47 protein-coding genes and 1 riboswitch (2 of these 48 cut by a window edge) are annotated in these 57,671 nt (G+C 46.8%); of the genes, 30 read left to right on the forward strand and 17 right to left on the reverse strand.

The window, feature by feature from the left end; all coding sequences use genetic code 11:
• A protein-coding gene (locus Q4Q50_RS10780; RefSeq protein ID WP_006086816.1) for a methyl-accepting chemotaxis protein crosses the window boundary here: on the reverse strand, positions 1-488 show its 5' end (the start). Its footprint begins 1,150 nt before the window's first position; only the first 488 of its 1,638 coding nucleotides appear in the window; its start codon is at positions 486-488; its stop codon lies off the left edge, out of view.
• A gap of 357 nt (positions 489-845) precedes the next feature.
• Between Q4Q50_RS10780 and Q4Q50_RS10785 the strand changes: the two genes are divergently transcribed.
• Together Q4Q50_RS10785 and Q4Q50_RS10790 are read left to right on the forward strand one after the other, a co-directional pair.
• Complete coding sequence (locus Q4Q50_RS10785; protein WP_006081816.1) at positions 846-1,574, forward strand: DUF3334 family protein; 729 nt, start codon at positions 846-848, stop codon at positions 1,572-1,574.
• 105 nt (positions 1,575-1,679) lie between these two features.
• On the forward strand, positions 1,680-2,726 hold the full coding sequence (locus Q4Q50_RS10790) for a LacI family DNA-binding transcriptional regulator (protein WP_311899272.1): 1,047 nt from the start codon (positions 1,680-1,682) through the stop codon (positions 2,724-2,726).
• A gap of 158 nt (positions 2,727-2,884) precedes the next feature.
• Here the strand turns inward: Q4Q50_RS10790 and Q4Q50_RS10795 are convergent, their stop codons facing one another.
• The gene (locus Q4Q50_RS10795; protein WP_011846919.1) at positions 2,885-3,511 is read right to left on the reverse strand and encodes a 3'-5' exonuclease; all 627 of its coding nucleotides are present in this window, start codon (positions 3,509-3,511) and stop codon (positions 2,885-2,887) included.
• A gap of 219 nt (positions 3,512-3,730) precedes the next feature.
• Between Q4Q50_RS10795 and Q4Q50_RS10800 the strand changes: the two genes are divergently transcribed.
• Positions 3,731-4,888: a ribosomal protein uL16 3-hydroxylase gene (locus Q4Q50_RS10800; RefSeq protein WP_311899273.1), complete on the forward strand. Its 1,158-nt coding sequence runs from the start codon at positions 3,731-3,733 to the stop codon at positions 4,886-4,888.
• A gap of 193 nt (positions 4,889-5,081) precedes the next feature.
• Here Q4Q50_RS10800 and umuC read toward each other — a convergent pair whose 3' ends face one another.
• The 3 genes from umuC to Q4Q50_RS10815 form a co-directional block, all read right to left on the reverse strand.
• A complete protein-coding gene (umuC, locus tag Q4Q50_RS10805) occupies positions 5,082-6,356 on the reverse strand; it encodes a translesion error-prone DNA polymerase V subunit UmuC (protein WP_311899274.1) in 1,275 nt (424 codons plus the stop codon).
• Complete coding sequence (umuD, locus tag Q4Q50_RS10810; protein WP_006081811.1) at positions 6,353-6,772, reverse strand: translesion error-prone DNA polymerase V autoproteolytic subunit; 420 nt, start codon at positions 6,770-6,772, stop codon at positions 6,353-6,355. The genes umuC and umuD overlap by 4 nt, the downstream gene beginning before the upstream one ends.
• A 283-nt stretch (positions 6,773-7,055) precedes the next feature.
• A complete protein-coding gene (locus Q4Q50_RS10815) occupies positions 7,056-8,447 on the reverse strand; it encodes an SLC13 family permease (RefSeq protein ID WP_311899275.1) in 1,392 nt (463 codons plus the stop codon).
• Positions 8,448-8,526: 79 nt separating this feature from the next.
• On the opposite strand from Q4Q50_RS10815, the gene Q4Q50_RS10820 reads away from it, so the two are divergent.
• Entirely contained in the window at positions 8,527-9,345 is an 819-nt protein-coding gene (locus tag Q4Q50_RS10820) for an AraC family transcriptional regulator (protein WP_311899276.1), read from the forward strand.
• Positions 9,346-9,466: 121 nt separating this feature from the next.
• Here Q4Q50_RS10820 and Q4Q50_RS10825 read toward each other — a convergent pair whose 3' ends face one another.
• The gene (locus Q4Q50_RS10825) at positions 9,467-12,055 is read right to left on the reverse strand and encodes a glycoside hydrolase family 15 protein (RefSeq protein WP_311899277.1); all 2,589 of its coding nucleotides are present in this window, start codon (positions 12,053-12,055) and stop codon (positions 9,467-9,469) included.
• Positions 12,056-12,298: 243 nt separating this feature from the next.
• Entirely contained in the window at positions 12,299-13,954 is a 1,656-nt protein-coding gene (locus Q4Q50_RS10830; protein ID WP_311899278.1) for an MFS transporter, read from the reverse strand.
• Positions 13,955-14,515: 561 nt separating this feature from the next.
• On the opposite strand from Q4Q50_RS10830, the gene Q4Q50_RS10835 reads away from it, so the two are divergent.
• The 3 genes from Q4Q50_RS10835 to Q4Q50_RS10845 all read left to right on the forward strand — a co-directional run bounded on the left by Q4Q50_RS10835 (position 14,516) and on the right by Q4Q50_RS10845 (position 17,049).
• Complete coding sequence (locus Q4Q50_RS10835; RefSeq protein WP_261272612.1) at positions 14,516-14,809, forward strand: YciI family protein; 294 nt, start codon at positions 14,516-14,518, stop codon at positions 14,807-14,809.
• Positions 14,810-14,958: 149 nt separating this feature from the next.
• On the forward strand, positions 14,959-15,828 hold the full coding sequence (locus Q4Q50_RS10840) for an alpha/beta fold hydrolase (protein WP_311899279.1): 870 nt from the start codon (positions 14,959-14,961) through the stop codon (positions 15,826-15,828).
• Between the two features lie 213 nt (positions 15,829-16,041).
• A complete protein-coding gene (locus Q4Q50_RS10845; protein WP_311890845.1) occupies positions 16,042-17,049 on the forward strand; it encodes a class I SAM-dependent rRNA methyltransferase in 1,008 nt (335 codons plus the stop codon).
• Positions 17,050-17,135: 86 nt separating this feature from the next.
• On the opposite strand, the gene Q4Q50_RS10850 is transcribed toward Q4Q50_RS10845, so the two are convergent.
• The 3 genes from Q4Q50_RS10850 to Q4Q50_RS10860 all read right to left on the reverse strand — a co-directional run bounded on the left by Q4Q50_RS10850 (position 17,136) and on the right by Q4Q50_RS10860 (position 21,016).
• On the reverse strand, positions 17,136-17,585 hold the full coding sequence (locus Q4Q50_RS10850; protein ID WP_311890846.1) for a carboxymuconolactone decarboxylase family protein: 450 nt from the start codon (positions 17,583-17,585) through the stop codon (positions 17,136-17,138).
• Between the two features lie 37 nt (positions 17,586-17,622).
• Positions 17,623-18,537 carry an AraC family transcriptional regulator gene (locus Q4Q50_RS10855; RefSeq protein WP_311899280.1) on the reverse strand — a complete coding sequence of 305 codons (915 nt, stop codon included), beginning with the start codon at positions 18,535-18,537 and terminating at the stop codon, positions 17,623-17,625.
• A gap of 370 nt (positions 18,538-18,907) precedes the next feature.
• Complete coding sequence (locus Q4Q50_RS10860; protein ID WP_311899281.1) at positions 18,908-21,016, reverse strand: glycoside hydrolase family 97 protein; 2,109 nt, start codon at positions 21,014-21,016, stop codon at positions 18,908-18,910.
• 255 nt (positions 21,017-21,271) lie between these two features.
• On the opposite strand from Q4Q50_RS10860, the gene Q4Q50_RS10865 reads away from it, so the two are divergent.
• From Q4Q50_RS10865 to Q4Q50_RS10875, 3 genes are all read left to right on the forward strand, one after another.
• Entirely contained in the window at positions 21,272-22,087 is an 816-nt protein-coding gene (locus Q4Q50_RS10865) for a tRNA (adenine(22)-N(1))-methyltransferase (RefSeq protein ID WP_311899282.1), read from the forward strand.
• A gap of 266 nt (positions 22,088-22,353) precedes the next feature.
• Positions 22,354-22,884, forward strand: a complete 531-nt coding sequence (locus Q4Q50_RS10870) for an NUDIX hydrolase (RefSeq protein WP_041408466.1) — start codon at positions 22,354-22,356, stop codon at positions 22,882-22,884.
• Between the two features lie 193 nt (positions 22,885-23,077).
• Positions 23,078-23,641, forward strand: coding sequence for a tRNA-uridine aminocarboxypropyltransferase (locus tag Q4Q50_RS10875; RefSeq protein ID WP_371830298.1), 564 nt, complete (start codon positions 23,078-23,080; stop codon positions 23,639-23,641).
• Between the two features lie 119 nt (positions 23,642-23,760).
• On the opposite strand, the gene trhA is transcribed toward Q4Q50_RS10875, so the two are convergent.
• Positions 23,761-24,444 carry a PAQR family membrane homeostasis protein TrhA gene (gene trhA / locus Q4Q50_RS10880; protein WP_311899284.1) on the reverse strand — a complete coding sequence of 228 codons (684 nt, stop codon included), beginning with the start codon at positions 24,442-24,444 and terminating at the stop codon, positions 23,761-23,763.
• Positions 24,445-24,950: 506 nt separating this feature from the next.
• Here trhA and Q4Q50_RS10885 point away from each other — a divergent pair.
• From Q4Q50_RS10885 to Q4Q50_RS10925, 9 genes are all read left to right on the forward strand, one after another.
• Positions 24,951-26,141 (forward strand): hypothetical protein, encoded by a 1,191-nt coding sequence (locus Q4Q50_RS10885; protein WP_311899285.1) that lies wholly within the window; start codon positions 24,951-24,953, stop codon positions 26,139-26,141.
• 167 nt (positions 26,142-26,308) lie between these two features.
• Positions 26,309-26,407: riboswitch (TPP riboswitch) on the forward strand.
• Between the two features lie 201 nt (positions 26,408-26,608).
• The gene (thiC, locus tag Q4Q50_RS10890) at positions 26,609-28,732 is read left to right on the forward strand and encodes a phosphomethylpyrimidine synthase ThiC (protein ID WP_311899286.1); all 2,124 of its coding nucleotides are present in this window, start codon (positions 26,609-26,611) and stop codon (positions 28,730-28,732) included.
• A 2-nt stretch (positions 28,733-28,734) separates the two neighbouring features.
• Positions 28,735-30,636: a bifunctional hydroxymethylpyrimidine kinase/phosphomethylpyrimidine kinase gene (locus tag Q4Q50_RS10895; RefSeq protein WP_311899287.1), complete on the forward strand. Its 1,902-nt coding sequence runs from the start codon at positions 28,735-28,737 to the stop codon at positions 30,634-30,636.
• Positions 30,629-31,540 carry a HesA/MoeB/ThiF family protein gene (locus tag Q4Q50_RS10900; protein ID WP_311899288.1) on the forward strand — a complete coding sequence of 304 codons (912 nt, stop codon included), beginning with the start codon at positions 30,629-30,631 and terminating at the stop codon, positions 31,538-31,540. Before Q4Q50_RS10895 ends, Q4Q50_RS10900 begins: the two co-directional genes overlap by 8 nt.
• A 16-nt stretch (positions 31,541-31,556) precedes the next feature.
• The gene (thiS, locus tag Q4Q50_RS10905; protein ID WP_006081758.1) at positions 31,557-31,760 is read left to right on the forward strand and encodes a sulfur carrier protein ThiS; all 204 of its coding nucleotides are present in this window, start codon (positions 31,557-31,559) and stop codon (positions 31,758-31,760) included.
• A gap of 1 nt (position 31,761) precedes the next feature.
• A complete protein-coding gene (locus Q4Q50_RS10910; protein ID WP_311899289.1) occupies positions 31,762-32,526 on the forward strand; it encodes a thiazole synthase in 765 nt (254 codons plus the stop codon).
• Complete coding sequence (gene thiH, locus Q4Q50_RS10915) at positions 32,523-33,638, forward strand: 2-iminoacetate synthase ThiH (protein WP_311899290.1); 1,116 nt, start codon at positions 32,523-32,525, stop codon at positions 33,636-33,638. The genes Q4Q50_RS10910 and thiH overlap by 4 nt, the downstream gene beginning before the upstream one ends.
• A 102-nt stretch (positions 33,639-33,740) precedes the next feature.
• Positions 33,741-34,004 carry a chemotaxis protein gene (locus Q4Q50_RS10920; RefSeq protein ID WP_113940374.1) on the forward strand — a complete coding sequence of 88 codons (264 nt, stop codon included), beginning with the start codon at positions 33,741-33,743 and terminating at the stop codon, positions 34,002-34,004.
• A 5-nt stretch (positions 34,005-34,009) separates the two neighbouring features.
• Positions 34,010-36,457 (forward strand): putative metalloprotease CJM1_0395 family protein, encoded by a 2,448-nt coding sequence (locus Q4Q50_RS10925; RefSeq protein WP_311899291.1) that lies wholly within the window; start codon positions 34,010-34,012, stop codon positions 36,455-36,457.
• 40 nt (positions 36,458-36,497) lie between these two features.
• Here Q4Q50_RS10925 and Q4Q50_RS10930 read toward each other — a convergent pair whose 3' ends face one another.
• From Q4Q50_RS10930 to cmoA, 4 genes are all read right to left on the reverse strand, one after another.
• Positions 36,498-37,406: a LysR family transcriptional regulator gene (locus Q4Q50_RS10930; protein ID WP_311899292.1), complete on the reverse strand. Its 909-nt coding sequence runs from the start codon at positions 37,404-37,406 to the stop codon at positions 36,498-36,500.
• Positions 37,407-37,609: 203 nt separating this feature from the next.
• Entirely contained in the window at positions 37,610-39,472 is a 1,863-nt protein-coding gene (locus tag Q4Q50_RS10935; RefSeq protein WP_311899293.1) for a peptidase M3A, read from the reverse strand.
• Between the two features lie 293 nt (positions 39,473-39,765).
• Complete coding sequence (cmoB, locus tag Q4Q50_RS10940) at positions 39,766-40,758, reverse strand: tRNA 5-methoxyuridine(34)/uridine 5-oxyacetic acid(34) synthase CmoB (protein WP_311899294.1); 993 nt, start codon at positions 40,756-40,758, stop codon at positions 39,766-39,768.
• Complete coding sequence (cmoA, locus tag Q4Q50_RS10945; RefSeq protein ID WP_311899295.1) at positions 40,755-41,486, reverse strand: carboxy-S-adenosyl-L-methionine synthase CmoA; 732 nt, start codon at positions 41,484-41,486, stop codon at positions 40,755-40,757. The genes cmoB and cmoA overlap by 4 nt, the downstream gene beginning before the upstream one ends.
• A 150-nt stretch (positions 41,487-41,636) precedes the next feature.
• Between cmoA and Q4Q50_RS10950 the strand changes: the two genes are divergently transcribed.
• From Q4Q50_RS10950 to Q4Q50_RS11000, 11 genes are all read left to right on the forward strand, one after another.
• Positions 41,637-44,447, forward strand: a complete 2,811-nt coding sequence (locus Q4Q50_RS10950; protein WP_311899296.1) for a transporter substrate-binding domain-containing protein — start codon at positions 41,637-41,639, stop codon at positions 44,445-44,447.
• A gap of 184 nt (positions 44,448-44,631) precedes the next feature.
• Positions 44,632-46,410, forward strand: coding sequence for an aspartate--tRNA ligase (aspS, locus tag Q4Q50_RS10955; protein ID WP_311899297.1), 1,779 nt, complete (start codon positions 44,632-44,634; stop codon positions 46,408-46,410).
• A gap of 307 nt (positions 46,411-46,717) precedes the next feature.
• On the forward strand, positions 46,718-47,464 hold the full coding sequence (locus Q4Q50_RS10960; RefSeq protein WP_259529602.1) for a YebC/PmpR family DNA-binding transcriptional regulator: 747 nt from the start codon (positions 46,718-46,720) through the stop codon (positions 47,462-47,464).
• Between the two features lie 119 nt (positions 47,465-47,583).
• Positions 47,584-48,105 (forward strand): crossover junction endodeoxyribonuclease RuvC, encoded by a 522-nt coding sequence (ruvC, locus tag Q4Q50_RS10965; protein ID WP_006081743.1) that lies wholly within the window; start codon positions 47,584-47,586, stop codon positions 48,103-48,105.
• Positions 48,102-48,719, forward strand: coding sequence for a Holliday junction branch migration protein RuvA (ruvA, locus tag Q4Q50_RS10970; RefSeq protein ID WP_006081742.1), 618 nt, complete (start codon positions 48,102-48,104; stop codon positions 48,717-48,719). The genes ruvC and ruvA overlap by 4 nt, the downstream gene beginning before the upstream one ends.
• Positions 48,720-48,766: 47 nt before the next feature.
• A complete protein-coding gene (ruvB, locus tag Q4Q50_RS10975; RefSeq protein WP_006081741.1) occupies positions 48,767-49,771 on the forward strand; it encodes a Holliday junction branch migration DNA helicase RuvB in 1,005 nt (334 codons plus the stop codon).
• 994 nt (positions 49,772-50,765) lie between these two features.
• Positions 50,766-53,327 (forward strand): TonB-dependent receptor plug domain-containing protein, encoded by a 2,562-nt coding sequence (locus Q4Q50_RS10980; protein ID WP_220590326.1) that lies wholly within the window; start codon positions 50,766-50,768, stop codon positions 53,325-53,327.
• A gap of 261 nt (positions 53,328-53,588) precedes the next feature.
• Positions 53,589-54,269 carry a response regulator transcription factor SsoR gene (ssoR, locus tag Q4Q50_RS10985; RefSeq protein ID WP_311899300.1) on the forward strand — a complete coding sequence of 227 codons (681 nt, stop codon included), beginning with the start codon at positions 53,589-53,591 and terminating at the stop codon, positions 54,267-54,269.
• Positions 54,270-54,493: 224 nt separating this feature from the next.
• Positions 54,494-55,621 carry a M14 family metallopeptidase gene (locus Q4Q50_RS10990; RefSeq protein WP_311899301.1) on the forward strand — a complete coding sequence of 376 codons (1,128 nt, stop codon included), beginning with the start codon at positions 54,494-54,496 and terminating at the stop codon, positions 55,619-55,621.
• A gap of 12 nt (positions 55,622-55,633) precedes the next feature.
• Complete coding sequence (locus Q4Q50_RS10995) at positions 55,634-55,951, forward strand: hypothetical protein (protein ID WP_006081737.1); 318 nt, start codon at positions 55,634-55,636, stop codon at positions 55,949-55,951.
• Complete coding sequence (locus tag Q4Q50_RS11000; RefSeq protein WP_006081736.1) at positions 55,948-56,229, forward strand: YeaC family protein; 282 nt, start codon at positions 55,948-55,950, stop codon at positions 56,227-56,229. Before Q4Q50_RS10995 ends, Q4Q50_RS11000 begins: the two co-directional genes overlap by 4 nt.
• 276 nt (positions 56,230-56,505) lie before the next feature.
• On the opposite strand, the gene ansA is transcribed toward Q4Q50_RS11000, so the two are convergent.
• Both ansA and sppA read right to left on the reverse strand, forming a co-directional pair.
• Positions 56,506-57,519, reverse strand: coding sequence for an asparaginase (gene ansA / locus Q4Q50_RS11005; protein WP_006086774.1), 1,014 nt, complete (start codon positions 57,517-57,519; stop codon positions 56,506-56,508).
• 137 nt (positions 57,520-57,656) lie between these two features.
• Positions 57,657-57,671: the 3' end of a signal peptide peptidase SppA gene (sppA, locus tag Q4Q50_RS11010; RefSeq protein WP_311899303.1), read on the reverse strand. 1,833 nt of this gene lie beyond the right edge of the window; only the last 15 of its 1,848 coding nucleotides appear in the window; the start codon falls outside the window, past its right edge — the gene reads right to left on this strand; the stop codon is at positions 57,657-57,659.

Below are 57,671 nucleotides of genomic sequence, written 5' to 3' on the forward strand. Positions count from 1 at the left end.
TCGGCGAGCTTATCTTCGATAGCGCGAGTCATAGGATCGGCTATGGGGTATTCGAGGGTGGTTTTCGATTTAGCCCGCGCTAATGGCAGCATAGTGGCCAATGGATTAGTGCCATTGGGTAATTTAAACGTTAATGCTGAGGTGCCAACAAGACTTGCATTGTCACCGTGGGCGAGGATTTGATTATTATCATCAATAACAATGAAATAGCCTGAGCCAGAATAGCGAGTCTGATTGATTAACTCAGCGGCAGCTTTCTTGGCGTCTTCTTCGCTGTATTTACCTTTGAGCGCATCCTGACGATGTACATCTATCACGCTTAACATGCTTGCGAGTTGACCGTCTATCTGTAGCCATTTCTGCTCAATTAAATTGCTGTACTGCTCCTTAATCGAAAAACTGGCAAAACACACAGTCCCTATCGCGGCCATAAGAAGCATCATCATTAAGCGTTGCAAGATAGTAAATCGGCGCAAAAACGTGATCATTGGGGGGTCTCAAAGGCTGATAATTGTTACTTAATATACCTGCGAATCAATCTCAATTGAATCGTCTGTGACATAAATTCAGCAAAAGCCGTTATAAAATATGAGTTTCTTTGATCTAAAGCAGGAAATGATGATAGGGAATTTTAATCTGTTGCATTATGGGGCATGTTCTTATTAAGTTATGCCGTTTTTTAAGTCGTTGCATGTTGCAGGTTTTATCTGACCTATTAAATATCAATAAGTTAGCGTTATGTTAACTTTACGGCCTTGCTAAATTAGGCTAATCAATTGTTTTAATTTTGATTTTTTACGCTTTTACGCGCAAGATTAATGCATTATTCAGTTTGAGAATCGATTATGACCACAAATACTATCGTAACGTCGGATGATATTTTACTGAAGTTATGTCACTCAGTCGCCCACGTACTCTCTAGCACCAGTGCCAGTAATGTTACCCACGCAGGTATGGTACAAAGTATCGCGCGCACGCGTCTAAAACCCGATCTTGGTTGTTTCTCGATTTTTGATGGTGGTTTTTCGGGCCTAGTCGTCATTAACTTTTCATCTTCGGCGGCGATTGAAATCTACCGTCGCTACATGCTGAACATGGGCATGCCTGAATCTGAGTTGGCATTTTCGCATACGTCAGATGAAGTGAGTAACGTGATGGGTGAGTTGATGAACCAAATCTTAGGGGATTTTATTAATAAAATTTCAAAAGAATTGCAAACGTCAATCAGCCAAAGTCAGCCAAAAATGTTGACGATTAATAAAGAGTTAACCATTTCAATCGATGCTAACTTAGATGATGCGGTCGCCCGTAGAGTGTCGTTTAGAACTGAAAACAATCATATTTTCTACCTCGAATTTGCCATGGATAAAACTGAGTTCATTCGTTTAGATGAATTTGTTTACGATGAAGAATTCGACCCCGACAGCCTATTAGAGCAGCACAGTACGATAGGCGGTAATAAGGACTCAACGTCGAATGTTTCGCCTTGGGTGAAGATGGCAGACAAACCCGCCATTGCGACTCGCGCCATTGATAATGACGCCGATGATTTGCTCGATCAGCTTGGCATTTAAGCAGAAAATCTAAGTGTAAGACGGATGTTAATGCATTCGTCTATACAAGTTAGCGGAACTGTTTTAGTATCGACGCAAAATAATCACTAAGGTTACCTCCTCTCTATGGCATCGAAAGCGACCTCGATTGATATTGCTTATCGTGCTGGCGTATCCCAGTCTACGGTTTCCCGTGCCCTTAGAAACAGTCCGTTAGTCAATTTAGAGACCCGTCAACGTATTCAAGCCATTGCTAAAGAGCTGAATTACAAGGTTGATAAAAACGCCAGTAATCTTCGCACCCAAAATAGCCATACCTTAGCGCTGTTATTGTGTGAAGACCCCACCAATGATGACTCGTTAATCAATCCCTTTTTTCTGTCAATGCTAGGCTCCATTACCCGAGCAACGGCGCAGCAGGGTTATGATTTACTCGTTTCTTTTCAGCAATTATCCAGCGATTGGCACGCCGATTATGAAGACAGCAATAAAGCCGATGGCATTATTCTGCTCGGTTATGGCGACTATATGGATTACGAGCAAAAGCTGGAGCGACTGTTAGCGCAGAATACCCATTTTGTGATTTGGGGCGCCGAGCATAACAATAAGTCTGTGCTATCGATTGGCTGTGATAATCATCAAGGCGGCTTGATTGCGACAGAGCATTTGATTTCCCTTGGCCGCAACGCTTTTGCCTTTTTAGGCGATGCTTCGAGCCATAGCCCTGAGTTTAGGGACAGATATTTAGGGCATGTGAAGGCGCTGCAAACGGCGAATATTCCCGTGGATCGCACTAAGCAAGTGTCGGCCATCAGCACAGAAAGTTCAGGCTACGATGCCGCTATGGTGTTGATTGCCCAAGGCACTAAGTTTGATGCGATATTTGCGGCCAGCGATTTGATTGCCATCGGCGCGATTCGGGCGCTGAAAGAAAAGGGCATTTCAGTCCCTGAACAAGTCGCTGTAGTGGGATATGACGATATTCCGGTGGCGAGTTTTGCTAATCCGCCATTAACGACCATTAAGCAGAACACCCAATTAGCCGGTGAGATCTTAGTCGACAGTGTACTCAAACTTATCCGCGGACAAGAGGTGAGTGCGCAGCTTATTCCGACAACCTTAGTGGTTCGCAGCTCCTGCGGCATTGATAGCGCGCCGCTTAAGCCGCTATAGATGGCTATTATCGCTAGGCGTTCGTAGCTCTAGCATACTGTTATTTGTTGGCAACCGATTGAATAGTTAAATCGTACCTATTGAAACAAAAAGCTGATAATCCTTGGATTTATCGGCTTTTTGCTTTTTGATACCTCTTAGCTGCGTTGCTTTTTGGATCACTTGACGGCGTATTGGCGTAAAAACTTCGGCACCTCTGCTTTGGTTTTCTTCGCTAATTTTTGCAGTAACTCAAAGGTCGGTGAGCAGAGTCCAAACTCTTGCTGAAGGTCTGCCAGCATAGCTAACCACAAATGGCCGGTCATTTCGGCATCGGCTAAGGCGCGGTGAAATGTGCCATCGGTCGGCAACTGTTTATAGCGCACTAAAGTACCTAACTGATGATTGGGTGCCGCTTGATACAAACGTCTCGCCACCAGCAAGGAACAGCCAAATTGCCCAAGATAACGATGGCGAATTTGGGCAAACTCCGCATCTAAAAAGCGCTGATCGAACGCCGCATTGTGGGCAACTAAATTGTGATCGGCTATAAAGTCCGCAAAACGCGCCATCACTTCATTGCAGGGCGCCGCGTCCCTGAGCATTTGATTGCTGATCCCTGTGTAGTCCTCAATAAAGCGACTTATTCTAAATCCTGGGTTCATTAACTCAGAAAATCTTTGGGTGATCACACCGTCTTCAATCAGCACAGCCCCGATTTCAATCGCGCGATCCCCTTGATTGGGCGATAGCCCCGTGGTTTCAAAGTCGAGCACGACCAAAGTGTTAGCAGCTGATGTAGGCATAGATCTTACATGGACTCAATAAATGATGTGTCAGCATTAGCGCTGTTTGTGGCGAAATGCTTTTAGATAAGCCGATTGTAATTCAATACGTTAGTAAATTCACTATCCCATTGATGCTGACAAAAGACTTAATGCTTTGTTGATCCGGTCGAGCTTTCTTGGTTTCGCTTCCTGTTAGCATTTGCTGCTATGAATAACAGTTTGGTTTGTGAGCACCCCATGCAACTCGATATTAACGGCTTAACGCCCGCGCAATTTCTAGCAGAGTATTGGCAGAAAAAACCCTTGGTGATCCGCCAAGGATTCAAGCATTTTCAAGATTTAGTCTCGCCCGAAGAATTAGCGGGCTTAGCCATGGATGAGCTGGTGGAATCTCGGCGGGTGTACCAACAAGCAGGCCAATGGCAGGCGGAATTTGGCCCCTTCGATTCCTACGATCATCTTGGTGAACGGGATTGGACTTTGATCGTCCAAGCTTTGAATAACTGGGTGCCCGATGCGGAAGCCTTGATCCAATGCTTTGATTTTATTCCGCGCTGGCGTTTAGATGATGTGATGGTGAGCTTTGCAACGCCTGGCGGTGGCGTGGGGCCGCATATCGATCTGTATGATGTGTTTATTTGCCAAGGTTCGGGACGTCGCCGTTGGCGCGTAGGCGATCTGGGGCCGCACAAAGAGTTTGCCGCCCATCCCGCTTTGCTGCACACCGAAGCCTTTGACCCGATTATCGATACTGAGTTGCTGCCCGGCGACATCCTTTATATTCCCCCTGGATTCCCCCATGACGGCATAACCTTAGAGCAGTCTTTGAGTTTCTCAGTGGGTTATCGCACCGCCTCCGCCAAAGATATGATAAGCGCTTTGGCCGATCATTTGTCTGAGCAGGATTTAGGCGCACAGCAAATTAAAGATCCAGACCGTGAGCTGACCACCCGCAGTGGCTGTGTCGATAATGGCGATTTAGCGCGGTTACGCACCCAACTGACTAATATGTTGACCGATGAATTGGTGAGCGAGTTTTCGGGCCGCTATTTAACTCAGTCAAAGTGCGCCTTAGATTTACCCGATGAGCCATTGGACATCGCGCAAGACGAAGTACTCGCTTGGCTTGATGAGCAACCGCTTATTCGCCTCGGTGGATTGCGCTGTTTGTATTTTGATATCAATGTGGCACAGGGCGTTGTCTATATTAATGGTGATAAGTATCAGCTTTCAGCCGAATTGGCCGCAGTGATCCCATTACTATGTGATAGTAATCAGTTGGATAAAGCTGCCTTAGCCCCTTGGTTAGCCCATGCTGATTTGCTCACGCAACTTACCGAGTGGGTGAATCTAGGCTACTGGTACTTTGAAGATCTCAGCGATGAAGAGTGTTAAGGCGGAATGAGCCAAAGCTTGATGGGTGTTAATGCCACTTTAGCGTTAACACCCAACGGGGCTTAGCGCTATATATTTTTTAGATCTAGATGGGTTTTAGTGCTATATGGATTTTAGAGTTAGTTTAGAGTTAGTTTAGAGTTTGGTGGGGTCTGTAATTCGCAGGCGGTCATTTAGCCACTGGATTTGTTGATTATTTCACTATGGGTAATTGTGCCCATTGGGTGGTGTAACGAGGGGAAAGCTGCTCACGCTTCATTCCCCAAGTCGGGTCAATACCTTGTCCTGCAAACCATATTTTTCCATGACCGCTGTGGTTCACTTTATCGAGTAACTGCATCAACTCTTTGCTTTTAGGCCTAGGCGTGACGTCATCGAATAATCCAAGCTGAAACACGCCAGCACCAAAAAAATCCCCTAACATGACACCGGCCTTTGCATAGGCATGACCTTCACGCCAAATGCGTTGCAGTAGGCTTTGGCCAAGGGTGACAAAATCCCGCGTATCATTGCTGGGCCGAACTAAACTGCCCGATAGTGATTTGCTGTACTGGGGAGTTGCATCGCTAAAAGGGCTAGTACGCACAAATACTGACATCGCTTTAGCGTACTGGCGCTCGGAGCGCAGTTTTTCACAGGCCCTAAAAGTGTATTCATTGATTGCCTGTTGCATCGCTTCTAAATTATCAATACGGCTGCCAAAGGATCGGGAGCTGATAATTTGTTGCTTAGTGGCGGCGACCTCTTGTATGTCATCACAGTCAATGCCGTTAAGTTCGCGTACCGTGCGCTCAACGGTGACAGAAAAGGTGTCGCGGATAAGCTTGGGATGCGCATCCGCCAATTGCAACGCGGTATTTATGCCCATGATGTTCAAGCGTTTTGTAAGCCGACGGCCTATTCCCCAGACTTCGTCGACAGGGATAAGCGCCATCAGCCGTCGTTGGCGTTCACGGTCGCGCAAGTCAACCACGCCCCGCGTCGCGGGATAACGTTTCGCGGCATGGTTTGCCAGTTTAGCGAGGGTTTTTGTCGGTCCAATGCCGACGCAAACGCTGATCCCAATCCACTGCGGTATCCGTTGATAAATATCAAGTGCAAGCTGATGAATATCAATGCATTTATCGAGACGAGAAAGGTCTAAAAACGCTTCATCAATACTATACACTTCTACTTTCGGTACCATTTGCTCTAAGGTGGTCATGACTCTATTTGATATGTCGGCATAGAGTGCATAGTTGGAGGAGAATACCGCGACGTGATGCTGGCGGAGTTGGTTTGCGATTTGATACACAGGCACCGCCATCTTGATGCCAAGTTGTTTTGCCTCTGCCGAGCGGGCGACGACGCAGCCATCGTTATTGGATAACACCACAATCGGCCTGCCAGCTAAATCTGGCCTAAACATCCGCTCACAGGATGCATAAAAATTATTGCAATCGACGAGGGCGAATAATGAGGGCGTCATTTGAGCTTTTTCACCACGTTGGTCACCACCCCAAAGATGTTTAACTCAGACTCATCATTGATGGCAATCGGGGAGAATAAGGCATTACGTGGCAGTAATTGCACCACAGGGCGCAGTTGCAATTGCTTTACAGTAAACTCGCCGTTGACTGCTGCGACAACGGTATCTCCGTGGGCCGGCTGTAATGAGCGATCCACCACCAAAATATCACCGGAGAAAATCCCCGCTTCGATCATCGAATCCCCTTGGACTTTGACAAAAAACGTGGCGGCGGGGTGCTTGATGCATAACTCATTGAGATCTAATGTTTGTTCTACATAGTCTTGGGCAGGTGACGGAAATCCTGCGGCAATCAAGGAGCTAAATAGCGAGAGCCGATATTGGGTATGTTTGGCGAAGCGGCCTAGGATCATCATAATAAATCACAATATACTGTACGTATGAACAGTATAGTCTAACAATGAAACTTATCGAAATAATTTATGTTTGGACAGTTGTGTTATCGACCCTGGCGCAAAGACGAACTTGTTTTATGCTGTGTGATGATTGTATGCGCTGTAGAGTGATGAGTGTAGAGCGCGAGGCAATTGATGATGCCTGCTCTAAAGTACCCTTGGCGGCGTCAATACCGCCAAGGGTGAGTGTTTCGTCAATTTAATTTAGTTAACGCTTTAGTTAACCCGCTTTAGCTAACGCAATTTAGTTAATCCAACCGAGCCATAGCCACCACAGATAATCCAGTGGGATAAGTGCAATTAGAGTGATTGCCGCCAGCGGTAAGGTGATGTTAAGTAGTTTGCTTAAGGGCTCTTGGGATAATTGCATCGCCAAAATCAACGGGGCAACCTGATAAGGAAAAATCACGGTTGAGAAACCGATCACCTGCGTCATTAATACCGCTGGGGTGGAGAAGCCAGTTGCATTGGCAAAATCTGCCGCCATGGGGGACAACACTGTCGGCACACCTGGAACCGTTGCTACTAATCCCGTCAGCGTCCCCATCAGCGATAAAGACATGAAATTCAGGAACGATGCCCCTTGCTGCAATGGTAGCCATTCACTGAACAATTGACCTAGCGCAGTGCCAAGTCCAGATTGATTGACCAATGCCCCTAGACCTAAGGCCGCCGCGACAAAAATGACGGTCGCAAAATCCACCGAACTATTAAAACTCTTAGGCTCAAGTACTCCCCATTTGGGGAGCAATAACAAGATAGCGGTGGTCAGTCCAACCCACGCCGGATTGACCCCGTGCAGTGAGTCTGTCACCCAAAACAGTAAAGTGATCGCAAGTAATACTGTGACTTTCTTTTGCATACCAAGGTTATAAGCTTCTGTTTCAATAAAGCTTTCAGGCCGATTTTCATCTATTTTTGCAGGAAATAGGAAGACGACTAGCGGCACAATCAATATCGATTTGAGCAAACCAAGGATTGGAAAATGTAGTAAGAGATACTCGGTATAACCAAAATGGATATTGAATAGATTCTCGCTGGAACCCGCCAATATCATATTGGGAATATTCGCGGGCAACACGGCAAAACTGGGCATGTTACACGCCAGTGCCAAGGCGGTCGCAATGCCTATCCGCCCATGACTACCACGAGCAAAACCGACTTGCTCAGCTAACGCCATACCAATTGGCACCATGACCACCGCACGGCCAACGGATGAGGGCATCACAAAGCCAAGCAGCACGGCACTAAAGACCAAACCCGCAATCAAGCGTGGATAACTTGAGGTCAGTATGGGGGCAATCAAACTGGCCATTCTGCGACTTAAGCCAGACTGAGTGATGGCACTGCCAATCACAAACCCTGAAATGATTAACCACACCGCAGTCGAGCCGAATCCTGAAAAAAGTACACTCGGCTCAATGAGTTTGAAAATGGTGGCAAGGGCAAAAAATATTAACCCCGCCATAAAGGGCGGGAAAAAACCTGTGCTCCAAAACATCAAGGTCACTAATACTAGGCCAGCGCTATAGGAAAACACCGCGGGATGCTGACTCAGCGGAAAAAGTGCAAGTAAAGTAGCGATCAACAGTGTACTGAAAAACGCTAGCGGTTTAACGCCAATAAAACGTTTCATGTTTACCGACCTATGGGTTGAATACGTAAAAGATGCCAACTAAGATAGCTGACTTAGTTTGGCGTTTTAAGAGGGTAATATGTCAAAAGCTGTTCTTAAAGCGACATTGTTAACGCCCAGTGATGTGGCGTTTATCACAGATGCCAATCGACCTGTGTTAACCCATACTCGCAATATGGCGGCGGAAGCGGGCATCGAGCCTCATTCACATCCGCGGGGGCAGCTACTTTGGGCCGCGAAAGGCTTGTTACGTGTCCGCAGTGAAAATGCCGTCTGGGTGGTACCCTCAACCCATGCGGTTTGGATCCCCTGCAATTTATCTCACCAAGTGAACAGCGAAACCCACGCCCACACTCGTAATATCTATATTGATCCTAGCTATGATGTTAGGCCACAGGATACAAAAGTGGTGATGGTGACTATGACAGCGCTGATGCGCGAACTGGTGCTCAAACTCTGTGAGAGTTCACACCTTTTAGGCAGTGGACAACTGCATCGGCTGGGTTTGGTTGCCATTGATGAGCTCGAAACTCTGGACAGCCTAGATGCCCATTTACCCGCAGGCTCAGATCCAAGACTCAGCCGCTTGATCCAAAAGTTGATCCGGCACCCAACAGTGAATTACACCCTGACCGAGTTAGCCGAAATGGGCGGCGCGAGTGTGAGAACGATTGAACGACTATTCAAAGCTGAAACTGGGCTCACTTATCGACAGTGGCGGCAAAGGTTTCGTCTATTAAACTCGCTTGAAAGCTTAAGCCAAGGAGAGAGCACGACTAGGGTGGCACATAGTCTAGGTTATCTGAGCGTCAGCAGTTTCAGTGCAGCTTTTAAAATGCAATTTGGTTGCACGCCGCAAGATTATCCGCAGCATAAGCCGATGAAAAGCAGGCGCTAAATCAGGCACAATAACATCGTCTGTAAAAAAGCTAGAACAACATCTAGGATGCTGTTCTAGCCTGTAATCTATCAAAGTATCGTTAAGCTAATACGCAATTTTAATTGGCTATTTCAACTCATTATTTCAATGCCGCTGGGACGATAGGGTAGTTATCCCAGACTTGGCCGTCGGTCATAGAACGCACCAGTTTAATGTATTCGGCATGGGTCCAAGCTAGCGGCGTGGCAGAGTTAGTGCCTTGTCCGAGTTGGTAATGGTAGCGGGTGGCATCGCCGACACCGTCCCACGCTTGCTCGGGTAACATCATGCCCGCATTCGCAAACGTTTCCATGCCCTGCACATAGGTGTTGATCAACTGCTGCTTGGTTTGCTGCGCGTAATTGCCTGTTAGCTCGCCTTTTTCTTGGGCGAGTGCTAATTCAAAATGACCGCGCTCACCGGTGAAGAAGGGCCAGACGCGGCCACGTTGATCGGCGCTGTTGCTGCCCGATTCCGCATAGTTCTTGCCAGTCACCGTATCCTCACCGTAGCCATCGTTGCCATAACGTCTAAAGCCTGGAATTTTGCTGCCATCTTTGGCGGTAAACTCATATTTAAGGCGCAAATTAGAGTCAAGTTCAGTGTTATCAATCAATTGAAGGCTTTGATTGATGAGCTTATCGGTTGCACCGCGCACGCCATAACGCACCAGTTCTAAAAATCCGCCATCGAGGATCTGACGCTGGTCTAAACCTTGCTTACCGTTATTCGCCGCCAGTGTATCGCTAGTATTTGGCTCGCCATTCGGGCTTAAACGTAAATAGTAAGGCGCGCTGACGCCTGCGCTGTTTTTTAGTAGTCCTTGGGTGGTGACTAAGTGTTTTTCTAAACTATTACTTAAGTCTTTGGCGGCGGCAAGATAACGGGCGCTTGAAGTAATATCTTTAGCTTCTTTGGCAATTTCACTCGCGGCAACAAGACCTGCGATCACTGCGGCCGTTGTCGAGGGTGAGTAACCCGCCTGTTCTTCCCAACGCTCTTGCTGGGTTTTAGGCGGGGTGATTTGAGTGTGATTCCAATCCAGATTGACCTCACCGCCACTGATCAAGAAGTCCGCTGCACCTTTGAGCATCTCTTGATACCAGTGACTGATCTCATCAGGGGTGAGTACACCCGCTTGCCAGAGTTTCCAGCCGAGCATGATTGGCATGGCGGTTTGATCGAGCTGTACACCAACCCACTCAATTTGGCCATCCACATGGGTCTTTTGCAGGAACCAACCCGGCGTACCCGTAAAGCCGGGTGTCTTTTCGGTCACTTGCACTTTTTTCAGGTATTCGAAGGCCACTTTGGGCGTTTGGGTGTCACCCATGGCGAGGAATGCCATGGCACATTGGTAAAAGTCACGCGGCCATACCGCTTTATAGCCAGTACTCGGCACGGCTGCTGAAACCGTATCGCCCCAAGGATTAGATAACGAGGCGATAAGTGCGCCCGCATAGGTTTTATCTTCCTGCGCTTTTAAGACCATAGCACTGGTATACAGCAGCTTACCGTTATCGGTCGTGTTGTTGGCCATGTTTGTGATGGCGGGCAGCGAGCTTAAGTAATCGTGCCAGCCGACATGGGTGGCATCGCCTTTATAGGCGCTCAGCACAGCATCATAACCTGCGGTTAAGGTGGCATCGGCATTGGCTAAACTCTGTGCTTCATCTTTACCAAAACCGATGGCGAGATTAAAGGTGACGGGTTTGGCTTTGATGAGCGTAGGGTAACTCGCAGTAAAGGCGATATTGCCAACGGTCGATTTATCTTGCGTACTGGTCGTTTGATAGTGTGTATCGAGTTTGCCGTTATCGGCCAAATCGGCTAGGCCATCAGAGACGCCGACAAAGCCTGTCGTTGCCTGCACAAAATTGAGATCGGATTTCACCGTCATCACGCTGCTGTCTTTGGCGGCGGTATAGGCCACCAGCGCCTGATTACTAGCATGAGTGTTGGCATGAGTGTTGGCATGATTGTCAGTATGAGTGTCGATGCGGCCGATATCATTGGCGCCCGCGTTATCGATATGCGGATTGACATACAAATGCGGCGTAATGCCGTCTTCAAAGGCGGTAAAGGTGATGCGCATCATTAGGGTGTCGCGGTCGGGATCGGTAAAGATATGCTTTTCAATCTGATACTTACCTTCAACATCTTTATTGATAATTTTATAGGCAAGGGATTGCGGGCGACCGTTAGCTTCGGTATCTAAATATTCTATGCTGCTGATGGTGTTATCTTTTTCGGTATCGACAAAGCCATTACCCGTGACCACAAATTGCAGTTCTTTGAGCTGCGCATTGTGAATAAGACCATACATGGTTTCGGTTAAAATACCTTGGGCGAGGGAGAACCAAACGCGGCTAATGGGATTTTGCTTGGCATCTTGGTATTGACCTTGGGTGTAAGGCTCGTACGACGTTCCAATACCGGTTTTACCCGAAAATGCCCAAGTCGGCGCTTTACCCGGTGCGCCGGGCGCAACCTGCTGCACATTTGATGCGGCATTGCCACTCATGCTTGGTGTGGCTGAATTCGATGTGGGTGAACAGGCTGTGAATCCTATTGTCCCTAATAGACTTGCGGCGACGGCAAGCGCTAGGCGGCTGCGCCTTGTTAACGTTTGTGCGTGACGGGTTTGGCTAGTGTGCAGATCCTGCTGCGGCGTAGGACTCGATTCCATCTCGTTCTCCCCAAATAATGGTTATATTTTTATAGTGATTGAATTGATATAAAAGCTTCATGCTGCGGTGAATCGCCAAATTGCCGAGTCCACCGCGCTTAACGTATCTGGATGTATGTCGACTAACTGACTGTTATCTAAAGACCTAGCATCTAACGGCCTGGCATCTAAAAGAGCCTCACTTAAGGAGATGGCACTTAATTGAGTGCCATCTTATTCAGCGCCACAGCACTTAGTGAACTGTCAGTTAACTTTGTTTGCGGCTTTTGTGGTTAAGTTGGTTTTGCTATTTACGGCGGCGCTTTGGTCATTTTGATCCACTATCTCTTGCTCAACAAAAAGTACTGCAATACCAGCGCACATCATCAAGACGCCACCTGTGATCAGCGCATAAATAGGTTGACCATCGAACAGACCATTGAGCACTAAACCCAGCACACTGGCGGCAAGAAGCTGCGGGATCACAATGAAGAAGTTAAAGATCCCCATGTAAACGCCCATTTTTTGCGGGGGTAACATGCCCGATAACATAGCGTAGGGCACAGATAAAATGGACGCCCACGCGATACCGACACCTATCATAGGCAGCCATAACAGGCTTGGATCTTTAATAAAGAAGAAGCTAATCAACCCGATACCGCCACAGAACATATTGACTGTGTGCGTCAGTTTGATACCGATACGCTTAGCCAGCATAGGAATGAAAATCGCGGCAATCGCGGCAAAACCATTGTAGGAGGCGAACAGCACGCCGACCCAATCTGCGCCGTCGTTGTAGGCTTGGGACAACACATCGCTACTGCCAAAATGGTAAGACGTCACGGCAGCTGTGGTGTAAATCCACATGGCAAACAACGCAAACCAAGAGAAAAACTGCACTATCGCCAGTTGATGCATGGCTTTGGGCATATGGAATAAGTCATCGACCACGCTAAATACCATGCCGAGCTTATTGCGTTCAGCGGGGTGTGAATTGCCCAAACGCAGCGCGCAATACAGTTGCAATGGGCCAAAGGCAAAAATCCCTAAGCTTAAGATATACAGCTGCTTATCTAAATCCTGCGCCCAAATAGCGAAGGTGAGCAAGGCGCCGAGCCCCATCCACACGAAGGACGCAAATTGGTAGTCCTTGCGGGTACGAGTGCGAGCTAAGGTTTCATCCTCAGCATCGACTTGTTTTGCGTTAAAGGCGGCTAACTCTTCGGGGGAATATTCTCTTGTCGATACGACAGTCCAAGTGACCGCTAGCAATAATACTGCGCCACCGAAATAGAAGGCATAACGCACTGAGTCGGCAATTTCACCCGCTGGTGCAGTATTAGCGACAGCAAAAAAGTGAGTCAAAATATAGGGTAAAGCTGAAGCGACCACAGCGCCAATGCCGATGAAAAAGCTTTGCATGGCATAGCCTTGGGTACGCTGGCTTTTCGGTAAATTGTCACCAACGAAAGCGCGAAACGGCTCCATGGCGATGTTGATCGAGGCATCCATTATCCACAACATGCCCGCGGCAATCCACAGGGTAGGCGAGTGCGGCATGATAAAAATGGCGAGAGTGGTAAAAATCGCACCAATCAAAAAATAAGGGCGGCGGCGGCCAAGGCGTCCCCAAGTTTTATCGCTTAAATAACCAATAATAGGTTGAACCAACAAACCCGTCAGCGGCGCGGCAATCCACAGAATGGGGATTTCATCGATAGAGGCGCCTAAGGTTTGGAAAATGCGGCTAACGTTGGCATTTTGCAGGGCAAAACCAAATTGAATGCCTAAAAAGCCGAAGCACATATTAAAAATTTGCCAGAAATTCAGTTCAGGTTGTTGCTTGAATGAATGCGGCGCCTGAGGCACGACAGCTTGATGGCTATCTTGTTGATTCGCCTGTTGATGATTCGAAGACATTGAACTTCCTTTCTGTTGCCGGCAGTATGTCTGCCTTGAGTGCTTATTGTTTTAATTGTTTTGCCGAGCAATGGATGGTTTCGCACATATTATGAATGCGTCTGCTCTGTGAAAAAATGGCGAATATACCTCTCCCTCAGAAGCATATTCGCCGATAAATTCATTTCACATTTGGACTTAACACCTTAATGAAAACGAGTCAGTCCAAAAGAATGGCTCAAAGCCAGTCAGCAGAAAGAACTTAAGCCTGATAGTAATCCTTGTATATAACCCTATCAGAAACGACCTCACACATCTCAAACCCCACAAGCAGAGGGTGAAACGAGCGGATTTATAGTAGCCTTGCCTTGGTTTTAGGTACAACCGCTTACATACGTATTCATCATGGGTTGATAACCACACGTAAACAGAGGTGCAACCTGCTGTTGACTGTTTTTAACTTTGCTGGAGGCTAAGTTCATTTGACACTTGAGGACCGCACTATATATTAGGACCGCACTATATAGTCAGCGGGAAGAAACCTATTGTATAAGCCCCGACTTGCTGAATAAGAGGATACCTATGTTTGTTGTTTCGCTCACCTATAAAAAGCCGATTGCCGAAGTGGAGTTACATTTAGCCGCGCATATCGAATATCTTGATCAGTATTATGCCGCAGGGACTTTTATTGCCTCGGGTCGTAAAGTACCACGTACTGGCGGCGTCATCCTCGCGAAGGCAGAGAGTCGCGCGGCGCTAGAGGCCATTTTGCAGCAAGATCCGTTCTGCATTGCCGATGTTGCCGAGTTTGAGGTGATAGAGTTTGTGCCAACTAAAACGGCGCCTGGATTAGAGCAGTTGATTGAAGTGATTTAATGACCTTTTAAGGCCGTCGTAGAGGCTGATATCGACAGGTTTGATTTCATCGCTAGATTTCGTAGCTTGAGCGTAAGGTGCCTAGCGGCTTAGATTGGTACGATTGAATCCGTTGAACTATAACAGTGGGACTCGATAAGTAGGATTTGATGGATCAAATTTGGACTGAATTACAACAGGCTAAGGTTTTTAAAACCTTTTCTGATACTGGTGAAAGCGTACATTTCTACCATGCCAATGGTTTTCCATTAGGTGTTTATGCGCCTTTATTGGCCAAGTTGCAGCAAGCCTTTAGCCTTAATTCACTCGAGTTAAGGCCGACACGGCCCGATGTAGGTTTGCCGCCTAAGCGCCGAGATTGGCAGCTATATGCCGATGATTTGATCTTGCATATTGAGCGGCATTGCAGTGCGCCAATTGTGGGAATGGGTCATTCGATGGGAGCAACCAGTACCATTCTTGCCGCTAACAAAAGACCCGATTTGTTTAAAGCACTGATACTTATTGAACCTGCAATGGTGTCGCGCCCTATCGCTTGGTTTGCCAAGTTAATGCCTAAATCATTAATGAATTTGACCGCGCCCGCCAAAAACACCTTAAAGAAGCGCGATGCGTGGGAAAGTCGTGAGCATTTCCTTGAATATTGCAAAATGAGTAAGTTATACAAACGCTTTGATGATGAGGCGTTTGCCGCCTTAGCCCAATTCGGGGTTTATCAACACAATGATGGCCAATTCACGTTGAAGTTTCCTAAACAGTGGGAAGCGCATAATTACACCCAGCCGCCGAATGTATTATCGATATTGCGGCAGATAAAGCTTCCCTGCGTCGCCATTCGAGGGAAACCGTCAGTGTTCTTTTCTGAAGCGACTTGGCAGCGTTGGCAACAGCTCACACCGAATACGGTATTTTTAGAAGATCAGCGATATGGGCATCTGTTGCCGTTAGAAGATCCCTCCGCCTGCTTAAGCCTTATCCATCAAGGACTCAGTGAATTGAATCGCAAACGGGAGGCATAAGTGAGTTTGAGCATGCATTGAGCCGTAACGACTAAAGCCAAAAAGTGAATGAACCCAATCAAGCTAGGTCGTTGTCCTAGTATGCACTTTTTAAAGCCTGTTTTTCGCACTGGCAGGGTGAATTTATCCGATATTCTGAGTGCTAGTTTGCTATCATGCCGTTTTCCTTCTTGAAACCTTACGCAGGTTTCCGCTGCGCGAGTCCCGCTTTTTATGTCTATTCAAACGCTGTTATCGACGGCTCTGGCGAAACGCCATGATTTTTTACAACAAGCAGAACAGGATCAAACCGATTGTTTTCGGGTGTTCCATGGCACAGTCGAAGGCGTGAGTGGCTTGAATGTCGACCGTTACGGCGATACTTGGCTAGTGCAGAGTTTTCATCAGACCTTAACCGACGAAGAGTTAATCGATGTCAGCACCGTTTTGCTGCAACAGGCCGATTTGCCGATTGTGTATAACGACCGCTCATTAGGTAATTCCCGGGTATTGAACGCGTTATCACCCGCACTGGCAGATATTGCGAATTCTGAGCGAGTCATGCAGGAAAATGGCATCAAGTTCAGCACTAAACTGCGCCACGAAGGGCAAGATCCGCTGTTATTCCTCGATATGCGCATTGGCCGTGAATATGTGCGGGCACACAGCCAAGATAAAACCGTGCTGAATTTGTTTTCCTACACTTGCGGCATTGGCACTGCGGCAGCCATGGGCGGCGCGACTCGGGTGATGAACGTCGATTTTTCTTCTTTTGCTTTAGCCACGGGTAAAGCGAATGCGGCGTTAAATCAGGTGTCGAATGTGTGTGAGTTTGTGCAGAGTGATGCGTTTCCGGCCCTGCGCCAATTGGCTGGTTTGAGTGTGGGAGGCCGCCGCAATCAAAAATTACCGAGCTACCCCAAATTGCCGCAAACCCAGTTTGATCTGGTGTTCCTCGATCCACCGCGTTATGCCAAGAGCGCTTTCGGTATTGTCGATTTGATCAATGATTATCAAGGTTTGTTTAAGCCCGCATTAATGGCGACCAAAGTCGGTGGCACTATCGTTTGCTGTAACAATGTGGCGAAAGTCGAACGCCAAGCTTGGTTCGACAGCTTAGTGCGCTGCGTTGAAAAACAAGGCCGCAGTGTCACAGCGCACACTTGGCTCGATCCCCATGAGGATTTCCCGTCATTCGATGATAATCATCCACTCAAAATTGTCGCGCTGACCTTAAGCTAACGGCATAGCTGGTACGAGCGTCACAGTGATATCAATAAGCAGGGCACCCGATGCGGTGCCCTGTTTATTTGTCCATTTATGTGCCGCTAGATGGGTTGCAGGTGGAAGGCAATCGCGACGCGGTTCCAGCCATTAATGGCAATGATTAAGCTGGTGAGGTCGACAATTTCTTTCTCGGAATAATGCTCTGCAAGCGCCGCATAATGACTGTCATGCACGGGTGCAGTAGCAACTTGGGTTAAGATTTCTGTCCAGAGCAGCGCTGCACGTTCCCGTTCATTAAAGATTCCATCGACCTCATGCCAAGCGGCAAGTAAATCTAAACGCAGCTGTTCTTCACCGTCGCTTCTGGCTTCCTTGGCGTGCATTCGCTGACAAAACGCGCAGCTATTGAGTTGCGATGCTCTAAGCTTGACTAAATGCACCAGTAATGGCGAAAAGTGGGAGTCGCCGGCTGCTTTGTCTAAGCTTAACAGTGCGTTGGCGAGTGCGGGTTGTAGCTGATAAATTTGCTGGCGTGGTATACGTTCTGACATAAAAGCCTCCTATAAGCTGAGGCTTCAATCTAAGCGGTTAGCGCGACCTGGGATTGGAGATTTGCGACATTTTACGCTTTTTGTATTGTCCTGGTGTTTGCTGTGTCACCCTTACAAAGTGTTGATGTAGATGGGCTTGATCGTAAAATCCGCAATCGAATGCGACCTGCACTAGGCTGAGGTTAGGTGATTGGCTGAGTAAGTTTCGGGCGATTTTGACTCGGTTTAATTGCAGTAACTGCGCAGGTGACAATCCGATTTCTTGTTTAAATCTTCGTTCAAACTGACGGCGGCTTAAGGGCAGTTGCCTATAGAAATCCTCTAAACTGGCTTGGGTTTGAATAAGCTTTGGTAAATTCGCCTGCACTAAGCCAACCATAGCGCTTTTATGTCGAGATAACACCGCACCAAATTGCTGCTGGGAGAGTTGCAACAACCAGTGCTCAAGTAGGGCAATGCGTTGGGCTGGCTGATTAGTTTCCGCCAGTTGTGATAGCAGTTGATCCAATCCCGTTAGTTGTAATTGCGTCGCATCAATAGCCGTCACTGATGTGGCAGACAGAATATCTTGCAGTTCAATGCCGAGTAAATGAAACGCGCCGCCGGGGTGAAAGCGAACTGTCAGCAGCTCGATTCCTGGCAAAAAGGCGTGGGAATGTCGGCTCTGACCACAATGAAACAACACTTTGGGTTCATCGCTGCTTATCGTTTGAGTTAGCGTTTGTGTTGGGAAATAGAAATGTAGGCTAGTGCCGCCGTCCGGATAAAATGTCTGCTCAATGCTCTGCGGTAAATTAGTCGCTACGCGCAAATGAAAGTAGCGCTGCACCCAAGGGCGAAGTGGCGCTAAGGGTTGAAAATGGCTAAAGCCTAAGTGCGCGAGTTCAGTCTCGAAACGCTTAAAGCTGCGCATTTCTAATAAATTTGCCCTATATCGCACGCTGAGCACCATAAGCAAGTAAAGGAAGGTCAGATTAATCTAACTGAAGTATTTTTGCACCTGTGTTGATTGTACGCATTCGCCTTGGACTGGCATGGTCTGTCTACGATGTGGGTGAGTTTGCGAGGGCATTTACAGCCTGTTTATTCTGTTTATACCGATTTGTCTGCCAATGAGCACGAACTGAATTTAGGCCAACATCAACTAAGTCGCTTCGAAGAGGGTTAACTTTTACGTTTGTATTGGGATAAATAGGTGTTAGAGGGCAATAAAACGTCACCAGGGACAAGGTGCATCCTTGGTGACTTTCTATTTTTTAACTCTGTATTTTCACACTCGCTTAAGCATTTAAGTTAATGCGCTGAACTGAACACGATGAAATCTAAAGTGCTTTAAAGCGTATTGCCGTACCGCCACTACTGGCGAGTGTGAGGTTTAGGCTATCTTTAGCACTCACCTCGAGGGTTTCAATCACATAATCATAGGGATTGGTTTTCCAATCGGCGTTTGCGCCATCGCGGTAAATCTGCGCTTGATAACATTTATTCGGGTCGAGGAAATCCAGTTTGACCCTGACCTTGCGCGCGGTTTCATCCGTGAGTGCACCTAAGTACCAATCACCTTGATCCTTTGCTTGGCGGGCAAAGACCACATAGTCGCCAACTTCACCGGCAAGCGCGACACTCTGATACCAATCGGTGGGCACATCGCGGATAAATTGGAAGGCATCTAAGTGCTTTTCATAATTGCGCGGTAAGTCTGCTGCCATTTGGATTGGACTATAGAGCACAACGTATAAGGCGAGCTGTTTGGTCAAGGTGGTTTGCACACGGTTTTCTGCATCTAACCCCTTAGGCGCTAAGTCAAAAATCCCCGGAGTAAAGTCCATTGGTCCTGCCAGCATACGGGTAAAGGGTAACATGGCCGTATGTTCAGGGCTATTTGGTGGGCTACCCCAAGCATTGTACTCTTGGCCGCGGGCACCTTCGCGGGCGATCCAGTTCGGATAGGTTCGGCGCAGACCTGTGTCTTTAATCGGCTCGTGACTATTGATGCTGATATGGTGCTTCGCCGCCTCGGTAACGCTGTGCAAATACTCGCCCACCATAAATTGGCCGTCGTGCCATTCGTGGCGGGTGATGCCTTGGTCATCGATGCGCTTGATTTGGCCACCATCGGCGACATAGCCGGTTTTGACTTGGGTCACGCCGTATTTTTCATACAGGGCGAAGGCATCTGCCATTTGATCGCGATAATTCGTGACTGAGCCTGCGGTTTCGTGGTGGCCGATTAAACTCACTCCTTTTTTCGCGCCGTAGGCGGTGATGGCGGGCAGATCGAAATCGGCATAGGCCTTGGTAAAGCTAAATTGATCGCCATTATGGAACCAGTCGCCATCCCAACCTTCATTCCAACCTTCTACCAATACACCATCAAACTGATATTTAGCGGCAAAATCCATATAGCGCTTTGTTTCACTGGTGGTGGCGCCGTGGGTTGGGCTCGAACCCCAGGTATTTTCATTTAAGTGCATTCCCCACCAGATACCGACGTATTTCCCCGGTTTTACCCAAGCAACATCGCCGAGTTTATTGGGCTCATTGAGGTTAAGGATAAGGTGGGAGTTGAGCAGCCCAGTTGCTTTGTCGGCAATTTGAATGGTGCGCCACGGCGTATAAAACTCCACTTGGGTTTTGACGCGAATGCCGTCGGACCAAGGCGTGAGATCGGCCTTAAGTTTGCCATTGCGCTGTTGATCTAAGGTCATGGCGGCAAAGTCAATCAAGGCGGCCTCGTGAATACTTAAGTGCGTTCCATCTGCGAGTTTAAAGGTGAAGGGCGTGTGGACTCTATCGACTTCTTTCAGCGCAGTGGTGCGATACAAATATTCGTAGCGATTCCAGCCGCGGGCAGGGATCCACCATGCTGTGGCTTTATCGGCTTGGCCGACATTGAACTCGGTTAACTCGTCTGTGATTGAGAGCGGCGAATTAGCGGGCAGCGCGGCTTGTTGGGCTAAGTGATAGCGAAAGCCAATACCATCGTCAAAGGCTTTAAACTCGACTTCGAGTTGCACCTTGCCGTTGCTTAATACTGCGGTCAGTTGATTGTGCTGATCGCGGATCCATTCCTGCTCGCCCCAAGGTTGTTGCCACTTGTCATCGGCATTTTTTTTCTCGCTGCTGTTAATCTGCAATCCTTGACCGAGTTCACCAAGGGATTGAAAAACTAAGCCTAAGCGGCTCGGTTCTATGACTGTCTTGCCGTGAAAATCGATTTTATATTCGGGGCGGCCAGTATCGTCACTCAAGCTGATTTGAATTTGTTGGTTGGGTGAGCTGACGGTAACGGTTTTGGCAAATACGTTGGCACTAAAGAGGCTAGCCACCGCAAGGGCGATAAGTGTGGGGCTCAATAGCGCTTGCGATAGTTTTGGGCCAGCTGAACGCGGGCCGGCAATTAACTGAATAGGGTTGGTCTCGATGAACATTCCTTGATCCTTGTTTTTATAATGAATGTGACTCACAGCATACTAGTGGCGATGGCTTTTTAACCGCAACGGCTTGCATACGTATTCACCACATTAAGGCGTGGCGTAACAGAAGTGACGAGAAGCACTACGAGGGCACGAACAAAAGATGTGGTTTGCGTTTGACTCGGGTAAAATGCGCGCTTTCTTTTTGCTTAAAAATGCAATTTAGCGTGGGATTTACAGTGTTAAAAGCCGCAGCAGTAAGGTCAAACCGTGAAAATTAGCCAACGTTTACAACAGATAAACAGCATGATCAGTGGTCATTACGATCATATTTGGGATTGCTGCTGCGATCATGGTTTACTCGGTATGCTGTTGCTAGAAAGGAGCGCTGCCCGCCATGTACACTTTGTCGATTGTGTCCCTTCGCTGATGCAGGCGCTTGAACTGCGTTTGCAGCGTTTTTTCCCCGCTGACATATCAGGCCTTAATCCCAACTTAGCGCCACACTCAGATCCAGACTTAAACTCAGACATAGACCCACGCTTAAACCTAGACATGGACCCAAATTTAAGTCGTCATACTCAGTGGCAAGTGCATTGCCTTGATGTTGCGGCTTTACCGCTCGCGCAAACCAGTGACAAGGATAAACAGTTGATCATCATCGCTGGTGTGGGTGGTGAACTGCTGGTGGACTTAGTGCGGGCAATTCTAGCCCTGCACCCACAGCGGTACCTCGAATTTATTTTGTGTCCCGTGCATCATAATTATTACGTTAGGCAATCACTCACAGCCTTAGGGTTAGGGCTGAAGTCGGAACACTTATTGGAAGAGAATCAACGTTTCTACGAAATCCTCCATGTCAGTACAATCGCGGCTCCAAATGGTCGGCCTATCAGTGCTACGGGTTCGTTAATGTGGCAGATGCTAGATGAAGCAAGTTTGCCGCGAGCGCAGCGTTATCTGTCGCAGGTGATTGGTCATTACCAACGCATGCCCACGCATAAGCAAACACCAGAGATTATTGATGCTTATCAGCAGCAATTGGCCCAGCTCTTGAGTGAACATAGTGAGTTTGAATGCTCTTGAGCATTTTTCAGCTTGGACATTACGATGGGCACCAAAGATGAGCAGCTACGATGAGAATCAGGCGAAAGAGATGATGCATCGCGATCTTAACATCATGGTTAAAACGATTTTAGCTTAAGCCGTTAATAATTAAGCTTGTAATCGCTAAAACCTATTAATCACTCTGACTGGACTGAGTGTGATTATTGCCTCTGCTACAGTTTTTGATCTGCATTTGGCACATTTTCGTTTATGCTGCGACTCCTTTTCGGCAAATGGCTACGACTATGCGTTTATTGAGAACCACCCAAGATCCAGCGGTTAACCTACAGACGGCACGCGTTTTTTATCGCAGAGCTGCCCGCGCGATAGTGTTATCGGGTGAAGACATTTTGCTGCTGTATACTCAAAAATACCGCGACTACAGTTTACCCGGCGGCGGAATTGACGACGGCGAGAGCCTCGAAGATGGGCTGATCCGCGAGCTACAGGAAGAAACTGGCGCCCTAGATATTCAAGTGTTAGCTCCCTTTGGTCGTTACGAAGAGTTTCGGCCTTGGTACCGTGAAGGGGCGAACGTAGTGCACATGGAGTCATTCTGTTATGTGTGCCGTATCGACACCGCACTGGGCGAGCGTGGTTTAGGTGAGACACGATTAGAAGCCCATGAGATAAAAAATGGCATGCGGCCTGAATGGCTCAATATTCATCAAGCTATCGCCCATAATGAAGATATTCAGCGTAATCATCCCCATAAAGGCCAATCAATAGAGCGTGAAACTTTTCTGCTAAAACAGATAGTGTTGGAATGTTTGTAAGTTTTATCACTTTCAAATCATGTGGTTAATATATGATTTTATTTCACACATAACTGAGTGAGCATGGTTTGGTTAGCGATTAAACGTCGTTATTTCAACCTGATCTTTTAAGCTGATACTGCTTCGAGCCTGTGGCTGACAACAGTAGATGTTTAATGCTATTTCTCATTCTTTTGCCGCAGCAAGGAAGGCAATGCAGATTATTTTATTGACCCACGAACGCGAGTTAAGCCGCAAAACAAATACTGGTCAACTCGCGTTAGCCGCATTCCCTGAAGAGGTGAAAAGTATCGTCTGGTCGAGAACGGCACCTGATAACGATTTAGTGGCTATGTTGGCATCGCAGCAGGCTAAACTGTTGTTTCCTGCAAGTGATACTGAGCCCGCTGTGCCCATTGATCAAAATGCCTTAGATACGGTTTTAGCTGAGCCAGTGCTCTCGAACGCACAAATGTTGTTAGCGCCAGCGCACTCCTCACTCATAACAACACAACGAATGCCGAGCCAAGTGGTGATTTTAGATGCGACCTGGCAGGAGGCGCGTAAGATGCTGCGCCAGAGCCCCTATCTGAAAACGGCTGCACGAGTCAGTTTGCCGCCACTTATGCCTGAATCCGCTTTTATATTGCGGCGTAATCAGCAAGAAGGAGGTTTGTGCACTGCAGAATGCATTATTGCACTTTGGCGCCAGTGTGGCAGAGCAGAACAAGCGACGCTATTAGCGTCGCTGTTTACTGAATTGAATAGCCGTACTTGATTGCGATGTTTGAGAGAGAGAGTTCAAGGAAGTGCTTGAGTAGATAATTAACGACTTTTAGCTTTGACTCACAGATAAATCACCATCTGTTAAGTCATAGTCATTTAAATTATAGCCATTTAAATAACAGTCAGATAAATACACAGAAAGTGACTCATGGCACCGCCAAGCACGAACAAATGCCAAATGGCATGGTTAAATGGAATGCGTTTCCCGACGTAGAACACCACCCCTAAGGTGTAAAATAATCCGCCTAAGATCAATAGATTAAAACCTAACTCCGACATGGCCGCCGTTAAATCGCCCATCACAGTGACACATAGCCAACCCATGGCGAGATACAAGACTAAGCTTAACTTTTTGAATTTGTGAATAAATAGCGTCTTAAATAGGATCCCACCAATTGCAAGCGACCAAATCGCCGTTAAAATTACTATCGATTGCGTCCCCTGTAGGCTTATCAGCATCAAAGGTGTGTAAGTTCCTGCAATCAAGCAGTAAATTGCGCAGTGATCGGCGATCTTAAGTTTATGTTTCCAGCCTGAATGGCTAACGCTGTGGTATAAGGTCGAGCATAGAAAAAGCACTATGATGCTCGCACCATAAATGGCAACGCCTGTTAGTTGAATTGGCGTTAGGTGATCTTGCCCTTTGAGTAACATCAGTACCAATGCCACTACGCCTGCGATAACGCCTAAGCCATGGGATACGCTATTAGCGATCTCTTCTTTAATACTGTATGGCCCAGATTTAGCAGGGATATTGGCTGGGTTTTGCTGTTCGATAACACTTTGACTCGACATGGTAGATACACACTCGCAAACGATAATGACTGAGTCTATCAGTTAGAAAAATAAATCACCATATTTAAGCGTACACTTGTAAGCTTAAATTGGTAACTGGCTTCTATTGTATTCACTTTTTATCTTTTTAACGCCGTCTTGTATTCCCGTCAGCGTATCGCATTGATGATGTTATCCGCTTAAAGACGTAAGAGTTAACAAGCATTTGCCCTTCAATTTAGCGCGATTGTGATCCCAATTCACAGCCTTATTTGCCTAAACCGACAAGTGTCTAATTAAGCATTGGCGTTAGCACTGCGCTTGTAACGTGTTGCTTTCGCGTTGAACTTTACCCTGTTTGCCTCCTCTAATCAGCGTTGAGCACTCGCAAGTAAATACAATCATTGGATAATTTGCTTTCAATATTCAGCAACCCGATATTGGATTGATATTGAATTAGAGTGCAATGGTTCCACGTTTAGCATCATCGAAATCAATTGAGACTACACAAAACCTAAGGATGGATTTTGCCTTTTCAACGTCAACCCGAAGCCGTGCCTTTATTGACAGTATCTCCTACAGCAATAGCGATTGGAGATGATGCTGATAGTGATTTGCCTATTTCGGTCACATCGTCATCGGTCACATCGCCAGAATGCGAGACTTTTATTGCATTTGATGATCACCTCAGTGATCAGGGTGATGCTTTGGCATCTGAGTCTAAATTAGAATCCCAATTTGAACTGTCTTGTACGTTACAAACCTATGCTCAGGCATTGGGGGCGGGATCCGTTTTACGTGCTCGTCAGCCGTATTTCAAAGGATTAAGTCTACTTTTTTTTGTGCTCTTAGTGCATTCGTGTTTATTCTTACTTATCTGCATTTTGTGGCGCCCACAGTTAAATCTCTTTGGATTAACGGAAACAGAAAGCCGGGGCCCTAAAGTGACGGCGCTCAAAGCTTATTTTATTTATGCTCCCGCGGTAGAGAAGGCTGAAAGCGCTGCGCTAGAAACAGAGAGCAAGGCCGAGGATAAGACTGAGATGACAAGTTCTGTTACGCCTACAACTGTTCCCACGCCTACAACTCAAGTTAAGCCTATGCCAATATTTGAAAAGGTCGTGCCTGAAAAAGTAGATCAGGGAAAAGTGAAGCCAGATACGGTTAAACCTGACATCACTCAATCGAGCCAATCTCAATCAAGTGCCCCAAGTGAAGTACAGCCCGCGGAAGCGACGGCAAAAAAGCCAACAAATATGTTTGATGCCACAGAAATTAAGACGCAGCTTGGCGCTCAGAGTTCGCCTGCAGCAGAAGGTGAGAGCACAATAGCGACAAGCTCAAGCATGAGTTTATTCACCCAGCAATATTTTGAACGTCAGCGCGAGCAAGCGCTCGATGCTCTCGTCATTGAACAGGCCGATAAATTCACCCGGAAATCGAATATGAGTGAAATGAGCCCTGAGATGGAAGTGTTATTTGTCCCTAACGCCGATGATTTCGGTGGCACAACGAGTCTAGATTTACCCTTAGATCCAAATCGTATTGTGCGTAAAGGGGATACTTGTTATCGCGTGGTACAATTGGGGACTCAAGTCAATCCTTACGCAGAAAATTTAGGCTTCCCATTTGACTGCAGTGGCAAAAAAATCAATCAAGCTATTGATGATGCCATTCAATCTCGATTAAATAAAATGATGCTCAAACCCCATAAATAGTGACTTTCTTTTATGATCTATTTTCATGCTAATTATAACTTTTTTAGTTTAATTTTATTTAATTAATTAAAAACAATGAATTATGAATCTTTATTTTGGATTGGTATTTAAGGCTTTTAATTACTTTTTTCCTTGTTTGTTGCTGCCGCTTCTGTCTATACTGCGCACTCATCTTGTCGGAGTGCCTCTTGGCTGAGACCGTTTATTCGGGATCCGTTGAACCTGATCAGGTTAAAACCTGCGAAGGAAACAAGCGTAATAACACATATTAAATCGCCAAAATAGACGGCTTGAACACCTGTTAACTCAGCAGTGTTTTAAGCCTTAATGTTTAGATTTAATTGTTATTGAGCAGGGTAACTCAATTTTTGAAGCCAGTGTTGGTCACAAAAATTGATTGCCATGCCCAGCTATCAACAACTCAATTCTCCAGACAAGCAACTCCATTTTTTAACGTGAGATTGCTTATGTCCAGTTCAAACCAAAACCCAGCTGTAGCTGCCAATGCGATAGAAATCACAGCGTCAGAATCGACAATCCCTAATAAATCGACAGTGCCTAATAAATCGGCTGAGTCTAGTCAATCAATCGTGCCTAAGGCGCCGAGTCGCCGCGAAACCCGCGCGCAGGCCCAAGCCTTTATCGATACGTTAGCGCCGCTGCAACATCCTAATTCACAAAAGATTTACCTCGAAGGTTCAAGTGCCGATATTCGCGTTGGCATGCGGCAAATCCTGCAGACTGACACCCTTGTCGGCGGTACAGATGATGCGCCTATCATGGAAAAAAATCCGCCAATACGCGTGTATGATTGCGCTGGACCTTATTCCGATCCTGAGGCCGATATCAATGTGCGTCTAGGCCTTGGTAAATTAAGACAAAACTGGATCCTAGCCCGCAACGACACAGAGCAATTACCCTGCGCGACCTCAGATTTTACCCAACAAAGACTCGCCGACGACGGTTTAGACCATCTGCGTTTTGAGGCAGGTTCGAGTGCAATTGTCCGCCCACGCAGAGCGCTGCAGGGTAAACGAGTCAGTCAATTACACTATGCCCGTCAAGGGATTATCACGCCCGAAATGGAATATGTGGCGATCCGCGAGAACATGGCACTTGCGCAGGTACAGGATGAAATTCTTAATCGTAAAGCCAAGGGTGAAGCTTTTGGTGCCTTAGTCGGCGAGCCGATTACCGCCGAATTTGTCCGCTCTGAAGTCGCCCGTGGCCGCGCGATTATTCCGCTGAATATTAACCATCCCGAAGCCGAACCTATGATCATAGGGCGTAACTTTTTGGTGAAAGTGAATGCCAATATTGGTAATTCTGCGGTGACGTCATCCATCGAGGAAGAAGTGGAAAAGCTCGTCTGGTCAACCCGTTGGGGTGCAGATACGGTCATGGATTTATCCACGGGTCGTTATATTCACGAGACCCGCGAGTGGATCATCCGTAACTCGCCAGTGCCCATTGGCACAGTGCCGATTTATCAAGCGCTGGAGAAAGTGAACGGCGTGGCAGAGGATTTAACCTGGGAAGTGTTCCGCGATACCTTGATTGAACAAGCTGAGCAAGGTGTTGATTACTTTACCATTCATGCTGGTGTGCTGCTTCGCTACGTGCCGATGACGGCTAAACGCGTCACTGGGATAGTTTCCCGCGGCGGTTCAATCATGGCCAAATGGTGCCTGAGCCACCATAAGGAAAACTTCCTCTACAGCCATTTTCGTGAGATCTGTGAGCTTTGCGTCGCCTACGATGTATCCCTGTCTTTAGGTGATGGTATGCGTCCAGGCTCAATTGCTGACGCCAATGATGCCGCCCAGTTTGCAGAGCTTGAAACCTTAGGTGAGCTAGTCAAAATCGCATGGGAATACGACGTACAAACCATTATCGAAGGGCCGGGACATATCCCGATGCAACTCATTAAAGAGAACATGGACAAGCAGTTAGCTCACTGCGATGAAGCGCCGTTTTACACGCTTGGCCCGCAAATCACCGATATCGCACCTGGGTATGATCATTTCACCTCCGGCATAGGCGCGGCCATGATCGCTTGGTACGGCTGCGCTATGTTGTGTTATGTCACGCCAAAAGAACACTTAGGATTACCGAATAAACAAGATGTTAAGCAAGGTTTGATTGCTTATAAGATTGCCGCCCACGCCGCCGATGTGGCGAAAGGTCATCCGAGTGCGCAAATTCGTGATAATGCGCTGGCAAAGGCGCGGTTTGAATTCCGCTGGGAAGATCAATATAACTTAGGACTCGATCCTGAAACCGCACGTGCTTATCACGATGAATCTTTACCGCAGGAATCCGCTAAAGTCGCGCATTTTTGCTCTATGTGCGGCCCTAAATTTTGTTCGATGAAAATCACCCAAGATGTGCGCGCCTATGCCGCTGGCTTAGAGGCGGCACAAGCGAAGGCGGATCAAGTTGAAGCTGCTGACCAAGCCATGCAAGTCACAGTCAAGACGCCGCAGGAGTTGGCAGCGGTAATGGCGCTAAAATCGGCACAATTTGCTGCTTCGGGCGCCGAGATCTATCACGTGAAAGACAAGCTTGTCGCCGAAGCTGAGGAAGCCTAATTATGTTGGGTATTCATGGGGATAATGCGCCCATGAATACCGAGCATCCCGCGTTTGTCTGGACCATAGCCGGTTCAGACAGTGGCGGTGGTGCCGGTATTCAGGCGGACTTAGCGACAATTCAAGATTTGGGCTGTCACGGTTGCAGTGTGGTCACCACAGTGACGGCGCAAAGTTCTGTGGCGGTCACTTTAGTCGAGCCCGTATCAGCGGCGATGTTAATGGCTCAGCTGACGACTTTACTTTCCGACTTACCACCCAAAGCAATTAAAATCGGCTTACTGGCAGATCAAACTCAAGTGGCATTGCTGGCAGATTGGATCGCGAGTTTTAAAATCCACTATCCATCTGTGCCTGTGATTGTTGATCCTGTGATGGTCGCCAGTTGTGGCGATGCATTAGCAGTCGATAACTGTCAGGATATAAAAAGTGCGGCTAAATCAGCCTTAGATTTTAGGCCTTTCAAAGGTTTAATCGAACTTATCACGCCCAATGTGCTTGAACTTGGGCGATTAACTCACAGTGATGTTTCAACGAAAGCGCAATTCGCTGCTGCTGCACTGGCTTTATCTCAGAGTCTTGATTGCAGTGTGCTCGCCAAAGGGGGCGATGTAAGCTTTGGCAGCACTGACATTCTTGCTGATACTCATGCTCAAACTCACGCTAACACTCTTGATACCGCTTACAAGAGTAATGGCTGGGATCTTGAGCTTGCCGAGGATTATCTAGTTTGTCGTCAAGTGCGCGCGAGTTCTGAGCTGCATCAAAATGGGCGCTTCTGGTTAGCCAGCCAGCGGGTTAATACCCGTCATAATCATGGTAGCGGCTGCACTTTGTCATCGGCCATTGCCGCCGTGTTAGCGCAAGGTTTTGTATTGCAAGATGCGGTGGTTGTTGCCAAAGCCTATGTGAGTCAAGGCTTAAGCGCGGCGGTTGGCTTAGGGCAAGGTCCAGGGCCGTTGGCCCGAACGGGTTGGCCTAATGATTTGTCCCGCTATGCCAAGATAAATCTGTGTGATGGCAATTTTATTAGTCATCACCTCAATCAACATCTTGATGTTAGAAGTGATTTAGTTGCAACAGTTTTATCCGCAACAGATCAGGTAAGAATAGCCTACACGTCACCTCAAAATATTTTATCCCACGGTTTTAAAGTGCTCGATGCCGATCTTGGTGTTTACCCTGTGGTGAGTGACTTAATCATGCTGGAAAGTTTGTTAGCTGCGGGCGTTAAAACCCTGCAGTTACGGATAAAAACCGACATCAGCGAATTAACTACTGCAGCGCCAGCCGAATTTAATTTAGGTAAGTCTGCGCTGAGTAGATGTGAGTCAGGCGAACCTGAGTTAATTGGCTCCGAATTAGAAGCACAAATTCAAACGGCCATTGCCTTAGGCAAGCATTTTAATGCGCAGCTTTTTATCAATGATCACTGGCAGTTAGCGATGAAATACCATGCCTTTGGGGTACATTTAGGCCAAGAAGATCTCGCCGTTACCGACTTAGCGGCCATTCAAGCCGCGGGGCTCGCGCTTGGTATATCCAGCCACAGTTATTTCGAGCTGTTATTGGCGCACCAATACTCGCCATCCTACATAGCGCTTGGGCATATATTTCCAACCACGACGAAGCAAATGCCTTCGGCGCCCCAAGGGCTTGCAAAACTTAAACACTATGTAGCGTTACTCCAAGACCATTATCCCTTGGTCGCCATTGGCGGTATTGATTTAGATAATCTGGCAAAGGTGAAAACCACGGGGGTGGGCAATATTGCTGTGGTGCGCGCAATAACGAAAGCTAAGAATCCGTTAGCCGCCTTTGCAGAGTTGAGCCAAGCTTGGGAGCAATGTAGCTTGTCTGAAGAACTGGCTGTAAAGCATGAGTTGGATGCAAAGCATGAGTAAAAACCAACCGCTTGCTCACGCAGAAGTTCTTTGCGGTCATATACACAGCGACAATGAACACTGCGGCCATACACTCAGTGATGCCGATTTCATCCGTTATTCTCGGCAAGTCTTATTGCCTGAAGTCGGTGAGGCTGGGCAATTGCAATTGGTCGACGCCAGTGTCGCAATTATCGGTCTTGGCGGCTTAGGGCAATTGGCGGCGCAATATCTGGCCTGTGCAGGTATTGGTCGCTTGACCTTAATCGATATGGATAAGGTTGAAGTATCAAATCTGCCAAGACAATTGTTATTCAACGATGCCGATATTGGACTCAATAAGGCGCGAGTTGCCAAGCAAAAGCTCAATGGCATAGCACCGCATTGCACTGTTACTGCCTATGAAACGGCATTTAATACAGAAACTGCGGCTCATCACTTGGCTGATATTCTAGAGGCAAAACAACGGGGTAAAAAAGTGCTAGTGCTTGACTGCACAGATAACTTTGCGACTCGCCAAGCCATTAATCGCCGCTGTATCGAAGCGGCTTTACCCCTAGTCAGCGCATCAATCGCAGCATTTAGCGGCCAATTGTTCGCGGTCGACCAAATGCAGTTCCCCTCTGGTGGTTGTTATCACTGTATTTTCCCCGCGCAGACGAGAGTGTCGCAGAGCTGCAGTACCCAAGGCGTACTCGGGCCGAGCGTAGGCGTGATGGCGTCAATGCAATCTTTGGTGGCCATGCAACTCTTGCTGAGTATGGATAGTTGTGATGAACCTAAAAGTGCCTTGTTTGGGCGTTTTTGGCGCTTCGACGCTAAATCACTTTCATGGACAGCGGCGACATTAACGCGGGATCCCCATTGTGACGTATGTGGTCCAAAAGAGATTCGTTCATCATCCGATAAGCCCAGCAAACTATAAAGTATGGAGGTTTGATATGATTTTAATTCACATAAATAATGTCCCGCAGCCATTAACGGAACCGACTTCACTCGCGGCTGTGATCCTCGCGCAAGATATAGCCCTCGATTCGGTCGCTATCGTGTTGAATGCAGAGGTGGTTCCGCGTAATCGCTGGCAATCGATTCTCTGCCAACATGAAGATAAATTAGAACTTTTTTCAGCTGTAGCGGGAGGCTAGTATGTTAACGATTGCCGATGTGGAGTTTGAATCACGGTTATTTACCGGAACGGGAAAATTCAGCAATAGCCAAGTGATGCTAGAGGCGATAACGGCTTCAAAATCGCAGTTAGTGACAGTTGCGATGAAAAGAATTGATTTTAAAATGGGGCTTGATGATTTACTCACGCCGTTACGCCAAGCGGGTGTACGGCTATTGCCTAACACTTCGGGGGCGAGAAACGCCAAGGAAGCGGTGTTTGCGGCTGAGCTTGCCCGTGAAATGCTGGGAACTCATTGGATTAAGCTCGAAATCCACCCGGATCCTAAGTACCTAATGCCCGATGCGATAGAAACCTTAGAGGCGGCTAGAATCCTCTGTGAGAAAGGCTTTATCGTGATGCCCTACGTGCATGCCGATCCTGTGCTCTGTCGCCGCTTGGAAGAGGTGGGCTGCGCTGCGGTTATGCCACTGGCGAGTCCGATTGGCAGTAATCAGGGTTTAGTCACTGAAAGCTTTTTAAAAATCATCATAGAGCAGGCGCGGGTGCCTGTGGTGATCGATGCCGGCATTGGCGCACCTTCGCAGGCTGCGCGGGCAATGGAGCTGGGCGCCGATGCGGTGCTCGTTAACACCGCCATCGCTAGCAGTGCGTCGCCGATAGTGATGGCCGAGTGCTTTAAAGAGGCGGTGCAATGCGGTAGACGGGCCTTTGAAGCTGGGCTTGGCCGAGTACAAACGGGCGCGGTACAGACAAGTCCTCTGACGGGATTTTTAAACCAATGAGTTTTGTAGCGGAATTTGCCAAGATCCCACGGGATAAACTGTTACTCGATTTGTATTCTTGCGCTGCCCAGGATGTTGAGCGGGCGTTAGTGAGTCCAGCAGGGGATTTACGTAGCTTACTGGCCCTGTTATCACCTGCGGCTGAACCTTATATAGAAACCATGGCACAACGTTCAGCGGCGCTTACGCGGCAGCGATTTGGCGCGAATCTGGGTATGTATTTACCGCTATACGTCTCGAATCTGTGCGCTAATGATTGTGATTACTGTGGCTTTAGCATGAGTAACAAACTCAAACGCAAGACCTTGAATGAGCTGGAGTTGATGGCCGAAATGGCCATCATCAAAGATAGGGGCTTCGATTCTGTTTTACTGGTATCAGGTGAGCATGAAACTAAGGTCGGCATCGATTATTTCAAGCAAATGTTGCCGCTGGTAAAGCAGCAATTTAGCCATTTGGCGATGGAGGTCCAGCCCATGAGTGAGGACCATTATCGCCAGTTAGTCGCGCTAGGTTTAGATGCTGTGATGATTTATCAGGAGACCTATCAGCCCGAGACTTATGCTCGTCACCATTCCCGAGGTAAAAAAATGGATTTTGCCTATCGTTTAGCAACACCTGACAGAGTTGCGGCGGCGGGCGTTGATAAAATTGGTCTTGGGGTATTACTCGGGCTGGATGATTGGCGTTTAGATGCGTTAATGATGGGATATCATCTCGACTATTTAGAGCGACGCTATTGGCGCACCCGCTTTAGTATTTCGCTACCAAGGTTACGACCTTGTACTGGCGGGATCACCCCAAAAGTCATGCTATCGGATCTAGGTTTAGTGCAAATGATTTGTGCATTTAGACTTTTTAATCAACAGCTTGATATCAGCATGTCGACAAGGGAAAGTCCTGAGCTGAGGGATAATCTTTTGCCACTTGGGATCACTCAAATCAGTGCGGGCAGTTCGACACAACCGGGAGGCTATCAAGCGCCTGACAGTCAACTCGATCAATTTGAGATAAGCGATGATCGCAGTGTCGAGCAAGTTATCGAACAGATGCAACGGCAGGGTTTTAATCCGGTATTTAAAGATTGGGAAGCTAATTGGATCACTAGATAGAACAGACAGTAAATTAAGGCCGAGAATGCGGATAAAACCTGTACTTTTGTAATCCGTTGGTTAATAATTAACCCATTAATCACAGCGTGCAGGAATACCGTTATGCAAATCCAATCTGCTTATTCATCCGGTCTGCAAGGCTTGCAAAGTGCGCAATCTGGGCTCACTCAAGCAACAATAGATGTGGCTAAACCGACACCGACGCAAAGTGCATCTCCGGCTGAGCCTGCTAGAGATGTTGCCCAGCCCGATAAAACATCGGCATTACTGGCAGCAAATGAGTCATTAAGACAAGGTGAAGCCTCAACAGAAGTGATTGAAACTGATTCAGAAACGATAGGTTCGATCATTAATATTAAGGTGTAAATATCATGTCGGTTGTGGCGCTATCACCTAAGGTTGGAGCGCCATCCTCTTCATTTTCGGCACATGATAAGACGCTAAGCACTGATTTAAGCCAAAGACACAGTCAAAGCAAGACTCACGCTAATAGCACTTATCAAGGAGTCAGCACTCAAGCAGGCTCCGCAAAACTTGAAGCGAGTGGTGCCTATGAACCACATTTTACTGGAACCTCAACCGCTCCGGTTAAAGCTTCGGCTATTGCTCCATTAGTAACTTACGTTTCTCAATCTCTCCACTCATCACCGAATGTATCTTTTAACGCGAGTTCTTCGGCTGCTAGTTCATTGCAATCGAGCGCTCAAACATTTTCTGCAATGCCTGCAGCTATATTATCAACGCCTTTATTCAGCGATACAAATACCGCGACACCTATAAGTTCAAATGTCGCAGGTATTGATGCTTTAAAAGCGCCGCTTGCAATTGCGGATGTTACGCCTGTATTACCACCAGCGTTCAATGGCGCAAGTCAAGCACTAAAGGCCAATCCTTTTGCTGAATCAAGGCCGCAGATTACTCTTCCTGAAGCCAATGCTCCTCAAGCAAATGTAGCTCAAGTCAATGGGTTAAAAGATCGGGCAAGTTTGCATGCGGATGCCAGTTTTAGCTTGTTAACGGGGCCAAGGTCCATTTCTGGTGTACGCGGGGGACAAATTGCTACACCTGTGTCGACTTCGGCATTTTCATCAATCACGAGTACTATAGGAACTAGCCTTGGAGCAAACGCCTTATCTACAACAAGTCCGAGTCTTAGTGTCACGAGCAGTATTGCCGCTGATATTTTTACGCCTACGAGTTCATCAATTAATACGACTGGCACAGATCTTCCCGCTTTTAATCCAACGAATACGGGCAGTGCTTTTCCAATAATGCCTGATTTAGCCGCAGTGTTTGGGCCACAAACTGTTTTTACTGGCGCTGCGGTAGTTGACTCCTCCACCTCTAACTCGGCAGGAAACAGCTCTGTAAATAACACTTCTGGAAATATAATTAGTAATAGTTCAGCAGCGAGAACAGTGACTGTTGAGCAATCAAACGCTGCACAAGCAGTAGATCAATCCGCTCGCAATGAAGTGGCTCAACCAACATTGTTGGAACAATTTACCCAGGTTTTCGGTGACGCTAAGGCTCAAGTCAGTCAGGTAGAAAATCCTGCTATAGCGTCTAACCCCGATGATCGCCAGCAAGCCTTAGCCGCTGTTTTTGCTAAAAATGATAATCAGCTTGAAAAGCTAGCACAGGAAGAAGCGTCGCAGAAACAGCAAGCTGTGGCAGCGGAACAAGCAAAGCAACAACAATCACAAGCGCAATCAGAGGCACAGCAGGCTCAGGAGCAAGCAAAGCAAGCCCAAGAAAAAGCGCAGGCGCAACAGCAACAACAAGTTGATTCACTTAAGGCCAGAGATTCTGAGGTTAAAGCCCATGAACATGCTCATGCTACCGTAGGCGGGCAGTACGCTCAGAGTCCGAGTTTTAAGTATGAGAAGGGTGCCGATGGCCAACGTTATGCCACCGATGGTGAAGTGCAGATTGATGTTTCTCCAGTGGGAGGCGACCCGCTCGCAACGATAAACAAAATGAAGCAAGTGTACGCGGCGGCAATGGCTCCGGTTGATCCTTCTTCTGCGGATATTCGCGTTGCCGCTGAAGCCTTGCAAAAAATGAATGAAGCTAAGGTGATGCTGGCAGAGGAGCGACAAAAACAAATTGTTGACTTGCAAACGACTCAAACATTAATAGGCGCCGATACGCTGATTAAAGCGCTACCGCCGTTACAAGAACACACACCCGTAGTTACGGGTGCGGTCGACGAATCAGGTAATATCGCTCAGCCCCAAAGTGCCGTCTCAACACCAGTCTCAGATGCAGTTGACAAGCTCATTCAAAGGGTTGAAGCGCAGACGGCCAAAACTACTGCGACGACTGACACAAGTTCTGGTATTAGTTCGGAAACTCAGTCTAATATCTCGAGTACCAGCGGCTCAGTTAATACGTCAACGACAGTGGAAACCATTGAGCCGCCGACTGCAACCTTAGCATTTGGAGAAGCATCAAGTACTGTGAATTTAGCGACCCGTTTTATTCCAAGACCCGATAGCACAGCAAGTCGTTATTATGCCGCGGTTGCACAAGCCAGTATTGGGCCTTCAGTCCGCGTTGACGTAACGCCGCAAGCCAATATTCAGCCTTCTAATCTCGCTCCTGTAAATGAGCTGCCTAATCATGCGCAATCCGCTACTGTTCTGCCAATTCTGGCCGCAAAAGATACCAGCAAGATAAACGAGCCGCCATCAAGTTTCAGTGCGTCACTGCAGAGTGAGTCAAGTGCTGAAGATAATGCATCGCAACAAGCAGGATTGATCCAGCCGCAATACTTGGGTCAACAACCAGCACGCTATGTTGATTTTAGTGTGTAAGTTTAAGCTTTAACAATTCCCATGATTTGGTTTTATGCTATTAGTTGCTATTCGTCGGTTCAATTCCATGCTGTTTTAAAATCAATGAGGCAAGCAGTTTGGATGCTGGTCCTTGTTGATCCCTATTGGGGATCACTAGGCTCAACATGATGCGGCGTTTTTGACTGCCATCAAGATGTAAACGCACTAACTTGCCGGAAGCTAATTCTTCTTGGACTAAAAAAGACGGGATCCAACAGAAGCCAATACCTTGGTTAAGAATGACTTTTGCCTCGTGGAAGTTAGAGACTGTCCAGCGCTGCTCAGCTTTGAGCCAGCCGATATCAATATTAGATTGCACGCCAGTATCTTTGATCACTAACTGTAAATACTGTGCCAGTAGTTTATCGTCTTCAATTGTGCCTAAGTCCGCGAGTGGGTGACTTGGATGACAGACGAGGTAGAGTTCTTGTTCACATAAGGGTTCGGATAAATACCCTTTAGGCGGTACCCCTGCACAGATTGCAATATCGACTTTACCCTGCAGAATGAGCTCTTGGGTGCCAGTGATCACAGAATCCAGCATGATGATGCGTGTGCCACGGCTGTGGGGCAGAAATGCATTGAGGGCACACACTAAGCTTTCCATCGGATAGATAATTTCACGGGCAATCGTGAGTGTCGGCTCCCATCCTTGTTCGAGATTACTCGCGAGCTGTTCTAACTCGTTGACGGCTTGGGTGACATGCCGTGAGCGGCGCAGTAGTACTTCGCCTTGCTGAGTGAGATAGGCTTTACGGCCTTTGACTTCGAGTAGTTCAATACCCAATTGATGCTGTAATTTGGCAACCGCATGGTTGAGTGACGATTGACTCTTGTTGAGTTTTTCGGCCGCTTGAGCATAGCCGCCAAAATCGACGACCGCTTGCAAAATGCGCCATTGTTCTAAGGTAGATTTAGCTCGAGTCATTATAATCTCAAAAAAACGATAGATTGAGGCTTATAGTGGCCACTTCTTACGACTTTTTCAATTAAATATCATAGAGTCAGTCATTCTCACGACATACTGCTAGCTATGTCGTGCTAAGTTATTGAGGTGTTCGAGAGGCGAATCATGACGATTAACTGTGTTTGCGCCCGAGCGAGTCACAAACACAGCTTATGCATTCACTTTTAAAACGCACAAGAACCTGTGGCGTTGAAAGCTTGATTGTCAGAGCTACCAGCATGTTCCGAAGCGGTGCGATTGGAGATCCTTTGGATCAGCGAAGCGCTATCAACGGACGCACCAATGATGGCATTCAATTGTTCACTTACGTTTAAAGCGTCTTCATTGACAACTAACAAATTGAATAATTGAAGTTTGTCTTGGCAGCCTAATGTTGCTTGATCAATCAGCTGGGCTAACGATACTTGCCAGAGTGATTGGTAGTAAAGTGGACCTTCGTTGGCGATAGCATTGAAACTATAGGGATAATCCTTGGTTTGCAGCCAGTCTTGACCAAAGCTAGCACTAAACTCTGCACCGATATCCGGATAGACTTGTGAATTTACATCTTGATAAAAGTTGACTGCAACCTTAGCGCGAAAGACTTTGAGCTGTTTCGAATAAGCTTTAGCCAGTGTTTCACGCTCTTGTAAATAGCTTTGCTCAAATTGCGGAAAGAGTTGATGGCGCAGTACTTCAGCTAACCAGAGACTCGCCACAAAATGGCTATCCTGACTTTGTCCCATGGCATTGTTGAGGTAAAAATGGCTCGCTTTAGCAAGGGAAGTCACTGCTTCTGCGATGGATTCGGTTAACTGTTCAATGTCTTTGTAGTTACTCAGTTGCGGCTTAAGATCCAACGCCTGTTGTCCAAATTGCTGGCCGAGTATACTTTGGCGCAATGTCTGCTGTTGACTACTTTGCTGTGGATTTTGGTTGTACGCCACATAGATTTCACCCAACAATCTTTGCTGGTGGTAGACCCTGACAATATGCGGCCGATTAGGATCGGTTGGTGTTTTCTCGGCGTTGGCGGTTGCTATGGTCTCAAACTGCAAACCAAACACTTGCAGATAAGTAAAGCTGCGACTCAAGACGTCTGAGGTCTGCCATGTGGGGCCCTTGGCTGATGCTTGTTGTGACAGAGTACGTCCAATATCCCAGGGAGCCACTTGCAAATCTTGGGTTTGGCTATCAAGAAAGGCTTTGACCAACTCAGGGGATGATAACTGCTGCGAACTAAGCGCTAATGCGCTGTAATCGGTAAAGCCTGCCGCAGTGGCGGCTTGTTGGCGCTGCTCTGCAATTCGCTGTAATGCCGTTTGATTGGTTTCACTCGCTCTGGCTTGGTAGGCTTGCCATACATTTTGGCGACATACGGCGTTTTCCTGTGTCAGTAAGTAGCTGACGATAGTGCCCGAAAAATCGCTTTGCTTTGCACTGCTGCGCTTCGGCTCGTCACTTTTATCCTCTTCTTTATGCAGATGATGTTGCTGCTGAGTCGCTTCGGGTTGGCATTGGCAGTCATTGAAGGCAAGACTAAATTGTTGGCTGCCTAACCCTTGGCCTATGCTGGCCTGCGCTGTATGCAATTTCGCTTTTTCCTCGGCACTCCAATGCTGTTGTAGTAACTGTTTAAGCTGTTGGCTCAACAGTATTTGTTCTGCATTACCTTGGGCTAAAGCGTAAGCAAGTTGGCCAAACTCTGCTTGGTTTATAAGTTGCGACAGAGTATCGGCGAGGTGTAACTGGCATTGGAGTAAGCCTTCGCGTTCTTCACTCGGTAAGTTAAACCCACGGTAATAGTTGAGCCTGTCGTTGATATTATTAAGCCCTATCGTCTGTTGCTCAAAAATAAGCGCCTGCTGAGCCAAGGTTAATTGTGCTGTTGTTAAGCGTGCGTTGGCGAAGGCAGATGCAAGCTCAATGTTTGGCAAACGCAGACATTGCTCCACTAAGAGGGGGACAGGACTTGGCGCTGCGTAGGCGGCATTTGTAGCATAAAGGCTCAAGCCAAGCAGGCTAACCAGTAAAGTGGATTTTAACATGGGTTATGTGTTCTGCATTTGTGATGGAATGAGTTAACTTTGGCTTAGTATCTAATTGAGCTAGCTTCAAGTCATTGTTATGCATGAAACCCTGTTATGTTATGGATGTCAACGGTAAGGGTGAGAGTCGCAAATGTATTGCTATTCAGGAAGGAGTCACAATGAGCGGCTGAACACTTTTATATTCCAGATAAACGAGAGGAATAGTGATCTTTCGGCGATTGATATCAGCCATTACCCACTCGAACATTGAGGACGCTATGGCTGATATTTGCTGACTTCAGACTGAAAGTTCAGGTTAAATCTTGATTAGGTTGATTTTTCACTGCGATAATCGTGGCGCGTTTGGGCGCAGGATAACCTTCAACTGTTTTGGTGATGTCGTTAGGATCCAAGTACTCAACCAGTGACTCGTTAGGCATCCAGTCGGTACGGCGTTGCTCAGCAAGGGCTGTGACATCGGTATCGACACAACGTATGTCGGTGAAATCACACTTCTTTAACCAGAGCATGAGCGCGGCAACTGACGGAATGAACCATACATTATTCATTTTGCCATATCTATCTTGAGGCACGAGTACGGCATTTTCGTCTCCATCTATCACTAAGGTTTCTAGCACGAGCTCACCACCGGTGCGCAATTGATCACGCAGCTGTAACAAGTGATCTATAGGCGAACGTCTGTGATACAAAACACCCATGGAGAAAACTGTGTCAAATGCATCGAGCGGTGGCAGCTCTTCAATGCCAAGGGGTAACAAGTGCACAGGGTGATGTGTGCCCGCTAAACGTTTGACTGCTTCAAACTGACATAAAAACAACGGCGAAGGGTCGATACCGACGACACGTTTGGCACCTGAGCCCAACATGCGCCACATGTGGTAACCACTGCCGCAACCGACATCGAGCACAGTGCGGTTTTTCAGCGGCGAAATATGTTGCTTAACGCGGTCCCATTTCCAGTCACTGCGCCATTCGGTATCGATATGGATGCCATGAATGTGGAAAGGGCCTTTACGCCATGGCATAAACAGACGCAGTAGGTTTTCTAGCTTCTCTTTTTCACCAGGGCTGAGTTGCTCGCCGCTACCGACGGTCACGCTATCGATAAAATCTATTTGATCTGGTGCAGGATAGTGCAGCTTGTTGAGCACTTTTTCCCACTTTGGCAGGTTACCGTGTTTATGCTCCCGTTGCCATTGACCTAAAATGCTCGGTAGGGTTTCGAGCCAGTGTTGTAGATTTGAATCGGCGATTTGTTGGTAAAACGAGCTAAAGCTGATCACTTGATGGCCACCATAGAAGCAAAGTTAAAGCATTGGAACCAGAGACTAAAGTGACTAAAGCCTTGGCTGGTGAGTCGTTGTTGATGCGTGGTTAAGGTGTCTGGCTTCATGACATTTTCCAGCGCACTGCGTTTTTGGCTGATCTCGAGTTCGCTGTAGCCATTAGCGCGTTTAAAGTCTAAATGCTGTTCTTCCAATAGGGTTTGGATCGGGGCATCTTCGAAGCGAATTTTTTCTGACAGCACTAATATCCCACCGGGGTTTAGGCCCTGATAAATCTTGGCTATCAGGGTTTCTCTGTCTTCTGGCGGTAAAAACTGCAAGGTGAAATTGAGTACCACCAGTGAGGCATTTTGAATATCCATATCGCGAATATCACCGCAAATCAGATCGACGTCAGTATCGCTAACATAGGCATTCAGGTTTTCTTGGCAGCGGGCAACCATAGATTCACTGTTATCCACGGCGATAATGCGACATTGGCGACCTTGGATTTGGCGACGAATACTTAAGGTCGCGGCGCCGAGTGAGCAACCCAAATCGTAAATTTGAGTATTTGGCATGACGAAACGATCTGCAAAATCGCCTATGGTATTGATAATTTGCGTATATCCAGGCACAGAGCGGCGGATCATGTCACTGAACACGCCTGCTACACGGTTATCAAACTGGAAATCGCTAATATGCTCGCTCGCTTGAGCGTAGATAGTGTCTTGAGAAACGTTCATCTGAGATTTTTCATGGGAATTCAACCCGGCATTTTAACGAATCCGATCGATTAGCAGCAAGTCTCATACTGGTAATTTGCGATAAATTTTTGTCTAATACGCCATAGATAACAAAATCGTTACATGTACATCAAGTACTAAGGGCTCAACTTGAAGTTTGTGATCCACTTAATCGTGATCTTGTGCAGCTGTTTTTTGAGCATAACAGGGCAGGCAAGTCCATTGCCCGACGAGCCATTAATCGTGGTGATGGGTGAAGATAGCTTTCCCTATCAATATGTCGACAACGATGGCGAGCCGACTGGACTACTGGTCGATTTATGGAAAGAGTGGGCGAAACAAAGCCATACCCAAGTAGTTTTTGTGGCGCGCCACTGGCACGAGTCCCTTGATCAACTGCGGCAAGGTAAGGCGCAAGTGCATATCGGCATGGGGAAAACTCCAGAGCGTGAGCAAGAGTTCGACTTTGCTGTGCCCATCGCCGATGTTGGTACCTTTTTGTATTTGCATAAATCCCTGCAGGGTAAAAAGTCCACTAAAGAACTCATTCCCTTTCAAATTGGTGTGGTGGCGGCTTCATCCCACGAAGCGGAATTGCACCGTATCGAACCTCAGCTCGTGTTTAAACGTTACGAAAGTCGTGAGAAATTACTCACTGGGGTTGCCGCTGGTGAGATTATGGTGTTTGCGGGCTTAGAAGGTTATTTGAAAGATCCCGCTTCATCCCAAGAGGTTGCTGCGAATTATCCCAATACGGCGCGAATCCAAATTAAGGCGATGCAATTTGTTCCTGCAGTGAAAAAGGGCAATCTTGATTTAGTTGACAGGATCAATAAAGGTTTCACCGCGCTCGACCCGCACTTTATCCAACAAACAGAGCGACGATGGCTTGGCTACCAACGTCAACAAGCTGGGATTGTTATTTCCATGCAACTGGGCGCCGAGCCTTTTGTGGACTTAGGTGTTGATGGTTTACCCCATGGCTTGTATGTGGACATGTGGCAATTGTGGTCCGAGAAGACCGGTATCGCCGTTGATTTTATTTCTGGCGATATGAACTCCAGTGTGGATGACGTGCGCCGAGGTCTTGCCGATGCGCACATTGGTTATCCAGAGAGTGATGATGTCAAAACTGGGCTTAATCGGGCTTGGCACTTATATACGGTTAAGAGCCGCTTATTTCTCTTTCAGCAGCAGTTGACCGATTTAGACAGCTTAAAGGGTAAACGTATTGGTGTGGTGCCGACGGCGCCTTATCTGGTTGAGTTACGTAAAGCCTTACCCCAAGTAGCACTGCGCTATTACGATAATATGGATGCCATGGTCGCGGGCGCAAGATCGGGCGAGATTGTCGGCTTTGTGGCTTCGGGTGCATGGACATCCCATTATTTACTGCTCAATAAAGGCTGGTCTGACTTTAGCCAGTACCCCGATCTCGAATTTAGCACCAACATTTATGTGCTGACTCGCAGTGATGATCCTGGTCTGACGCAGCGGATCGCCAATGGGTTTAACAGTATTAGCAATCAAGAGTTTGCCGATATTGAAAATAAATGGATGCTCAATCCTAAAGATCATGTTTTTACTCAAGCTGATCGCCACGTCAGCCTAAGCCCTGCAGAACAGGCCTATGTGGAAAGTGTAGGTGAGCTTAAAGTGGGTTATTTAAAGCAGTGGCCGCCGATGGAGTTTATGGATGAGCAGGGCGAGTTTGCGGGGATCAATAGCGATATTGTCAAATTACTCAAGGAACAGCTCAAACTTAAGCTGACGCCCGTTGCCTTTGATGATTGGCATTCGTTAATCGAGGCGTTGCAAAAGGGCGAGGTAAGTTTAGCCGGCAGTGTCGCCCAAACGGCAGAGCGCCAGCAGCGTTTAGCGTTTAGTGAGGCTTATTGGCCATCGCCGTGGGCATTGGTGTCGCAATTGGAGCAAGTCTCGGTATTCAATATTGCCCAGCTTGCAGGGCAAAGGGTGGCCGTGGTCGAGGGCTATCATTTGGTGGCGCAATTGATGAGTCTGGAACCTTCACTCAAGTTAGTGATAGTGCCAAATACGCAGGCGGGATTGGCGGCGGTGACGAAAGGCAATGCGGATGTGTTTATCGATAAAGTGGTGACATTGGCCTCCGAACTTAAAACCAGTCACTACCCGACGCTGAAAATGTCGCTGCTGAGTGATCTTGCCGATCAGCATAGCCATATTGGTGTTTATCCTCAGTTTGCGCCGCTGGTGCCAATGATTAACAAAGCCTTAGCCTTGATTGATACTCAGCATCAGCAGCAAATTTATGCGCGTTGGGTGTCATTTTCTGTCGTGACAGAGAGTGCTAAATATCTGCAATGGCTGCGTTATATCGTATTTGGCGTGATAATCTTGTGCTTAGTGATGGTGGCAGTGTTGTTAGTAAATCGCCGCTTAAATCGTGAGATCACTCAGCGATTAGTGGCTGAAAAACGTTTGCTGCATGTGGCGAACCACGATGCTTTGACTCAGTTACCTAACCGCGCCTTGCTCGATGACAGATTAGCCCAAGCTTTGCTGTCCCATCAGCGCGAGCAAGCGCATTTTGCCTTGCTATTTATCGATCTGGATGGGTTTAAACAAATTAATGATCAACATGGTCATCCGATTGGCGATGAATTACTGGTACAGGTCGCCCAAAAGTTAACCAAGGTTATCCGTGGCTCAGATACCGTGGCGCGATTTGGCGGCGATGAGTTTGTTATCCTGCTAAATCGTGTGCAAGATCTCGATGCTGCAACCCAAGTTGCTGATAATATTCTACAGGCACTGTCGAGCCCTTTGCTTATTCAAGGTGTCAGTGTCAGCATAGCGGTTAGTATGGGCGTGGTGATTTACCCCCGCGATGGTGATACCGCGATAGGCTTATTGAAAAAAGCCGATCAGCTGATGTACCAAGCAAAAAGTTGCGGCGGGCGTTGTTATCGCTCAGCTTGATGTTTTTTTGAACGCTCATGCTCAGATAGTGCGTTCGCCTCTAGTCAAGGGCGTAAAACTGTTTGATACTTCACCGCCTAAGTGTGAAGTACTTTGGTAATCGGCATTATTTTACTATAATGTCGCTTTTATCTCGTTTTGATTATTTCCAAAGCACCGGTTTCCGGATAAAGGATAGAGTTAGATGCGCAGTCATTATTGTGGAGACGTCAATAAGTCTCACGTTGGACAAGAAGTTACCTTGGTAGGTTGGGTTAATCGTAGCCGTGATTTGGGTGGCGTTGTCTTTTTAGATTTAAGAGACAGAGAAGGTCTGATCCAAGTGGTCTATGATCCAGACTTACCTGAGGTGTTCAATGTCGCCAGCACGCTGCGCGCCGAATTTTGCGTTCAGGTTAAAGGCCTAGTTCGCGCCCGTCCTGACAGCCAAGTCAATGGTCAAATGAAGACGGGTGAGATTGAAGTCTTAGGCCAAGCCTTGACTATCATCAACGCTGCCGATCCACTGCCATTGAGCATGGATAACTACCAGAACAACAGCGAAGAGCAACGTCTTAAGTATCGTTACTTAGATTTACGTCGCCCAGAAATGGCGCAGCGATTAATTTTCCGCGCTAAAGTGACCAGTTCTGTGCGTCGTTTCCTCGACTCAAATGGTTTCTTAGACATAGAAACACCGATCCTGACCAAGGCAACCCCAGAAGGTGCCCGCGATTATTTAGTACCAAGCCGTACTTATAAAGGTCAGTTCTTTGCCTTGCCACAATCGCCACAGCTGTTTAAACAGTTGCTGATGATGTCAGGCTTTGATCGTTACTATCAAATCGTAAAATGCTTCCGTGATGAAGATTTACGTGCCGACCGCCAGCCAGAATTCACCCAAATCGATATCGAAACGTCTTTCATGAGCTCTGAGCAAGTGATGGCGAAAACCGAAGAGATGATGCGCGGTCTGTTCCTTGAAATGCTGAACGTCGATCTGGGCGAGTTCCCGCGCATGACCTACAACGAAGCGATGCGTCGTTTCGGTTCCGATAAGCCAGATTTACGTAACCCATTGGAGCTGGTGGACATTGCCGATTTACTCAAAGAAGTCGAATTTGCGGTATTCTCAGGCCCTGCTAACGATGAAGAAGGCCGTGTTGCTGCACTGCGTATTCCAGGCGGCGCTGCACTGTCTCGTAAGCAAATAGATGATTACACGAAGTTTGTTGGCATCTATGGTGCTAAAGGCTTAGCGTGGATGAAGATTAATGACCTAAGCCTTGGCTTAGAGGGCATTCAATCACCTGTGCTGAAATTCTTAAACGAAAGCATAGTCAATGAAATCGTCAGCCGCACTGGCGCACAAACTGGCGACATTATCCTATTTGGTGCTGATCAAGCGACTGTGGTTGCCGAATCTATGGGCGCACTGCGTCTTAAAGCGGGCGAAGACTTTGATTTACTTGAAGGTCAATGGCGTCCACTGTGGGTGGTTGACTTCCCGATGTTTGAGAAGATCAACGGCAGCTTCCACGCGGTTCACCATCCATTTACCGCACCGCGTGGCGTAACCGCAGCAGAACTTGAAGCTAACCCAGCCAATCGCGTTTCTGATGCTTACGATATGGTATTAAACGGCTGCGAATTAGGCGGTGGTTCAGTGCGTATCCACAACCAAGAAATGCAGTCTGCGGTATTCCGTATTCTGGGTATTACCGACGAAGAAGCTAAAGAGAAGTTCGGCTTCCTGTTAGAAGCGCTGCGTTACGGTACTCCGCCACATGCAGGTTTAGCGTTTGGTTTAGACCGCATCATCATGTTGATGACGGGCGCAAGCTCAATCCGCGATGTGATGGCGTTCCCGAAAACGACTACAGCCGCTTGTCCGCTGACTAACGCACCAGGATTTGCAAATCCGCAGCAGTTAGCTGAACTTGGCATTGCCGTGGTTGAGAAAGCCGTTAAAACGGAAGACTGATCTTTTGTAACAGGACTTTTGTAAATTGATCCTATGCAAATTGATCTTATTCAAGTCGACGTTGTGTAACTCGTTTTGTGAAAGGCGATTGGCATTAGTCGATTGGCGTTAGTCGATTAGCATTAGTCCTTGTAAGTTATTTTTAGTCGTACCGAAAACCGAGGCGCAAGCCTCGGTCTGTTTTAGTGAACCGTCATTTCTTTGCTTATCATATCTGTTAGTTCAATTCTAAATAGCCGTTATTCAATCCATTACACCTCGGCTCTTGATAAGCTATGCGATGACACCTAAGTTAAGGAGACTTCCCATGGCAGGTCACAGTAAATGGGCCAACATTAAGCACCGTAAAGCAGCTCAAGATGCTAAACGCGGTAAACTCTTTACTAAATTCATTCGCGAATTAACCGTCGCAGCCCGTGAAGGCGGCTCAGATCCCGATTCCAATCCACGATTACGTGTCGCCATTGATAAAGCCCTCGGTGGCAATATGACCCGCGATACGGTTGAGCGCGCGATTAAACGCGGCGCCGGTGAGTTAGAAGGTCAGCAACTCGAAACCATTCTCTATGAAGGTTATGGCCCAGGCGGCACCGCTGTGATGGTCGAAACCATGACGGACAATCGTAATCGGACTGTGAGCGGTGTGCGCAATGCGTTTAGTAAATCGGGCGGTAACTTAGGCACGGATGGGTCGGTTTCTTATCTGTTCACTAAGCGTGGGGTGTTATCCTATGCGCCGGGAACCGATGAAGATGCATTGATGGAAGCGGCGCTTGAAGCGGGTGCGGAAGATATCGTCAGCTATGATGATGGCGCGATTGATGTATTCACCGATCCCGTTGATTTCTATACGGTGAAAGATGCACTCGATAAAGCTAGCTTTGTAACTGATAACGCTGAAATCGCTATGATCGCCTCGACGAAAGCTGAGCTTGATCTAGACACCGCCGAAAAATTTATGCGCCTTATCGATACCCTTGAAGATCATGACGATGTGCAAGAAGTGTATCATAATGCGGAAATCTCCGATGACGTGATGGCAAGCCTAGGTTAGTTGACAGTGAGCTGGATTTGGGCGTCAATCTAGACCAATTTCAGCTCGCACACGCTAACGTAGGGCACTCGCTAATCCAGGAACTGAGACGAACATTCAGATCCCATATAAGGCATTAAATGGCAATTATTTTAGGTGTTGACCCAGGTTCACGGATCACAGGCTACGGCGTGATCCAATGTCAGGGACGGCATCAGATTTACCTCGGCAGTGGCTGTATTCGCACTTCGTCTGAAGAGCTTCCTGGCAGGCTTAAGCAAATATTTGATGGGATCACTGAGATTATTCGTCAGTATCAACCGGACGAATTTGCGATTGAGCGAGTATTTATGGCAAAAAATGCTGATTCTGCACTCAAGCTTGGCCAAGCACGCGGCGCGGCCATTGTCGCCGCCACTGTCGCCAATTTACCTGTGGCAGAATACAGTGCGACTCAAATTAAAAGCGCAGTCGTTGGCACGGGGCGAGCACAAAAAGCCCAAGTACAACATATGATCCAACAACTACTTAAATTACCCGCAGCCCCACAAGCTGACGCCGCAGATGCACTCGGTGTTGCTGTGTGTCATTATCACACCAGCCAGAGTTTAATCGCATTGAGTGGCCGGGCAACGGCAAGAACATACGGACGGTACAGATGATAGGTCGTTTAAGGGGCGTGTTAGTTGAGAAACAAGCGCCAGAAATTTTGATCGATGTTAATGGTGTGGGTTACGAGTTGCAGATGCCGCTCACCAGCTTTTATGAGTTGCCTGAAGTTAACCATGAAACTATGGTCTACACCCACTTTGTGGTGCGTGAAGATGCACAGTTACTCTATGGTTTTATCACTAAACAGGAAAGGGCGTTATTTCGCTTATTGATCAAGACCAATGGCGTGGGTCCCAAGCTCGCACTGACCATTTTATCTGGTATGACTGCAGGTGAATTTGTCGGTTGTGTTGAGCGTGATGACATAGTGACCTTAGTGAAATTACCCGGTGTGGGTAAGAAGACCGCCGAGCGGTTACTGGTAGAAATGCGCGATAAGCTCAAGAGCTTGATGGAAGCCTCAGCAGGTTCAGAGCGTGAGTTTGTGCTGCAATCTAATTACTCTCCTGCGCCGACTGTTAATAGTGCTGAAGAAGACGCCATTTCAGCTTTAATTTCGCTGGGTTATAAACCGCCGCAGGCGAGTAAATCAGTTTCTGCAGCCTACAAAGAAGGTATGGATTCAGAAACCCTGATCAAAGCTGCCCTTAAGTCGATGCTTTAATTGAATAATGATGATAATTAAGATGAAAGCTGCGAGAAGGAAGAACAATGATTGAGGCAGACAGACTCATCCAGCCGCAGATCCAAGCTCAAGATGAATCCATCGACAGGGCAATGCGCCCTAAAATGCTCGATGAATACACGGGCCAAGATGACACTCGGGCACAGCTCAAGGTGTTTATTCAAGCGGCGAAGAATCGCAACGAAGCCTTAGACCATATGTTGATCTATGGCCCGCCAGGATTGGGAAAAACTACCTTGGCTATGATTGTGGCGAACGAGATGGGGGTAAACATTAAATCTACCTCGGGGCCGGTGCTTGAAAAAGCGGGGGATCTCGCAGCTCTCCTGACTAATCTTGAATCCGGTGATGTGCTATTCATCGATGAAATCCACCGATTAAGCCCTGTGGTAGAAGAGATTTTGTATCCTGCGATGGAAGATTATCAGCTGGATATCATGATAGGTGAAGGGCCAGCAGCGCGTTCCATCAAGCTTGATTTACCGCCGTTCACTCTAGTGGGCGCGACAACACGGGCAGGGGCATTAACCTCACCACTGCGGGCGCGTTTTGGGATCCCGCTGCGGCTTGAGTTCTATAACATCAAAGATTTAAGCACCATAGTCACGCGTTCGGCGCAGGTAATGGAGCTGGATATTGATGCCGAAGGCGCATTTGAAATCGCACGCCGTTCCCGCGGTACGCCGCGAATAGCTAACCGATTGCTGCGCCGTGTGCGGGATTACGCGCAGGTGAAGCATGACGGCGCAGTCACCAAGTTTGTGGCAGAACACGCTTTAGACTTGCTAGATGTGGATAGCGAAGGCTTCGATTATATGGATCGCAAATTGTTACTGGCTATTATCGATAAATTTATGGGTGGACCAGTAGGACTAGACAACTTAGCCGCAGCCATCGGCGAAGAGCGTGAAACCATTGAAGATGTGTTAGAACCTTTCTTGATCCAGCAAGGGTTTATCCAACGCACGCCCCGCGGCCGCATTGCAACCGCACGGGCATACCAGCATTTTGAGTTGATCAAACCTGAATAGCCATCTGCTTGATAATACCGATAATGAAAGGCGACCTAAGTGGTCGCTTTTTAATGGGTGAAATTTAACTTTGGTTACAATAGGAGTGAGATTTTGGCAAATCGAATAGCGTTTGAAATGGCGTTAAATATAAGACTTTTTAAAACTTGATAGCTATGAGTTTCTCATCATTAAGTTGTATCAGCATTCCAGGGCGCCTCGTCTTTTTTAGCTCAGTATTTAGACGATTACAATAGATTTTATACAGAAAATTGTATATTTATAGTTAATTGACGCGAACCTAAATTAATTAACAAATGTATCTATTTAGTTTGTTTATTGAGCAGAAATATGAACTATCCACTATCAAAATTGATTTTTATTCTGAGATTAACTTAATTTAATAATTTGCCTTAGGTTACTAAATCCTCAACACAAATACTCACTACAGTTATCTTTTGCTAGGGTTTGGTATACGGAATAATTTGTAGCAATATTGTTGAAATTTCGAAGGTGATTTTCTTTGTGTGCATAAATAGCACAATTGATACTGTTTGTATCTTCTGCTATGCACTGATTTAGCAAGGTTATCTCCATAATTATGGCTGCATATAAGTTACTAATGTTCATGACTATGCAATTTAAGTGGTGCTTAATCAGTATCTCATTCCAGTTTGCGGCTCTCGCTTGAATAATTAAATGTGATCTTTATCACACTTTTTGATGCCGAACATGTTTCATAAAAGTAACTCGTTAACAGTGTTAATCACTTATTAATTATCATCATTAAGACTTAGCTTCTGATAAATTATATCGATTAAGTTTTATCGAAAATAAAAACCATCAAATAAAACAAGTTAACTCACATTTATTAACATCAATTTTTGATTGGTTAATATTTTGAGTGTTGACGGAGTTAAAGTGAATCCTCAGTATCGAGTGCAACACTAGTACATCAATAGTTGTACAAGCTGTAAGCATAAAAATAATAGTAAGATCTAGGGAGCATTCATACATGATCAAAAGAACCAAAGTAGCGTCGGCTATTAACTTAGCTATCGTTGCATCTATCACTTCAGGTGCATTTGTAACGTCAAGCGCATTTGCTGCGGAAGAAAAAGCAAAAGTTGAACGTATTGAAGTCACGGGTTCACGCATTCAGCGCCAAGATATGGAAACAGCTTCTCCTGTAACCGTTATCGATGCTGCTGCGATTAAAGCAGAAGGTTTCACTTCTGTTGACCAAATGCTACAAGTACAAACTTCAATGGCTGGTGCTGCCGTAGGTTCAACGACAAACAACGGTGCAGACGGTGTTGCACAGGTTGATTTACGTGGTATGGGTTCTCAACGCACCTTGGTACTACTGAACGGTCGCCGCATGGTGAACTCGGGTTCTGGTGCCAATAGTTCGGTTGATTTAAACTCGATTCCTGTTGCTATGATTGCCCGTGTTGAAATTCTGAAAGATGGCGCATCAGCCGTTTACGGTTCAGATGCGATTGCCGGTGTAGTAAACATTATCACTAAGAAAGACTTTGAAGGCTTCCAATTAGACTTCAACGGCAGTGGCACTGATAAAGGCGATGGTGAAAGCGGTGATGTCAGTGCATTGTACGGTTTCAACACCGATGGTGGTAATTACACTTTTGGTGCCGCTTATGCAGACCGTCGTGGCGTGATTCAGGGGGATCGAGATTGGTACGACCCACTCGATAATACGAGTTCAATTATTCCAACTGGTGCATTAAACCAGAAGGTAATTGATGCGAATGGTAATTGGGTTAACAGAGCCACTGGTTATGATTATTCGAATGACGTTTACTTCCAAACGCCAAGCGAGCGTCGCAGCCTATTTGCAAATATGACACAAGAGTTAGGTAATGATGTGGTATTGACGGCTGATGCTATCTATACCAATCGTCGCTCTAACCAACAGCTTGCGGCACAGCCTGCGCAAATCAAGTTAAATGTTTGCGGTGACCCAAGAGTGAAAGATCCAACAGCTGGTTGCCTTAATCTTGACCAAGGCATGGTTGATGCAGGCATTAAAGCTGATGCCCGTGGACAAGTGCAATATAACAGACGCATGAATGATGTTGGACCTCGTATTTACAACCAAGATACCGATACTTGGCGTTTATCCGCAGGCTTAGCGGGTTCTTTGGACGTTCATACTGGTATGAACTGGAATGTGGATTACACATTTGGTAAGAACGAGGCTAAAACTGGCGTTGATAACTCTATTAACGCAACATTAATGGCCGCTTCTATTTATGCAGATCCATATGCGTGGTTTGAAGGTTCTCCACTGACGAATGAGATGAAGGACGTTTCTTATGACGAGAAATCAACTGGCGGCAATGAACAACAAACTTTGTCTGCAGGTTTGAATGGTGAACTTTTCGATTTAAGTGCAGGCGCAGTGGGTTTTGCAATCGGCGCTGAATACCGCCGTGAGAGTGGTTTTTTTAATCCTGATCCAGTAGTTGTCGCTGGTGATAGTACTGCTGCTCAGCAAGATCCAACAAGCGGTAACTACAACGTTATCTCTATCTTCCAAGAAGTGAGTGTGCCTTTTACCGAGAAATTAACCGGTGAATTTGCACTGCGTTTAGATGATTACTCAACATTTGGTAAAGCTACAACGTGGAAAATTGGTTTGACTTATGTAGCATCTGATGAACTTATGTTGCGTACCGTTGCTGCTACAGGCTTCCGTGCGCCAAGTGTTGCTGAATTATATGGTGGTAATTCAGGTTCCTTTGATTATTTAACTAACCCTTGGTTACCTCTGAATGAACAAACAGGACAGATTCTAGTTAACCGCACATCAGATAAAGATCTAAAACCTGAAGAATCTGAATCATATACTGCTGGTTTAGTTTACTCACCAAGCTATATCGATGGCATGTCTCTGACTTTAGACTACTGGCGTTTCAAAGTAACTGATGCTATTGCTCGTGCAGATGTTCAAGTCGGTTTAGATGCTTGTCATAAAGGTGATGCTGAAGCATGTAGCACATTCAATATTACTGCCGATGGTGATTTGTTTAATTTAACGAGCGCATTAACAAACGTTGGATCACAGGATACTAGTGGTATTGATTTCAACTTAGCTTATAGCTTTGCATTGTTTGGGTTAGACTGGAAAGTCAGCAATGACACCACATATCTCATCAATTATGAGCAAGATGGTGAAAACTATACTGGCACTATCGATGGGAACTTCGGTGCTTACTCTCGTGTTCGTAACAACTTCAGCATTTCTGCGGGTCAAGATGACTGGAGTGTAATGTACTTCAACCGCTATATCCGTTCTATGAATGATAATTACACTGACTATGATGTGAATGATGAACCATTTGCTGCGGTAAGAGGTGTTGATTCTATTCTGTATCACAATATTTCAGGGACTTATCACGTAAATGACAGCACCACAGTTAGCTTAGGTGTTAAGAACTTTACTGACGAGAAGCCGCTATACGTTACTAACGGTAGTGATGCTGGTACAGTTCCAGAAGTGTACGACACCATTGGCCGTACTATATACGGTGGTGTAACGGTTAAGTTCTAAGCTAAGTTAATACTCTTAGTGTTTAAAAAGCGCCTTAGGGCGCTTTTTTATTGCGAAATGGAACCAGACACAGATTTTTGAGTGGTTAACCATCATTTAACTCATCACTTTTATATAGCCAATTTTCGTTTAATTTTCCCTTCCTCTCGTATTTTGTTCACAGTTTCCAACATCACACTTCTTAACGAATGTAATAGGTCTAGAGTCATCTCGATTCGCATGGTAATATAAATGATATAGATTCTCGTTTGGGTTTTAAGGATGAGTAAAATACTCTTAGTCGATGATGATCCCTTGTTTAGTGTGTGGTTGGCCGATGCCTTGGGCACGCAAGGACATGAAGTTGCATGTGCAGTAAATGGTGTTGATGGTTTGGCATGCATTGAAAGCTTTTCACCCGACATCATAGTGCTTGATTTAGTCATGCCACAAATGAATGGTTTTGAGCTGTTAAAAGCGCGGGAATGCTCAACGCCGGTATTGATGATATCAGCACGGGATAATGAAGACGATCGCATCACAGGTTATGAATTGGGGGCCGATGATTTTTTGAGTAAACCATTTAGCATCAAAGAGCTATTTGTTCGCTTACGTGCTTTAGAGCGGCGTCTTTGTTCTCGTCAATCTCAATCACCGCAAATAGCGACAGTGGCGGCGAAAGTGATTAACTTTGATGATATGAGTTATAGGATCACCATTGGCACACGGTATGTCGATTTGACTCAAACCGAATTTAAATTATTTAAATATCTGTTTGAAAGAAAAGGTCAAGTCATCACGAAACAAGAGTTGCAACGCTCAGTATTACAAAAAGATCTGGGCCGATTTGACCGCAATCTCGATATGCACATTAGTAACACGCGCCGTAAATTAGCTAACATTAGCTTGCCGCGTAACTTAATCAATACAGTGCGAGGCCAAGGTTATAGTTTTATGGCTTAACACCATCGTTTACTACCTCGTTAACGGCTAAGTTTGACGGATGTTTGGCGTGAAACTTGGTCAATAAAAGGTCGACTGCAACGGCCTTGACTGAATTTACTGGCTTTCGTTTTCCCCTTGGGATGTTTTGGTTTATCCTATCGGCCATATAATAAAATGTGCCGCGTGCTATCAGTCGCGTGCCATTAACAGCCCTTAGCTTTAACAACCTATTAGGAATCATTATGCGGATCAGTGCCAACTTTGATGGCGGAAATATCCAAGTCGTCAATCTTGATAATAAAGACGATATTCAACTTGCTATTCGTCCCGATGCGGGCGGCGAGTTTTATCAATGGTTCAATTTTCGATTCGAAGGTGAGGTGGGTAACCATTACACCTTAAATATCATCAACGCGGGGACGGCTTCCTATACCAAGGGATGGGAAGACTATCAAGCAGTAGCCAGTTACGACCGTCAGCATTGGTTCCGTATTCCTACACAGTATAAAGACGGCAAACTGAGCATTAGCTTAGAGCTGGATTGCGATGCGATTCAAATCGCTTACTTTGCGCCATACAGCTATGAGCGTCACTTAGATTTACTCAGCAGCGCCCAGTTACACCCAGATGTCAATTTAGAGCATTTGGGCCTGACCTTAGATGGCCGCGATATTACCCTCATGAAAGTAGGGAATGGCGATCCTTCTAAACGCAATATTTGGATCACCGCCAGACAACATCCGGGCGAAACCATGGCTGAATGGTTAGTCGAAGGTCTCGTGAATCGTTTACTCGATAATGATTGTCCAACAGCGAAAGCGCTACTTGATAAAGCCAATTTTTATATAGTGCCGAACATGAATCCCGATGGCAGTGTCAGAGGCCATCTGCGCACCAATGCGATTGGGATTAATCTTAACCGCGAGTGGCAAACGCCGAGTTTAGAAAAGAGTCCGGAGGTGTACCACGTCGTCAACAAGATGCAGCAAACCGGTGTCGACTTGTTTTATGATGTCCACGGCGATGAAGGCTTACCTTATGTGTTTCTCGCAGGTTGTGAGGGCGTGCCTGCCTACAATGATAAGCTGGCACAGCTGCAAGTGGACTTCAGTCAAGCATTAACCTTAGCCAGTGCCGATTTCCAAACTCAGTTTGGCTATGACAAAGACGAGCCAGGCCAAGCGAATCTAACGGTTGCGTCTAATTGGGTCGCTCAGACCTTCGAGTGTTTATCCAATACCCTCGAAATGCCTTTTAAAGACAATAACAATCTGGCCGATCCTTTTGTGGGTTGGTCGCCAGAGCGCAGTATTTATTTAGGTGAAGCATCGCTTATCGCCATGCTCGCCGTTGTTGATAAATTACGTTAGGGCGAGGCTGATATGGCATTAATTGAATGTCCAGTGTGTCGCAAGCGGATGTCGAGTAAGGCGCCTTCATGTCCCCATTGTCAAGCGAGCACCAATGGGGACAATGAGTCTTTATCGCGCATTAGTCATATTCAAAAGTCCAGCAGCTTAATGAATCAGAGTTTTGTTGCTATGACCTTGTTTATTGCTGGTGTGGTGATTTGGTTTTGGGGTGGTGAACCTGCCGAAGGTATGCGGGCGAATATCGCTGGAATATGCTTTGTGTTTGGTTTTGTGGGTTATCTCATCACACGAGTCAGAATCGTGTTACATAAGCGGAAAAGTGTATGACAGATATTAATCAAGTGATCGATCAAATGCCCATTGAAGTCTATGAAAGGCTTCGTAGTGCAGCAGAGCTGGGTAAGTGGGAAGATGGCACTGTGTTAAGTGAAGCGCAGCGTGAATCGACCCTGCAGGTCGTGATGTTGTATCAAGCACGCAAGCTGGAGCAAACTGAGCATTTCACTATTGCGCCTGACGGTAAAATCAATGAATTGTCTAAAGCCGAGCTGAAAAAGCAATTCCGCGGTGAGCCGATTGCTGAGTTTAAAGTGCAGGATTTATAAATTGCTCACTGACTTCAAGGTGGTTTGTGTTTGCTAAGATGTTAGGCGTGGATCTAGGACTAGCTATTTATGTGACGCTAACATTGATTTAGTATCAACTAATTTCAATCCAAAAGCCTCTGTAAATAGCTCTCTGTAAATAGCTCTCTGTAAAAGCACCGAGACAAGCACTCATTTGACGTCGTTTAATCTGAGTTTAAATAAAAAAGCCCATTAAATATGGGCTTTTTTGTTGCTAGTGATTGAGAACTACGAACAGATTAAAAGACACTATCTTTAATCTATGCTCAATTCACCGACCAAGTTTTGTAACATGGCTGCTTTTATCTCCGCTGGCTGCAAATTTTTCGATAGTAAATAATGCAGTTTTGCCAAGGCCGCTTCTATGGTCATATCGGCGCCACTGATCACGCCCGCTTTAGCGAGTGCATTGCCCGTGGCGTAGCCGCCCATATTCACCTTACCTTGGAAGCACTGGGTAAGATTCACCAGCACTATGCCACGTTCATCCGCTTGCCTTAAGGTTTTGAGTAAAGCGGCATCTTGCGGCGCGTTACCCACACCAAATGTCAATAGTATGAGGGCTTTAACCGGCTGCTGCAGAATGTTCTCAAAAATCTGTGTCGAGATCCCTGGATACAAGGTCACCACACCCACAGGCTGCGGACTGATATGCGCCACTTCCAATGGGGTATCGTTGGCTACGGTGATCTTGCCTGCGCGCAGATTGATTTTGATCCCAGCTTCTAGCAGTAGCGGGAAGTTAGGCGAAGCAAAAGCATCGAAGCCATCGGCGTGTGCCTTAGTCGAGCGATTACCTCGAAAGAGTTTGTTGTTGAAGAATAAACACACTTCTGCGACCGGATAATTCGCTGCAATATAGAGTGAGTTTAATAAATTGGTTTGACCGTCTGAGCGCAGCTGGGCGAGGGGGATTTGCGAACCTGTCACTATTACAGGTTTTGACAAGCCTTGCAGCATAAACGACAGCGCCGAAGCCGTGTACGCCATAGTGTCAGTGCCATGGAGGATCACAAAGCCATCGTATTTATCGTAATTAGCTTGTATATCGTCGGCGATCATCTGCCAATCGGTCGGTGCCATATTGGAAGAGTCGATAAGCGGGCAGTATTCGTGGATCACGAATGTCGGCATTTCTTCATGGTAAAACTCAGGCATAGATTGCACGCACTGAGTCAGGAATCCCGCCACAGGGACGAAGCCGTTATCGGTCTTTTGCATACCGATGGTGCCGCCAGTATAGGCAACATAAATGGAGCGTTTAGTCATTCTTGTCGTTTTCTTAGCTTCAAGTGGCCGAATTATACGATTTAACTGACATAAACCCAATAAAAAAGCCCGGAGATCCGGGCTTTGTCTTTGTCATCATCTTGAAGTTGCGAGCAGCAACCTAGACGCTGGCAGCTTTAGTTCATCATGTT

Origin of the sequence: Shewanella scandinavica (assembly GCF_031932065.1) — a bacterium.
GTDB lineage: Bacteria > Pseudomonadota > Gammaproteobacteria > Enterobacterales > Shewanellaceae > Shewanella > Shewanella baltica.

Coding starts and splice junctions, on each gene's coding strand:
- umuC (WP_311899274.1), bottom strand. CDS start 6,356: ATGACGCCCTCATTATTCGCCCTCGTCGATTGCAATAATTTTTATGCA.
- Q4Q50_RS10935 (WP_311899293.1), bottom strand. CDS start 39,472: ATGTTAAAATCCACTTTACTGGTTAGCCTGCTTGGCTTGAGCCTTTAT.
- thiS (WP_006081758.1), top strand. CDS start 31,557: ATGATTTTAATTCACATAAATAATGTCCCGCAGCCATTAACGGAACCG.
- Q4Q50_RS10990 (WP_311899301.1), top strand. CDS start 54,494: ATGCGGATCAGTGCCAACTTTGATGGCGGAAATATCCAAGTCGTCAAT.
- Q4Q50_RS10795 (WP_011846919.1), bottom strand. CDS start 3,511: ATGCCTACATCAGCTGCTAACACTTTGGTCGTGCTCGACTTTGAAACC.
- Q4Q50_RS10870 (WP_041408466.1), top strand. CDS start 22,354: ATGCGTTTATTGAGAACCACCCAAGATCCAGCGGTTAACCTACAGACG.
- Q4Q50_RS10835 (WP_261272612.1), top strand. CDS start 14,516: ATGTTTGTTGTTTCGCTCACCTATAAAAAGCCGATTGCCGAAGTGGAG.
- Q4Q50_RS10875 (WP_371830298.1), top strand. CDS start 23,078: ATGCAGATTATTTTATTGACCCACGAACGCGAGTTAAGCCGCAAAACA.
- ansA (WP_006086774.1), bottom strand. CDS start 57,519: ATGACTAAACGCTCCATTTATGTTGCCTATACTGGCGGCACCATCGGT.
- Q4Q50_RS10800 (WP_311899273.1), top strand. CDS start 3,731: ATGCAACTCGATATTAACGGCTTAACGCCCGCGCAATTTCTAGCAGAG.
- Q4Q50_RS10850 (WP_311890846.1), bottom strand. CDS start 17,585: ATGTCAGAACGTATACCACGCCAGCAAATTTATCAGCTACAACCCGCA.
- Q4Q50_RS10825 (WP_311899277.1), bottom strand. CDS start 12,055: ATGGAATCGAGTCCTACGCCGCAGCAGGATCTGCACACTAGCCAAACC.
- Q4Q50_RS10830 (WP_311899278.1), bottom strand. CDS start 13,954: ATGTCTTCGAATCATCAACAGGCGAATCAACAAGATAGCCATCAAGCT.
- cmoA (WP_311899295.1), bottom strand. CDS start 41,486: ATGAACGTTTCTCAAGACACTATCTACGCTCAAGCGAGCGAGCATATT.
- umuD (WP_006081811.1), bottom strand. CDS start 6,772: ATGATGATCCTAGGCCGCTTCGCCAAACATACCCAATATCGGCTCTCG.
- Q4Q50_RS11000 (WP_006081736.1), top strand. CDS start 55,948: ATGACAGATATTAATCAAGTGATCGATCAAATGCCCATTGAAGTCTAT.
- ruvB (WP_006081741.1), top strand. CDS start 48,767: ATGATTGAGGCAGACAGACTCATCCAGCCGCAGATCCAAGCTCAAGAT.
- Q4Q50_RS10840 (WP_311899279.1), top strand. CDS start 14,959: ATGGATCAAATTTGGACTGAATTACAACAGGCTAAGGTTTTTAAAACC.
- Q4Q50_RS10855 (WP_311899280.1), bottom strand. CDS start 18,537: ATGGTGCTCAGCGTGCGATATAGGGCAAATTTATTAGAAATGCGCAGC.
- trhA (WP_311899284.1), bottom strand. CDS start 24,444: ATGTCGAGTCAAAGTGTTATCGAACAGCAAAACCCAGCCAATATCCCT.
- Q4Q50_RS10845 (WP_311890845.1), top strand. CDS start 16,042: ATGTCTATTCAAACGCTGTTATCGACGGCTCTGGCGAAACGCCATGAT.
- Q4Q50_RS10785 (WP_006081816.1), top strand. CDS start 846: ATGACCACAAATACTATCGTAACGTCGGATGATATTTTACTGAAGTTA.
- aspS (WP_311899297.1), top strand. CDS start 44,632: ATGCGCAGTCATTATTGTGGAGACGTCAATAAGTCTCACGTTGGACAA.
- Q4Q50_RS10960 (WP_259529602.1), top strand. CDS start 46,718: ATGGCAGGTCACAGTAAATGGGCCAACATTAAGCACCGTAAAGCAGCT.
- Q4Q50_RS10860 (WP_311899281.1), bottom strand. CDS start 21,016: ATGTTCATCGAGACCAACCCTATTCAGTTAATTGCCGGCCCGCGTTCA.
- ruvA (WP_006081742.1), top strand. CDS start 48,102: ATGATAGGTCGTTTAAGGGGCGTGTTAGTTGAGAAACAAGCGCCAGAA.
- ruvC (WP_006081743.1), top strand. CDS start 47,584: ATGGCAATTATTTTAGGTGTTGACCCAGGTTCACGGATCACAGGCTAC.
- Q4Q50_RS10895 (WP_311899287.1), top strand. CDS start 28,735: ATGTTGGGTATTCATGGGGATAATGCGCCCATGAATACCGAGCATCCC.
- Q4Q50_RS10980 (WP_220590326.1), top strand. CDS start 50,766: ATGATCAAAAGAACCAAAGTAGCGTCGGCTATTAACTTAGCTATCGTT.
- Q4Q50_RS10820 (WP_311899276.1), top strand. CDS start 8,527: ATGTCAAAAGCTGTTCTTAAAGCGACATTGTTAACGCCCAGTGATGTG.
- ssoR (WP_311899300.1), top strand. CDS start 53,589: ATGAGTAAAATACTCTTAGTCGATGATGATCCCTTGTTTAGTGTGTGG.
- Q4Q50_RS10910 (WP_311899289.1), top strand. CDS start 31,762: ATGTTAACGATTGCCGATGTGGAGTTTGAATCACGGTTATTTACCGGA.
- Q4Q50_RS10815 (WP_311899275.1), bottom strand. CDS start 8,447: ATGAAACGTTTTATTGGCGTTAAACCGCTAGCGTTTTTCAGTACACTG.
- Q4Q50_RS10925 (WP_311899291.1), top strand. CDS start 34,010: ATGTCGGTTGTGGCGCTATCACCTAAGGTTGGAGCGCCATCCTCTTCA.
- Q4Q50_RS10930 (WP_311899292.1), bottom strand. CDS start 37,406: ATGACTCGAGCTAAATCTACCTTAGAACAATGGCGCATTTTGCAAGCG.
- Q4Q50_RS10900 (WP_311899288.1), top strand. CDS start 30,629: ATGAGTAAAAACCAACCGCTTGCTCACGCAGAAGTTCTTTGCGGTCAT.
- thiH (WP_311899290.1), top strand. CDS start 32,523: ATGAGTTTTGTAGCGGAATTTGCCAAGATCCCACGGGATAAACTGTTA.
- Q4Q50_RS10920 (WP_113940374.1), top strand. CDS start 33,741: ATGCAAATCCAATCTGCTTATTCATCCGGTCTGCAAGGCTTGCAAAGT.
- Q4Q50_RS10790 (WP_311899272.1), top strand. CDS start 1,680: ATGGCATCGAAAGCGACCTCGATTGATATTGCTTATCGTGCTGGCGTA.
- thiC (WP_311899286.1), top strand. CDS start 26,609: ATGTCCAGTTCAAACCAAAACCCAGCTGTAGCTGCCAATGCGATAGAA.
- Q4Q50_RS10995 (WP_006081737.1), top strand. CDS start 55,634: ATGGCATTAATTGAATGTCCAGTGTGTCGCAAGCGGATGTCGAGTAAG.